Here is a 57,186-nt window from a genome sequence, read left to right on the forward strand (position 1 = left end):
GCACGATAAACATGAACGGCGTCCACTGCCAGGTGTCGCCGACCAACACCATCAGCCGCGCCGACCAGGCCTCTGTCGCCCACGACCACTCGCTGATGCCGAAAGCGCGCACGAGTGGGGCGAAAGGCCCCTTCTGCATGTCGGCGAGCATTCGGAACGTGTAGGCGATACCGACCGGGGTTACCATCAGCGGGATGAAGAAGAGGACGCGAAAGAAATTCCGGCCGCGGATCGGCTGGCCGCACAGCAGCGCGAGGCCGAGCCCCAGTGCGAACTGCACGGACACGCCGACGAACACGTAGAGAAGCGTGTTGACGACAGTCCCCGGCACGCCGCCCGGCGCCATGGTGGCCAGCGCAAGAACCGCCAGACCCATGGCCATCGCCGTCGCGAGAAGCCGACCAACCGTGCCGACGATGGTCGGCCTGCCACGCAACAAGTAGCGGGCGAGGAGGAAAAACAGCCCTGCCGCGATCAAGGCCAGCAAAGCGGATTGGACAAAGCCGAACGTGCCAAACTTGCCGAGCAGGTGATACTGCTGCGAGCCGACCAGCAGCTTGCGGAAGTTCAAAAGTCCGATGAATTTCAGGGTGAATCCGCCCGGCGCGAGCGCAAAGCGCGAAAGCGCGAGGTAGGCCGAGATGATGAGCGGAAAAATTGCGAAGCAGAGAAGCACGATGACGGCTGGCAGCACCATGATCCGGCCGGAGTGACCGTCCAGCCATTCGGCCCAGCTGCGGCGGTCGGCAGCGTCTGGCATCGTGTCGGTTGCGGTCATCATACCCTGAGAAAGTGGGGCAGGCATCAGGCCCGGCGCGGACCGATGCCACGCCGGGTCGTTTGCTTGGCTGCCTATTTGGCGCCGATGGTCGCCTTGTAAAGTTCGAGCTGCTGGTCTTTGCCAACCTCTTCGTTCAGCTCATTCCAGCCTTCCTCGACCGCCGCGACGGTCGCTTCCTTGTCGATTTCGCCGGCGAGGAAGCGCGAGACCGCTTCGTCGAGCACCACCTGCTGGTATTTCTGATTTTGTGGGATGCGCAGGTCGAGGATCATGTTCGGGCTGCTCATGCTGTCATTGATCGCGCCCAGGTAGACTTTGGCCTCCTCCTCGCTCATGCCGGCCTTCTTCCAAAGGTCGCTGTAGCTGAGCTGTGAGGTGCGATACGGGTTGAAGCCGGTGCCGCCGACGGTGACGTCGGCATTCGACTGTGCCGGCTGCGTCATGAACGAGAAGTAGGCATAGGCGGCGTCCTTTACCTTCGGATCGGCCGCCGCGTTGATGCCGCCGCCCCAGCCGCCAAAGGCGGCGAATGGCGCATGGTTCACGCCGTCGATCGCGTGCGGGCAGTTTTCCGTCGTGCAGGCCTCTAGCTTGCCGGTGTCCCAGTTCAGGACCTCCTTGGATCCGGGCATGATCGCCGCGCCCCATTTGCCCATCACCTTGGACTGCTTCGGATCGATCGAGATCGTGCCTACATCACCCCAGTCGAGGTTCAGCGCGCAGCGGCCGGAAGCGAAGAGCGGCCGCGTATCGCTGACGTCGAGGTTCAGCTCGTCCGGCGGGCCGTACTTGGTCGATTCAGACAGGAAGTCGAGCGCCTTGCGGAAGGCGTCGTTGTTGACGAGCGGCGTCATGTCCTTGGTGTTGAAGAAGGTGCCCTGGCTGGTTCCCTTGGACTGGGTCATCGAGCCGACCACATCGGTGACGAACCAATAGCTCTGCGCGTTGCGCTTCTTGGCGATGCAGGAGCCGAAATCCGGCGTGCCATCGCCGCTCATGTCCTTGCCATGCGTGGCCTTGGCGACCTCGAGATACTCGTCCCAGGTTTTTGGCACCGCCAGGCCGGCCGCTTCGAGCACGTCCTTGCGGTAGTACATCATGTGGAAGTCGCCATCGAGCGTGATCATGTAGGTCTTGCCGCTGTACTTCTCGGAGAAGTCACGGAAGAACGCGCCCACATCGTCCTGCTGGATGTCCTTGTCGGCCTCCACTCGCGGCGTCAGGTCCTCGAGATAGCCGCCGGCAATGTAGTCGACCATCCATTGCGGGGCGAACACGCCGGCATCGACCGAGTTGGTGCCGCTCGCCCAGTCGGTGAGAATCTTCTGATAGAGATCCGAGAATGGCACCGCGATGACATTGATCTTGGCGCCGGTGAGCGCTTCGAACTCGGGCGCGCGCCGCTGCAGCGGCTCCTGAATCGCACCGGTCTGCGTAATGACGTTCACGGTAACGCCCGCAAACGGTTTGTCCTGCGCGAAGGCAGGCGCGCCAACCAGCGCGGCAAAAGCCGAAAAGCCGGCCAGAAAGACCCCAATTCTCATCAGACTTCCTCCCGTGTTGACCGGGACTTGTTCCTGCGAAAACCAAGCCGCCGGTATCTCCCCGTCGGCTGCCGTCGCCAGAGCACGGCACCAACGCTCCTCAAGCACAATATCGGCATCGCGCAGCGAGTCCAGTGCCTTGCCGCCACGGAAGGTGAGCTGCCCAGCGGGGCTTCCCGGCTAATGCATGTCGCCCAAAAAGCGCGCAGCGGTTTGAGCGCGGAGCCGCCGGAAAACCGCTCGATCTTGCCTGGGGAATATTCCACCGCATCGACAATACCCGTCTCCGGTGCACACCACCGTCGGCACGGGCGTCACTGCAAGTTGGTGTGGCGGTACAACATCAGCTTGTGCGCGTCGCGGATCTGCTGCGCCAAGCCGAGCACAATGCTGTCGAGCAGGATGAGGCAGGACTGCTCGAACAGGCTGCCGCCAAACTGTTTCGATTTCTCGACAGGGACATGCAGTGTGACATCGGCAATGCCGGCCAGGCTACCGGCTGGCTTATGCGTCAGCGTAACGACCTTGGCGCCCTCCGCCTTGGCGATGCGGGCAAAGCCTGTACTGACCGGCGTTTCCCCGGAGCCGGAGATGATCAGCATCGCATCGCCCTCGCGGATCGATGGCGCCGATGCCTCACCGACGAAATGCACCGCTCGGCCAACATGCATGAAGCGCATCGCACCCATCTGCGCGACAAGGCCGGAGCGTCCCTGCCCGGAAAAGAACCATCGCTGATCGGGGTCATCGAACGCCTGCACCAGCCTTGCAAAGGCGTCGGCGTCGATCCGGCCAAGAACTTCGGTTATCTCCTGTCCCACGGCCAGCCACGGCCTGGATTGGGCAATCTGTCGCGAATCCATCGGGCTACCTCTTTCGGACTTGCGGATTCTGTGATGGCGCTGCCAACCACGAGGATTTCAGGCTCGACTGCGATCACCGCTTCCAGCGTGTCGGGGCCGATCCCGCCGGCGAGCGAAACCAGAAAGCCGCGATCATGCATCTTTCTCACGGCGTCGATATGTGAGGTGGAGGTGTTGCCTGCCAGTCGCGCATCGGTTGGCGAGTGGACCGCGACATAGCCGAAGCTTTCGGGGAAGACAGCATTCAAGGGAAGCAATTCTGCCTTGCCCGCCTCGGTGATGGTGTCGACGACGACCGTCGCGCCGAAGGCGGCGGCACGTTTTCCGACCGCCTCATGCGTGGCGGACGAAGCACATGACAGCACCGTCATGAATGCGGCGCCGGCGCCGAATACCATATCAGCCTCGAACCGGCCGGCGTCGACGGTTTTGGTATCAGCCAACACCATGACTTCAGGGCAGAGCTCGCGCGCTGTGGTGATGGCCGAGAGGCCGAGGCGTTTCAGCAACGGCGTGCCGATCTCGATAATGTCGGCAAATTCCTTCATCTGCGCGAGCAGAGCCAGGTGCTCAGGCTTGTCGAAGGCGACCTGGAGGAGCAAGGCGGGTCTCCTGGATTGCTTAAGACAGCGGATGCGGCATGCCGCCCAACCCACTGTCGTGTGCTTCGTGGTCGAAATCTGCCATAATCCAGCAACCTCCATGCTGGTCTGCATAGGCAGAGCAAATCGTACCCTGCAAAGCAAGTGGTCTTGTCGAAAGCAGGAGGTGCGGGCCAGATCAGCGCCGACGCCCCCGGCGATGCAATATGAGGTAGTCCTTTGACGAGACTGTTTGAGCCCATTGGATGCAAGGTCGACCTGTCGACTGGTGCGATGGGAAATGCAACCGGCAGCTACCAGAAGCGTTTCCGCGATCTGGACGGGCTCTATGCCGACGCCGCGGCGTTCGAAGCCATGCGCGTGACATGGGGTGAGCGCATCGTCTACGAGGTCTCCGAGTTCCGACCGACCGAGCAGTCGGGCGATCTGATTTTCGGCGTCACGCACATGGCGCCAGGCAAGGTCGGCGACGAATATTTCATGACGCGCGGTCACATCCACAGGCAGGCCGACCGGCCCGAGATCTACTATGGCCAGAAAGGGCACGGTCTCATGCTGATGGAGTCGCCAGAGGGCGAGGTTCGCATCCTGCCGATCGACGCCCAGACCGTCTGTTATGTTCCGCCGTTCTGGATCCACCGCTCGATCAATGTCGGGGAAGGCGATCTGGTGATGCTGTTCTGCTACCCCGCCGATTCAGGGCAGGACTACGAGATCATCGCGAGATCGGGAGGCATGCGCTCGCGCGTGGTCGCCGGCGATGGAGGCTGGAGGCAAGTCGACAATCCGGATTGGCGACCGCGTGACGCAAAGCTGATCTCTGCCCTCTATGGGCAGCAATCCGTCACGGTGCCGCCATGAAGATGCGCGCGGAGAAAATCCGGGAGAATGGCAAATGAGCCGCTATCTGCCGGCCACCCAGCCGACATTCTATTTTATCGGCGTCACGACGACGAGCAGCTCGATCATGCGGGTTTTCCCGGCATGGGCGCGCCACCTCGGGCTGAAGGAAGCGGTTCTCAAAGATGCGGTTCTCAGGGGCATCGACTTTCCACTCCATGCCGATCCGGAGGCCTACCGTGAGGTCGTCTCCTTCCTAAAATCCGACCCGCAGTCGCTTGGCGCGCTGGTCACCACGCACAAGATCGATCTTTTCAACGCAGCGCGCGACCTGTTCGATGTGATCGATCCGCACGCCCGCCTGATGCACGAGACCAGTTGCCTGTCGAAGCGGGGCGGAAAACTCGTATGCCATGCCAAGGATCCGATCTCTTCGGGCCTTGCGATAGACGGTTTCATTCCGGCGGGATATTTTGCGGACACCGGCGCGGAGGTCCTGTCGATGGGCGCCGGCGGATCGACGATAGCGATCACCTGGCACCTGATGCGCAAGCAACGTGGCGCCGATTTGCCTTCGCGCATCATTGTCAGCGACCGTTCGCAGCCGCGTCTCGATGAAATCGATCGCATCCACAGAGACATGACGTCGGCGGTCGAGCTCGAATATGTCCTGGCGGACCGACCAGAGATCAATGACGAGACGTTGGCGGCGCTAAAGCCAGGCTCGCTGGTGATCAACGCGACCGGACTTGGCAAGGACGCGCCCGGCTCGCCGATTACCGATGACGGCGTGTTCCCCAAGCGCGGCATTGCCTGGGATCTCAACTATCGCGGCGACCTGATCTTCCTCGACCAGGCAAGGCGGCAGCAGGCCCGACAGCAGTTGCAGATCGAGGATGGTTGGACATATTTCCTGCATGGCTGGACGCAGGTGATCGCAGAGGTCTTCGACATCGCGATCCCGGTGTCCGGGCCGGATTTCGACGAGATGTCGCGCATCGCCATCGAAGCGGCGAAAGGCTGATGCCGTGGGTCTCGTCACGCCGCGCTCGCTCTAACCGATAGACGGAGGGTCACATGTTTGCCCATCTCAGGACTCTCCCGAAATGAGCGGCGAGCTTTTCCTCGCCATCGATGTCGGCACCGGCAGCGTCCGCGCCGCACTGATCGATGTCGCCGGCAAGATCCTCGAGCTTGCGTCGCGAGAGCACGACCAGATCGTGCCGGAATTCGGCTGGGCCGAACAGCGGCCGGTCGACTGGTGGGAGGGTGCGCTAGCGAGCGTCAAGGCGGTGCTGGACCGCGTCGATGGCGCCCGCGAAAACATCTCCGCCATCTGCGTCTGCGGGCAGATGCACGGGCTGGTCCTGCTCGACGCGCACGGAGCGCTGACGCGCGAGACGGCACCGCTGTGGAACGACAAGCGCACCGTCGATCTCGTCCGTCGCTTCGAGCAAGCGAACCAGCCGGACAGCTACCTGCCCGAAAGCGGTAACACGCCGACCCCCGCATGGCCGGGCTTCAAACTGCAATGGGTCCGAGACAACGATCCCGCCGCATACGCCCGCAGCGCAGTCGCCATCATGCCGAAGGATTACATCAACTACCGGCTGACCGGCGAGATCGCCATGGATACAGGCGACGCGTCCTGCAGCTTCCTGATGAACCCACAGCGGCTCGACTGGTCGCCGAAGATGATCGAGCGTATGGGTCTGGACGCCGCCAAGCTGCCGCCGATCCGCAACCCGCTGGATGTCGTCGGCCACGTCACCGAACAGGCGGCGCTCGACAGCGGCCTGCGCTCTGGAACCCCGGTGCTGGTCGGTGGCGCCGACTATCCGGTGGCACTGCTCGGCTCAGGCGCCTGTCGCCCGGGACTGGGTTCCGACAGCACCGGCACGGGCGCCATCATCACGGTTATCGCGGAGACGCCGCTGCTTGACCCGGAAATCTCGAACGTTGCGACGGTCGAAGGCAACTGGGCGCAATTCGTGCTGCTGGAGACCGGCGGCGACGGCATGCGCTGGGCACGCCGTGCCTTCCACGGCAACGCGCTGTCCTATGACGAGATCGTCGCCCGCGCCGCCGAGGCGCCGGCCGGTTGCGACGCGCTGCTGTTCATGCCCTTTCTCACCGGCGAACGCCTAGGGCGCCATCGCAACGCCCGCGCGCAGTTCTTCGGATTGGGCGCCGGGCATGGCATGGAGCATCTGCACCGCTCGATCCTGGAAGGCATCGCCTTTGCCATGACCCGCCACATCCGCATCATGGAACACGCGTCGAACAGGCCGCTGGAGCGCGTTATCGCTGCGGGTGGCGGGGCGCGCACCGAACTCTGGCTGAAGATCAAGGCCAGTGCCTTCAACATTCCGATCCTGGTCCCGCGGGAGCCCGAATGCGGCATTGTCGGCTGTGCCGCGATGGCCGCGACGGCGACAGGCCGCTTCTCGCGCGTCGAACAGGCGGCCGAGCGCTTCGTGAGCTACGGCGCCGAAATCCTGCCGAACCCCGGATGGGCCGAAATCTACAGCCGCACTCAACCGGTTTTCGAGCAGCTCTACCACCACAGCCAGGCGCTCTACGACGACATTGACGCACTGGCGGCCGCCACGCGCCAGACGCAGCCGTGACCTCTGCGATCGCCTGGCGATCGCATAGGGCTTGCGTGCATCGGAGACTCGGTCGTAGCGCTCGGCAATTCCGAGGAGAAGCTCGAGGCCGCCGCTGCCTGATGGCATTGGTCGGCGGCCTCGACAGCCAGACGGGACTTGGGAGGAGCCATCTCAGACGGGTCGATACTCCTGCGACTTGAACGACAGGTGCTTCACGCCTTCCGGGGCATCCGAGATTTTCCGGATGTTCGCCCAGGTCTGCTTGTAGTTCGGAATGATGAACTCGTTCACCCCTGGCGACACAACGTTGCCCTGCACCCCAGTGGGAAACGCGAACAGCATGAATGTCTCCTTCCGTTTTGCCGTGGGTGTCGGATACACGGCCGCCTGGGTCGCGCCGTTGTCATTGTAGACTTCAACCAGATCCCCCTGGTTCAGCGATAATTCTGCCATGTCGGCAGGATTCATCTCGATGAAGGGATAGGGCCAGCGGTCCATGACCAGCTCGTTCTGCTGGTCGAGGTAGGCACTCTGCCAGACGTGGTTGGTGCGGCCATTGTTGATGAGGAACCTGAACTTGTCCTTCTCCTCCTGCTTGCCAGCAGCTTGGAGGCCCCTCCACTGCGTCTCGGCAAAAACGGCCTTGCCGTCCTCCTTGTTAAATTTGCCGTCGGCGTAAAGGCGCTTGGTTCCAATGATGCGCTCGGTCCCCGCAGCCGGTTCGGGGGGCGATCCCGCATTGGTCGGCGCTGCCTTCTGCACAGGCTCCTTGCCGCGCGCACCCTCGATGGCCGGGCCGCCGAGAACCTCACCGGGTTCACCCGTCGAAGTTCCAGCTGCCAGCGGCTCGGTCTCCCCAAGGCCGGTTGCCGGCTCCTGGAAACCGTTGGTCCCCATCGCGCGCAGCCGGGCGTAGGTGACGAATTCTCCCCCCTTTTCGTGCTGGTGGTAGCCGTCCATGAAGGCGTCTTCTTCGGTCTGCCAGTCGAATCCCTTGAACTGGTCCGCGACAGCGTTGTCGCCTGCTTCGCGGAAAACCCGTTCCAGATGATTGGCCAAGCGCGCGGCGATCAGACAGTCGGGCATCGACTGGCCGGGCGGGTCCATGTAGCGCTCCGTCAGCCGCATGCGCCGTTCGCCGTTCATCGAGGTGAGGTTCATCTCGCCGGATGTCGCGGCAGGCAGCCAGACATGGCTCGCCTGACCGATCTTGGTCGGGATGATGTCGACATCGACTGAGAACAGGCCGCCTTTAGCAACCGCACCGACAATCGCATCGACAGTCGCCTGCCGGTCGCCGTAGGGGACGGAGGACATGGCGTCCTTCACCATATCGGTGCGCTCCTTGTACCGCCGCTTGAACTGGTGTGCGTTGAGCGTGGTCTTGTAGTGATCGCATCCCCAGATGTGATGGACGCCACCCTTGCCCTCGATCAACAACTGGTCGACGTAAGCCGCTGGTCGACCGACATGAGCGTCCGACGGCCGGGAATAGCCCTCCTGGTGGCCGCCCAGGCGGACACAGCCGCCGCCGGGGCGGCCAATGTTTCCGGTCGCCAGCGCGAGGTTCACGAGCGAGCCATTGGTTCGGTAGTTGTCGTTGCCCCAGATCAGGCCTTTTTCGTAGGCGAACATGGTGCGTCGACGCTTGCCGTCTTTCGGCTCGGCGATCCAGGTCGCCGCCTGCTTAATCTGGTCGACGGTGAGGCCGGTGATCTCAGCGGCTTGTTCCAGCGTCGTCCGGTTGGCGGCCAGCGCCTTGTCGAAGCCATTGGTTGACGCCGCGATGAAATCCTTGTCCGTCCAGCCCTGATCGGCGATGTGGGTCACCAGGGCGTTGAACAGCGCCAGATCCGTACCGGAGTTGATCGCCAAGTGCAGGACGCGCTCCTTGCCCGCCTCGACTTCGCACGCGTTCACGGTGACCGTTCGCCGCGGATCGACGATGATGACGCGAACTGGCTCGTGCGGCTCGCCCGGCAACTCCTTGTTCTTCTTTTCCGTGGAGGTCCCGCGCAGGTTCGGAATCCAATGGTTCAGGAAATAGTTTGTCTGCGTCTCCAGGGGATTTGCGCCGACCACCATGATCGTGTCGGCAAGCTCTGCATCCTCATAGCAGTTATTGAGTTCGCCGACGCCCATGTCGCGTGTCGCGTGGACCTCGGAATTGTAGGCGGGACGGTTATGGATCCGGATGTTCTTGACCTTCATGGCCCCGAAATAGAGCTTCCCAGTACCCCAGGTGTTCTCGTAGCCGCCCCCGGCGCCGCCGTGGTCGAAGGCCGAGACGAATACGCCGTCGTCGCCCTGTTCCTTAATCACTGCCGCAGTGACGCGGGCCACCAAGTCCAGCGCATCGTCCCAGGAGGTCGGCTGCATCTGGCCGTAGCGCCAAACCATTGGGTCGGTCAGGCGCTGAAGCTGCGTGTTGCGTTGCCGACTGAAGCTCATTTCGGCCATGCGGGCGCCGCGGATCGAGCCGAGCCCGGAATTCACGACGCAGTCTCTGTCCGGTTTGATGACGATATGGACGTCTTTGCCGTCCTGCTTGACGATGTTGTACATCGAAGGGGAATACCAGGCTGGCGTCTCCGCCTCCTGCTGCTGGGATAGGTCCACGCCAAAGACGTTTTGGTCGGGCGCTGTGCCGCCCTGGTGATTCGTGTCCCAGGTATAGGCGTGATAGCCGCAGCCGACGATGCAGTAGTGGCAGACGACGTTGTGAACCTTCGCGTCCGCCGGGATAATCGGCAGGCGGCCGATTTGACGTTTGTAGGCCATGACAGGTCTCCTCTAGAGCACGTTCGACAGGCGGCCGTAGATGAGCTCGTCGAGCCCCTCCGCGAACACATCGCCTTTGTCATCCACGCGAAGCAGGTACTGCGGCAGGTTCTGCGTCGCCTGCCCCCAGATCTGCTGGCCTCCCGCCTCGCAGTCGAAGCGGGAATAATGCCCCGGACAGTTCAGCGTGCGGTCCTCGGCGTTGTAGTTCAGCGGAAAGCCCTTGTGCGGGCAGATGGTGGAGAAGCCGACGATGTCGCCGTCAGGACCGGCGCCACCTTCCACCTTCATTCCAAGTTTCAGCAGCACACCGGGCGCGTTCTCATCGGGGTAGCCGACATCGAAAGGCTCATTCGGCTTCAAATCGGCTATATTGGCCAACTTGTTCGACGGGTATTCGACCAGCGCCAGACCGGGTGCAGCCTTGGTCTGGGCTTGCGCCGGCAGCGCCACTGCAGTGGCCATGCCGGCGGCGGCGAACGCCCCTCCCCTCAAGAATTGACGGCGGCCGACGTCGACCAGTCTGTTGCAGCGATCCATGCATTCCTCCCATTGGCGAAATCGTCGCAAGCGGCCTTGCAACGCCTGTGCCAAACGGAAAAGCCGTCGATTTCACTCGAGAAACTGCTGGAAAGCCAGCGCCAAAGGGACCTGCATGTTCGGAAATCCCAACATGCTGCAGCGCCGAAGGTTCAGGTTTCCGAACGCGCTCGCTCGGCAAGACCGAAGCGCGTCATCTTCTCCCACAGGGTCGTTCTCGAAATGGATAGAAGCGCTGCTGCCTTGGCGATCTGGCCTCCAGTTTCTTCAAGCGCACGCTCAATCTGGCGGCGCTCGGCAGCATCGCGGACGTCGGCGAGCGGCACGAATGCGGCGCCGCAAGGCTTGGACGCGTGTTCTGGAAACAGGTCGCCGGGCATGATCCATTCGTTGGTCGCCAGTGCCACCGCCCGGTCGACGCGGTTTCTGAGTTCCCGAACGTTCCCTGGCCAAGGGTGGATGAGTGCTGCTTCCTTGGCCAGCGCGCTAAATCCACGGATGCGGGTGTCCGAGCGGGCGGCGGCATTCTGAAGAAACCGATCCATCAGCCAGTCGATGTCTTCAGAACGTTCTCTGAGCGGCGGAATATGGATCGGCAGGACAGCCAGTCGGAAGTAGAGGTCCTCTCGGAAACCTGTGGGGCCGCCGCGTTGGGCAAGATCACGATGCGTCGCGGTCACAATGCGCGCACGGAAGACGACGGGCGTTTCACCACCGACGCGATGAAAACTTCCATCCTCGATCAGCCTGAGAAGTTTCGCCTGGAGGGGCAAAGGCATGTCACCGATCTCGTCGAGAAACAGTGTCCCCTTGCCTGCACGTTCAGCGTAGCCGAGATGGCGAGCTTGAGCGCCCGTGAATGCACCCTTCTCATGTCCGAATATCTCGCTCTCGAGGAGCTCTGCGGGAATCGCTGCGCAATTGACCGCGATGAACGGCTCGGTACCACGCGGAGAAATCTGGTGGAGCAGCCGGGCCGCCACCTCCTTGCCGGACCCGGTTTCCCCAGTGATCAGCACCGGCAGGTCATGCGCGGCGTAACGATGGAGCAGATCTTCGGCGCGTTGAATGCCGGCAGACTCTCCGAGACAGTAACCGTTCAGCCGGAGTTGGCTTTGCGTCGTCCGTCGTCCGGCATCGATGCGGCGAAGGAACTCGTCCATCGCGAACGGCTTGGTCATGAAGTCGACCGCGCCTGACCGCATTAGACGGACCGCCTGATCGATTTCGCCATGGCCAGTGACGAACATGAAGGGCGGAATGTTCGGCAGTTTGGCGAGTTCGTTGAACACCACCTCTCCAGAGACATCGGGAAGGCAGACGTCGCAAATTACAAGATCGAGCGTGTCAGACTCGCCAGCGATGTCAGAAATCGCCTCACGCCCTGACTGCCACCACGTCACCTGCCAGCCCTCGAGTTCGAGGCGCTGGACGATCGACCCGCCCATGACGGGATCGTCCTCGACGAGGCCTATTCGGGCGCGCTCAGGCGGCATGGGCTTTGACATCCTCCCTGTCGAAGGGAATTGTCAGCGTAACCGCTGTCCCTCCCCTTCTTTTGGCTGCGATACTGGCACGTCCGCCGAGATCGTCAACCACGCGGCGGACCATCCAGAGGCCGAGGCCACGCCCCGCGCGTACGGCCGGACCGGGGTCCTGGTCGATGAGAATCCCCGCGATGTCGGCCGGCATCCCGGTGCCCTGGTCGCCAATTTCGATGTGCAACCGGTCTTCCCAGCTCATCGCCGTCAGCGAAACCGTCCCGTCTTCCGGAGTGACCGCGCTGGCATTGAGGAGGAGGTTGAGGACTGCCTGACGGACGGGACCGCCTCGGATGGGCAATTCCCGCGCACCATTCCATGCGACGCTCCAATCCAGCCGCTGCCGCTTGCGGCGCAATTCCGGCTTGAGCAACAGGCGGACATCGTCCAGATCGGCGGCCGTCATCGGGCGCTGCGATCGTTCCGGCCGATAAGTCGCAAGCGCGGCCTCGACCACGTCGCGAATGCCGGCAAGGCCGCGCTCGATCAGGCTGATGGATGTGTCGCGAACACCGGGGGTTTCGCCATGGGTCTTCAACGTATCCAGTGCGTTGAACAGGCCGCCAAGCGGATTGTTGATCTCGTGCGCCATGCCGGAAGCGAGACGCCCGAGGCTCGACAGCTTCTCTTCCTCGGCGAGCTGCATGGCGAGGTTCGCGCGCTCACGCTCGGCATGGACAAGGGCGTTGTAGCCGCGGAACAGGCCGGCGACCTCGGAGTCCCCGGCCGGGATTTCCCGAGGTGCGATCGGCTCGGCCGCGCCATGCGCGGCAGCGCGCATGTGGTCCTCCAGCATCCGCATCGGCCCGATCATCTGCCTCACCAGCACGAAGCCGCCCAGCGCGAACAACGCTGCAAGCACGCCATTGGTAATGAGCAGGGTGACCAGGATCTCACGGCGCTCGGCAAAGAGATGCGAAACATCGAATGTCGCGTGGATGGTCCCGATCGGCTGACCCTGATAGACGAGATCGCGGTGGGCGAACCCGGTCAACCTGGCCTCGTCGATGGTGACGACATCCGGCCCATAGCGATTGCGGTAATCGGCCGACAATTCGGAATAGGTCGCGATCCGGTTCGGATCGCTGGCTGCCAGCACCTTGCCGTCTGAGCCGGTCACCACGGTCTCGATCGGAGCGAGCGATTTATAGGACGCCGAGGACCTGTCGAGCGCGTCGAACACCTCCCAGACGTCGGCCCGCAACACAGCCGGCACGACCGCTGACGAAAGCCCGTCCAGATAGGTCTCGGCAAGACCGTTGAGGAAGCTTTCCTGTGTCCGCGACAGCCGGCTGAGCACGCGCTCGGAAATGGCCGCACTGATGACCACCATGAGCAAAGCGACAAGGACCGGCACGCGGTAGGAGACGGGAATCGATCGGAAACGCCAAAACAGTTTCATCCGAACTGCCTCACGATTTCCACCTTGGCCGCAATCGCGTCGAAGTGCGACGGACCGGTTGCCACGAACCCGTCCAGACGAAGCAGGGCAAGGACCTTGCGACCCTCGGCATCGTCCTGCATGGAAATCAAGGCCTGCTGCAACGCCCTGACGCGTCGATCGTTGGCGACGGACTTCGGCGACGCTATTGGCGGAAAGCCCAGCCATTCCGACTTGCGCACGATCCTGGTCTGCTTCACCAGGTTCGGCTCGGTCTCACGCATGACCTCGTAGACATAGCCGTCGACGCTGCCCGACTGAGCGAGGCCGGAGGCGACGGCCCTGATGACGTTTCGGTGGCCATAGGTGAAAAAGCTGCGCGCGAAAAAGCTGCCGGCAAGCTGGCGGTTCTCCGCAAGCAGCGCCCGCGTCACCAGAAAACCCGAATTCGAGTCAGGATCCGAGAACGCATGGACGTCGCCTTTCAGTCCGGCCCAGTCATCCACTTTACGATCGGCCGAAGCGATCAGGTACGACTGGTAGAGCGGCTTGCCGTGCCAGACCGGGGTTGCGACAAGGTCGAGATCGGCCTTGAACTGCACGTAGGGATAGCCGCAGATCCATGCCGACTGGATCTGGCCGGAAACCAGCAGCGCGGTGATCTCCTGATAGGTGCGGCGCGTCACGAGCTCGATCCGGCCACCGATCCTGGCGCTGAGATAACTGCGCAGATGGCCAAGCAGTTCGAGATCGTTCGAGAGGAAGACCGGCGTCAGGCCGAATTTGAAAGTCTCTTCTTCGGCGCCAAGCGCAACGGGGGCGAAGACCGCACCCGAAACGGCGGCCGCAATCAGATCACGCCGTGTGATCGGAACGCCGTCGGTGGCCCTGTGCGGGTTGCCTAGGTTCCTCAACAATCGCCTCCCGACCGGAGCGAGAGCGCGCCCGGTCGATCCGATCATATCCGAAAATGCAGAGGTCCAGGAACTGCAAAACGAAGCCGGATTTTGGGCCGGATCTTGGAGCGAGCCGACGCATCCCGTCTGGGATGCATCGGACGATTGACTCACTGCATGTCGCGCAAAAGTGTGCAGCGGCTTTGCGATAACGACATGCAAAAACAAAAACCTAAAGCGCGTCGCATGAGGCCGTCAAACGTGGCGCGCTTCAGTTGTGGCGGATTTCCGTTCCCAGCACCTTCAGGCACTCGCGGATGAACGCGGCAAGTGCGGTCCAGCCCTTTGCCGAGACCATCGTTCCGTCGACATAGGCCTCGGTCGGGGACAGGTCGATATAGGTTCCACCGGCGAGGGTCACTTCCGGCTCGCAGGCGGCCAGTGCACCGACTTTCTTGCCACGCACGACGCCGTCGACGGCGATCAGGATCTGGACACCATGGCAGATCGTGAAGATCGGCTTCTCGTTTTCATGGAAATGGCGGACGATCGCCTGCACGCGCTTATCCGTGCGGATGTACTCGGGGCCACGACCGCCCGCGCAATAGACGGCATGATACTGGTCGAGCTGTCTTTCCGCCTCCGAAAAGGTCTTGTTCAGCAAAGCATAGTGGCCGGGTTTTTCGGTGTAGGTCTGGTCACCTTCGAAATCGTGAAGCGACGTCTTGATCAGGTCGCCAGCGTTCTTGTCAGGACAGACAACGTGGACGATGTGGCCGACCGCCTCCATCGCCTGCTGATAGACGAAGATCTCGTATTCCTCGGTAAACTCACCGGTCAACATCAGTATTTTCTTGCCTGGCATGGTCGGTTCCTCTTTTGTGGATGGAAGGCGGGCATTGCACGCGCCCGGCGGCGCGGGTTTTAGAAAAGGGGATCCGGGACGACGCTGCGTTCAGCTTGACGGCGCGGCTCCCGACGGTGACGAACATCGTGCCAGCCTCAATCGAACGCCGGCAGCAAACGATCACGGGAATGCTCGATATGACGGCGCATCGCCTGTTCCGCCGCCGCGGGGTCGGAGGCAGCGAAGGCGGCCAGGATGGCCTGATGCTCGTCGAGCGCTTCCTCGGTGACGCGCGAATGGAACATCAGGCGGAAGATGTGGAAGTGGGTATGCTGGAACGCGAGGGTCTCGCGCACGAGGCCATTGTTTGCAAATTCCATGATCCGGTCGTGGAAAATGGCGTCCTGCCGCGCGAAGTTGGAGTAACGCAGGCGTTCATCCTTGCCTTCGCGGCGCGCCATGCCGCCTGCGGACTCCTCAAGCACCGCAAGTTTCGTATCATCCATCAATGCGGCTGCTTTGGCCGCCGCATGCGGCTCGAGCAGCAGGCGGAGCTCATAGAGTTCGTCAAATCGGCGCCTGGTTATCTGCGGCGCAGCGCGGTAGCCGATCAAATGTGTCTTCAGCACAAGGCCTTCGCCTTCGAGGCGGCCAAGCGCTTCACGGATCGGCGTGTGGGATACGTCGAGTTCCTTGACCAGGCTGTCGACGGTGATCCGTGAGCCAGGCGCGATCTTCAGCGACATGAGTTGCGCGAAGATCGCTTCATACACGTCCTCCACCAGGCTGGTGGATCGCTGGATGCGCCCGCTGGCGGGGTCGACTTCTCGGGCACTGCTTGCGTTCGTGACCTGCATCTTTGCCTCTTGACAGGATCACTGGCTAACACGATGCTTCGCTCAATACAATCCTATATCCTATACGATTTAATAGGGGATGCTTTAGGACCGAGTTCGGCGACCTTTAGCCTTTCCACCATCATCGAGGGACGCAAGACCATGAGCCTTTTCGCTGCCATAAGGCTGCCGCGTGAAATCCTCTTCGGGAAGGGTCAGCGCCATGTCATTGCAACCGTTGCGGCCAGGCTCGGCCGTCGCGCTCTCGTCTGCACGGACGAGCGCTTTGCCGCAACCGCCGCCTTCGCCGAGATCATGGCGGCGCTCGAGGGCGCATCGATCGCTGTGCTGGTGCACGACCGTGTGCAGCCCGATGTGCCGCGCGATACGGTTGCCGTCTGCCTCGAGGAGGCGCGGGAGTTTGCGCCCGACATGGTGATCGGCATCGGCGGCGGCAGTTGTCTCGACATGGCCAAATGCGCCGCGCTGCTCATCAGCCACGGCGGCCTGCTCCAGGACTACTACGGCGAGTTCAAGGTGCCGGGTCCGACGCTGCCGCTGATCGCGGTGCCAACGACAGCCGGCACCGGCTCGGAAGTGACCCCTGTCGCGGTGATCTCCGATCCGGATCGCACCATGAAGGTAGGCATCTCCAGCCCGCATCTGATCGCGGCAGCCGCCATCTGCGACCCGGAACTGACGATGACATGTCCCCCGGGACTGACGGCGATCGCCGGCGCAGACGCGCTGACCCATGCGGTCGAGGCTTTTACCGCCGCCAGGCGCGGCACTGACCCCAGCCTGCCGCAACAGCATGTCTTCATCGGCAAGAGCGCGCTGACCGATCATTTTGCGCTGCTCGCGATCAAGCTGCTTGGCCGCAGTCTCGAGAAGGCCTGCCGCGCCCCCGCCGACGAGGACGCTCGCGCCGATGTGATGATGGGCGCGCTTGCAGCCGGCTGCGCGTTCGGGACGGCCGGAACGGCGGCGGCGCACGCGGTGCAATATCCGGTCGGCGCCCTTACCCACACCGCTCACGGGCTGGGTGTCGCCACCATGCTGCCGTATGTCATGAAGTACAACCGGGCCGCCGCGGCCGCCGAGATGACCGAGATCGGCCTTGCCCTTGGTCTCGACGGCAAGGACCGGAGCACCGCCGAGATGGCCGACGCGACGATCGACGAGATCGGCCGGCTGTTTGCAGCGATCGGGATCACGCCTACGCTGGCCAGGCTCGGGCTTCCCGCCGACAAGCTCGATTGGACGGCAGAACAGGCGCTCGGCATCGACCGTCTCATCAAGAACAATCCGCGTCCTTTCGATCCGGCAGCCATGCGCGGCCTGATCCAGGCCGCCTATGATGGCGACCTCGCCGCCTGTGTCATGTGAGCAATTGAGGAGCAGGCCATGAACATATCTCATCAGCTGCTGGAGGACGAGCAGGACACTGCCGGCTTCCATAGATTCTCCCACGGCTTGTATATTGGCGGCCAATGGCGGCAATCCGCCGACGGCAGGGAAATCCAGGTCGTCGACCCTTCCACGGAAGCGGTGATCGCTGCGGTTCCCGATGCGACGATCGAAGATGCCGCAGCCGCCGTCGAGGCTGCAGCCAAGGCCGCCGATGGCTGGCGCACGACGGCGCCCCGCAAGCGCTCCGAAATCCTCAGACGCTGCTTCGAGCTGATGACGCAGCGTTGCGAGACGCTGGCCACCCTGATCTCGCTGGAAAACGGCAAGGCACTGCGGGACGCGCGTGGCGAGATCGCCTATGCTGCGGAATTCTTTCGCTGGAATGCCGAGGAAGCCGTTCGCATCACCGGCGAATTCGGGATGGCGCCTTCCGGCACCAACCGCATCGTCGTCGACTACGAGCCGATCGGCATCTGCGTCCTTGTCACACCCTGGAATTTTCCTGCCGCCATGGCGACGCGCAAGATCGCGCCCGCCCTGGCTGCCGGGTGCACGGTGATTTTGAAGCCGGCCAGCGAGACCCCGCTCACCGCCTACGCGCTCGCCGCGCTCTACCAGGAAGCAGGTGTTCCGCCAGGGGTTGTCAACGTTCTGACAACCTCCAATCCCGGCCCGGTGACGGCCGCGATGCTGGCCGATCCGCGGGTGCGCAAACTCTCCTTCACCGGCTCGACCGGAGTCGGGCGCGTTCTGCTGGCCGAGGCCGCAAAGCACGTGGTTTCGTGTTCGATGGAACTTGGCGGCAACGCGCCATTCCTGGTGTTCGATGACGCGGATCTCGACGCGGCGGTCGATGGGGCGATGGTAGCGAAGATGCGCAACGCCGGCGAGGCCTGCACGGCTGCAAACCGCATCTATGTCCAGTCCGGCGTTTACGATGCCTTTTGCGAAAGCCTCACCAGGCGGATGTCGGCACTCACGATCGGCGCCGGCACGGACGCGGCCACGGAGTGCGGGCCGATGATCACCAGGAAGGCAGTCGACAAGATCGACCGCCTGGTCAACGATGCTGTCGCCCGTGGCGCGCGGGTGCTGTGCGGAGGCAAGGCAGGCTCCGGAACGGGATACTATTATCCGCCGACCGTGCTCTGCGACGTCCCGGCCGAGGCGGAGATGGCGCACGAGGAAATTTTTGGGCCGGTGGCGCCGATCTCGAGCTTCGAAACGGAAGCCGAAATCATCGCGCGTGCCAACAACACCGAATACGGTCTTGCCGCCTACATCTACACGCGCGATCTTGCGCGTGGAATGCGGGTGGCATCCAGGATCGAAGCTGGGATGGTCGCTCTCAACCGCGGCTTGATGTCCGATCCGGCAGCACCGTTCGGCGGGGTCAAGCAGAGCGGCCTCGGCCGCGAGGGCGGCCAGCATCACGGCATTGCCGAGTTCATGGAGGCGAAATACCTCGCCATCAGCATCTGAGCGGAGGAAGAGTGCAAAACGATCCGTTCCGCATCCGCAACCATGTCGCCGATTTTGACAAAATCGTCCAGGACATCGTTCACCGCAGCCAGGCCGTCCGCGCAACCATCCCGATGACAGCGGACATTGCCTATGGGCCGGATCAGACCGAAACCATCGACCTGTTCTTTCCCCCGGGCAAAACAAGCGGCCTGCCGGTGCACATGTTTATCCATGGCGGCTACTGGAGGATGTTCTCCAAGCGCGACTACTCATACGTCGCGGCGACGATTACCCAGGCCGGTGCGATTGCCGCCATCGTCGACTATGCTCTGATGCCCAAGGTCAGGATGGCGACGATCGTCGACCAGGTGCGCCGCGCCAAGCAGTGGGTTCTGGCCCATATCGCCGACCATGGCGGAAACCCGGCAGACCTCACCGTCAGCGGTCATTCGGCTGGAGCCCATCTTGCAACGTTCCTGTTCAACAGCGAGCATAGCCCCTCGAATGTGCGGGCCGCCCTTCTGCTCGGCGGGCTCTACGATTTGAAACCGCTCCAAAACTCCTTTCTCGCCAACGAGATTGCAATCACCGATGAGGAAGTCGCCAGGTTTACACCGCTTGCCCATCGGCATGACCCTCAAACCAGGGCGATGGTTCTGGTCGGAGCCAACGAGACGCCGGCTTTCCATCACCAAGCAGATCGATTCAAAGTCCACCTGCTGCAGCAGGGTTTGCCGGTAACGTCGCTTGTTCTCGCCAACCGCAACCACATGGACAGTGTCAGAGATCTCGGCCTGCCGGAGAGCCAGGCGGGGGATTGCCTGACGAAACTGATTGCCAACGACGATCGTTGACCCAGCAGACATGCCGGCCATCATCCATCGCGGCTTACCGCAAGGGCGTCAGCAGCACGCCTCAGCGGGGGAAAAGAACCTCACCCATGCCAAGCACCGCGTTGTCACCGCCGTATTTCTGCGGCGCGTTGCCCAGCAGCGGCCGTTTCAAAATACCACTTGCGATCAGATGGCGATCGATGACGGCGGCGAAGACGCTCTCCGGCGCGCCGCATTCGACGAAGCTCGGCGACAGGCTTTTCGGCGCGCGATCGAGCAGGATCGAACCGCGACGCATCAGATAGCCGGGCATCTCGCCGGTGCCGCCGGCCACCACCAGCGTGCCGGCGATCATGCGGCTGCCGGCATTGTCGCCCGAGCCTTTCAGCACCGCGATCAGGCCGCGCCGCATGCGGTCGGCGGCAAAAGCGCCGGCTTTGCCCCTGACGATCAGCACGCCGCCATTCATGCCGGCCAGTTCCCCGGCGAGCGGCGCCCCAAGGTGATCACCGGCGTTGCCGGTTATTTCAAGCCTGCCGCCGCGCATGCCGGAGCCGGCATGCGGGCCTGCATTGCCTTCGATCGTGAGCATGCCGCCGCGCATGGCGTGCCCGGCCTGGGCGCCGGCATTGCCGACGACGCGAACCGAACCGCCCCGCATGGCTTCCGCCACACGGTCGAGGCGCGCGCTGCCGCCTTCGAAGACGATGTCCAGCGGATCGTTGCCGGCGACGCGAAAGATATCGCCGACCTTCGAGCCATGCTTCGACGTGCCGATCTGGATCTTTTCGATATCGCGCCTTTCGATCCCGGCAAGCCGCTCCGGCGTCAGCGCCGACAGGTCAAGGCGCTCGGGCGGCTCGGCGACAAGGGTGAAGGTCAGCGCTTTCACGGCAGCATATCCTTCAGCGAATAGATGAACTTGCCGAGCTTGCCGCCGTAATTGCCGGCGCTTATGCGAACCGCGCCTCGCTTCGGCCCAAGCTCGATGACGGCCTTGATGCCGGCCTTCATCGCGGCGGCAACGGCATCGTTGGTCTCGCCGTCGATGACGATTTCCAGGACGGCGTTGATGTCGGCACCGAGCTCACTCCTGACGACACCGCGCAGTGTCGGCGCATAGGCTTCGTTGGCCGAGGCAATCATGCCCTTGTATTTACCGCCGATCTTGGAACCCGAACGAGCGATGCCGCCCGGAAACGGCACGATCGCGCCCGGCACCAGGCCGATCGCGGCAACCGCGGCCTCGGCGGCAGCCAAGGCCCTGGCGCTGCTTTCAGCCATGACGAAGAAATTGCCGCCGCCGACGGCGCCCTTCGTCAGCCCGGTCGTCGCTTCGCACAGGAATTCGCCGTCCATGACGGGAACGCGCCAAAAATGCCTGCCGCCGATTTTCTTGGAGATCTGCCAGCCGTCGCCAAAATAACGCAGCGCCGAACCGAGCTTCAGCTCGGCGCTGCCCTGCAGTCCGGCGAAGCAGGCGGAACCCGGCGAGGTCAAGACACACTGGCCGACGCGATTGAGCAGTTGTTTCTGCAGTTCGTCTGTTCCCATCGCAAAGATCATCACGCGGCAGCCGGGCCGGCCATCCGGTGTGGCCGATGGCGCCAGTTCGACATCGATTGCCGCTTCGCAGCCGCAGCCGATCACCGAGGTGGCAAAGCCGGTCATGGTGATCGCCGCCTGGCGCGCCCATTTCCGGTTCGGCGCGGTGATGATGATGGCGGTCGCGCGCATGCCGAAGGCCTCGGCAAAGGTATCGTCGATCACTATGCCATTTACGCTCACGTTCGGCATGCAACCTCGCCGAATGGCTGTTCTCGCGCGATCGCCGATTCCGGGAAATTGAACCAGTCCAGCGACAGGCCGTAGCGCTGCTGGTGATAATCCTCCAAGCGCCGCAGCATCGCCTTGTCCGGCGGCGGATTGAGCCTGAGCGCCTTGCCCCAGCGGTAATGGGTGATCTCTCCGTCCTGCACGACGAGATCGCCATCCTTGAAGACATACGCCGCCTGCCCCAGCATTTTCGCGATATTGTCCTCCCTGCGGTAGACAGCGATATCGGCGATAGCGCCGGCGCCGAGATGGCCTCGATCCGTCAGCCCGAGCAGCTTGGCCGGGGCAGCACGCGTCATGATGGCGATTTCCTCGAACGTGTATTCGCGGTCGATTGCGGCCAGGGTGGAGAGCGCTATGGCGGATTTTGGAAGTCCGGCAATCATTTCGGTGCGCGCTTCCCGGCTCATCAGCAGCTCGAACAGGGCCGGATAGGCGGTAAAGGGCGCGCCGTTGGGATGATCGGTGGTGAAGAAGACACGCCACGGATCGTCGATCAGGAGAAAAAGCTCGAGCCCGATCGCCCACTGCATCGTGCCATAGAAATCCTTGCCATAGCGGTAGGGCACGATGCCGCCGCCATTGCCGTCGCCGTCATGAATGACGGATTTCTTCGGTTGCGCACTGCCACGCGCCGAAAACTGCCGCATGACGTCGGAGGAGATGGTGACCGTCTGGCCGAACATCACCTGGCCGATATCGATGGTGACTTCCGGCGTCGCATTGACCAGTTCGGCAAGGCGCGCCGCGGCCGAGGAAAACCTGCGCTTGCCTTCCGTGCCGTAGCCATAGAACTGGAGATGGGCGAGGTGCAGCGGCAATCCTTCCGCCGCCGCGATCGTCGCGGCCGCCGTGTCCGCCGATCCGGGGCTGCCCAGATTGTTGCAATGGACATGCAGAGGATGCGGGACGCCAAGGCTGGCGACGGCCGCCTGCAGCGTCTTGACGATCTTGCGCGAGCTGACGCCATAGGAAGGCACCACGTCGTCCAGCGAGAAGGTGCGGACGTTTTCCTTGAAGGCGGCCGCCGCGCCGGCATTGATCACCTTGACCCCAAGCGCCCGCGTCGAGGCGACCGTCCAGGCGACATAGTCCTCGATCATTTGCGAGGAGGCGTCGTCGCGGATCATCGACAGCAGGAAATCGTCGTTGCCGAGAATGGCGAGCGTCGCCTTGTCGATGATCGGGATGTCGGCCAGTTCGAGATGGGTGTGAAGCGCGGCTCCCGGCGACATCGCCGGCTCGACCACCGTGGTGAAACCCATCTTGGCGTAGAGGCAGCCGGTCTGGAAAGTCGACCAGCCGGCATTGGAGAGCGGCGTCGTCGCCGGCCGCGCCTGGTGCGCGGCGTGCTGCTCCGGCAACAGCAGCCGTGCCGTATTCACGTTGCCGCCGCCGATGTGGGAATGGATGTCGATGGCGCCCGCCATGACGATGCAGCCGTCAGCGTCGATGGTCCGGTCGGCAGCGCCACCCGCCGGCGCCGCAACGATCTTGTCATCGCTGATCCACAGGTCGCCCTTGCCGAGACGGCTGTTGACCGGATCGATGATGTCGCCGCCGGCGATTTTCGTCAGCATGGCAACGCCGCCTCGGCGGAGACATGACTGGCAACCAACCGGACAACGGTCGCAGCGGAGGGCAGTTCGGACGCCGCGCGCGCGTCGACCGACCGCAGCGATCCGGTGCGGCTGGAATAGACCACCGCCTGATGATCGACGCCCGCTTCGCCGATGGCGATGGTGACCGCAGCACCCGCGACCGGCTCATGCGTATTCGCCAGGGCGATCAGCGCCATGCGGTTCCTTTTCTTCTTCGGCTGGACAATCGAGGACGAGATCCGCAGGTGCAGGTCGGCTTCGCCGGCAGCGATCATGCGCGCGACATCGTAACGCCAGGGATCGAACTCCGGGAAGCCGCGCGCAAAGCCGGTGCGCAGCGGAAAACCGGTCATCCAGGTCGAGGCGAGCGCGCTTCCCCATCCGTTCTCGCTCGCCGGCAGATGCAGGCCGGATGCGCGTGACTTGCGGTTGAGATCGGTGATCAGCCCTTGCAGCATCTCCAGCGCCAGCCCGTCGGTTGCGTCGCCTGAAAACAGGAAGACGGGAAAATGCGCAGCCTCCAGGGCTTTGGCGAAATCGTTGAAATTCGACACCGGCTGCGATGTCTGGCGCCCCCTCCACTGCGCCCTCAGTGCCGCCAGCGTCGCGCCGAGGCCTGCCTCGCCGCAGGACAGCAGCGTCGCCGTCCGCCCGTTGCTCAACCGCGGCGCAGACGTTTCATTCGACCCGACCAGAAAGATCTCGCGCTGATTCTTGGCCGAGAGATCGGGGGCCGAGAGATCGGGAACCGTCTCGGCAAGCTCGCCGACAAATTGATGATGGATCTGCGGGAGTTCGCCGACGATCACCACGACATCGGCGCGCCGGCGCGTCTCGCCGGGCGCGACGGTCATCGCGCCTTTGTCGGTAAAAAGCGCGGCGTCTCGGGAAACTGCCGCGCCATCGGCATGATCATATGCCGCGCCAACCCGCTCAGCCAGAGCGATCGCCGCCCTGGTGCCGTGTATATCCGTATCCAGGCTGAAAACCGGGCACCGGCTTGACCCCAACAGCGCGGCGGCATGTGCGGCCGCGCGCTCGACCAGCGTTTCCCGGTTGCCGATCCAAGCAACCGCCATTCACTACGCTACTTTCTGGTGCCGGCCCGATCCTAGACGAAACTGGATTGGCCGTGAACCCCGCCTGTCAGCAGATTAGCGAATGTTTTCTTACGCCATCAACAAATTCCGACCGCGCTTAATCATATTTGATGTAAGCGAAGCGCTGATCGGTCGGCGGAGTGCCTTCCAGCGCGCCGCCTTCCCGGGCCGGCTGCCACTGGACGACCTCCTCGATCTTTTTGGCCAGCTCGAAGTCCTTGTCGGTGATGCCCTTGGCCGCATGGTTCATCAGGCGCACCTCGACCCAGGCATAGGAAGCCGTGATGTCGGGATGGTGCCATGCCGCCTCGGCGAGATGGCCGACCGTGTTGATGACCATCAGTGTCGATTTCCAGCTGTGGGTCTTATATTTGCGCCGGATCCAGCCGTTCTCGTAATGCCATTTCGGCAGTTCCTTCTCGAGCCGGTCGGCAATCTCGGCTTCCGAATAGACCTTTTCCTTGGGCGTCTCGTTCATCTCGACCTCCGCGAATTGCCCGGTCCGTTCTCGCGCCGAGCCAAAAGAAGATAAAACGAATGCACTCTCTGCGGCTTGCCCCTTCGACGAAAACAGCTATCATGGCGACGGGCACCTAAACTTCCATGATGCGTCTATGATGCACCCATCGGGGGGTAGATGTCGAATTCTGTTACCTTACAAGTGCCCGCCCGCCTGCATCTTGGCTTCCTCGATCTCAACGGCGATACCGGGCGTCGCTTTGGCAGCGTCGGGCTGCCGCTGAGCGAACCCGAAACCGTCGTCACCCTGTCACGGTCCAGCGAGACCATCGTCGAAGGCGCCGAAAGCCGTCGCGCCGGCGAACATCTGGCGACGCTCTGCAGCCATCTCGGCATTCGCGGTCAGCACCGTCTGGTGGTCGAACAGTCGATCCCGAGCCATGCCGGCCTGGGCTCCGGCACGCAGATCGCCCTTGCCGTCGCCGCGGCGCTGCGCACGCTCCACAAACTGCCTCTCGATATCGGCAGCGATGCGACCCTGCTCGATCGCGGCGGACGATCCGGCATCGGCATCGCCAGCTTCGAAAACGGTGGCGTCATTGTCGACGCCGGCAAGGACGACAGCGGCAGGCCGCCGCCGGTCGTGGCGCGACTGCCGTTCCCGGAAGAGTGGCGCGTCATCCTGATCCTCGACCATGGCGGGCATGGACTGCATGGCGATGCCGAGATCGCGGCGTTTCGTTCGCTGCCGCCCTTCCCGGCCTCCGGCAGCGGTGAGATCTGCCGGCGGGTGCTGATGGGCATCATGCCGGCTCTTGTCGAGCACGACCTGCCAGCCTTCGGCGCCGCCGTCGCCGCGATCCAGATGCTGATCGGCACCCATTTCGCCCCGGCGCAAGGCGGCGTGTTCACCTCCAGGCGGGTCGAGAGTGTTGCCCACGCTCTCAACGAAGCAGGCGCGGTCGGCATCGGCCAGAGTTCGTGGGGGCCGACAGGGTTTGCCTTCGCCTCATCGCAAGACGCTGCAGTCAGCTTCGTCAGTGCGGTTCAGCAGGCAGTTGAAGACGGCGTCGAGATCAGGATCGTCAAGGGCAGGAATTCCGGCGCGAAGATCAGTTCGACCAGACTTGATCTCGTCGGCAGCTGACGGCTGGCCAACACGATCAGGTTCAAGAAGAAAGGCGAGAAATGGCCCGCAAACACATCCTGCACATGCTGACGCCGTTGAAGCATATGAGCCCTTTCGACGTGAATATGGCGCTCGATGCAGGTTTCGACGCCGTCGTCCCCTATGTCGATGTAAGCCTGGCAGAGGTGACAGGCCTCGTGCAGGACGCGATCTTTTCGCGCCCGCCCGATGCGGGCGTCGACACCGGCATTTTTATCGCCGGCAAGGACGCCTCGCTGGCGCTCGACATGTTCGACGCAGCGCGAAAAGCGATGGTGCCGCCTTTCCAGGTTTCGGTATTCGCCGATCCGGCCGGCTCGTTCACCACGGCCGCGGCGATGGTGGCCAAGGTCGAAAAAGCGCTGGAGAAGAAATTCGAGCGCGGGCTGAAAGATACCAGGATCGCTGTTTTCGGCGCCACCGGCGTCGTCGGGTTCTGCACCGCCGTCATCGCCGCCAGGGAAGGCGCCCGGGTCACGCTTGTCGGCCATGACGGCATCGAAAGGGTCAAGCAGATCGCGGCCGAGATCAAAAGCCGGTTCAACATCGCCGTCGATGCGGCCGACGGATCGAGCGACGGCCGCAAGACGAAGCTGGTCGAGGCGAGCGAGGTGATCCTGGCGTGCGCCAAGGCCGGCGTCCAGGTGGTCTCGAAAGCCCAGTTGAAAGGCGACGGCCTGCTCATTGCCGCCGACGTCAATGCGGTCCCGCCGGCCGGCATCGAAGGCGTGGCCGTCGATGCCAATGGCGATCCGCTCGAAGCGGCAAAAGCTGTCGGCATTGGTCCGCTCGCCATCGGCAACGTGAAATACAAGGTCGAATTCGGCCTCTTCAAAAGAATGATCGAATCCGAAAAAACCATCACCCTCGATTTTCAGGAAGCATTTTCCCTTGCACGCGAGACTGCCAAATAACGCCGGATCTCTGCTGATCGCGGCGATTTCAGGCCGGGCGCTGGCTGCCGCTGCGCGCCGCGCCGGCTATCGTCCGCTGGTCGCCGATTTCTTTTGCGATACCGACACGGTCGCGCTTGCCGAGCGCGCGACGATGCTGCCGGGCGACCTGCAAGGCGGCATCGACGGCCTGCGCATCATCGAGACGCTTCGGCAACTGGCCGGAGACGACCAGCCGGTCGCCATTGTCCTGGGCTCGGGCTTCGAGCGGATGACGGAGACCGTCGACGAGATCGCGCGCCATTTTCCGCTCGCCGGCAACAGCGGCGTCGCGATCCGCAGGATCAAGGACCCCCAATTGCTGGCAGTCGATTGCGCCGAACTCGGCATCCCGCATCCGGAATTCCGATGGGACCCGCCGCCCGATCCGGAGAACTGGGTGGTCAAGACAGCGGGCGGCGCCGGCGGCGCGCATATCAGACGGGCCGCTGGAGAAACCCCGATATTACAGTGTCAGGCTCCTGGCGGCCGCTATTTCCAGCGTTTCATTGCCGGCCGCAGTGTCTCGGCCCTGTTCGTCAGCGACGGCCAAAGCGCTGACATCGTCGGCTTCAGCCAACAATGGGCGTCGCCTGCCCCGGCAGCGCCCTATCGCTATGGCGGCGCCGTGCGGTTGAGGCGCTTCGATCGCAGACGGGCGGCGATGATCCGCGGCTGGCTTTCAGGTCTGGCGCGTCGCGCCGGCCTGGTTGGATTGTGCAGCGCCGATCTCATTCGCGGGCCGGATGGCTACAAGCTCATCGAGATCAATCCGCGGCCCGGCGCCACGCTCGACATTTTCGACGATGCCGACGCGCCATTGATCGAAGCGCATCTGCGCGCCGCGGCGGGCAAGAAATACCGTCTGCCGCGCTTCGTCGATTCGATGGCATCGATGGTGACCTATGCGGCGGCGCCGATCGCCCGCTTTCCATCGATTGCCTGGCCTGAATGGACTGCCGACCATCAGTCGCCCGGCACCCGACTGATCGCCGGCGATCCGGTCTGCACCATCTTCGCGCGCGGTCCGAGCGCCGATCTGACCAGGCGGCTGATCAAGGGACAAGCCAGCCGATTGCAACACCAATGGGAAGGAGACCGGACATGAAAGACGGTTCGGCATTCCTCAACGACAATGCGCAGCGCATCATCGACGGCATGATCGGCGACGCCGAACGCCTGCGTATCGGCGTTTCCACCGGGCCATTGGGCGAGTGCCTGATCGACGCCGGCGCCAAGGCCGCCGGCGGCGTCGAGGCCGGGCTGCGCATGGCGGAAGCCGCGATGGGCGGCCTCGGCAGCATTTCGGTGTGCATGGACCGTGCGTCGCCAAAATGGCCGTTCACCATCGAAGTGCGGTCGTCGCAGCCGGTGCTTGCCTGCCTGGGCAGCCAGTATGCGGGCTGGAACCTGTCGAGCCAGGATTATTTTGCCATGGGATCGGGACCGGCGCGGGCGCTCGCCCCCGTCGAACCGCTGTTCGAAACACTCTCCTATCGCGACACCGCGTCGTCCGCCGTGCTGATCCTGGAGACGGCAAAACCGCCGCCCCAGGCGATCGTCGAGAAGGTCGGCAGGGCAACCGGACTGGCACCCGAAAAGCTCACCTTCCTCTATGCGCCGACACAAAGCCTGGCGGGCGGCGTGCAGATCGTTGCGCGCGCGCTCGAGGTTGCCCTGCACAAGACCAACGATCTCAAATTTCCGCTGGAGAACGTTGTCGACGGCATCGGCACGGCGCCCATCCCCGCCCCGCATCCGGATTTTCTGACCGCCATGGGCAGAACCAACGACGCCATCATCTATGGCGGCAGCGTCCAGCTCTTCGTAAAAGGCTCGGCGAAAGACGCCAGCGAACTCGCGGAGCGATTGCCGAGCCGCGCCTCGCGCGACCACGGCCACCCCTTCGCCGAAGTCTTCAAGCGGTTCAAGGGAGATTTCTATGCCATCGATCCGCTGCTGTTCAGCCCGGCCGAAGTGATCGTCACGGCGATCGAGACCGGCGATACGTTCCGCGCCGGCGAGCGTGATCTGCAGATGCTCGAACGGAGCCTCGGTTAGACCATGGCGCTGCAATGGATCGGTCTGTCATCCGCCTGCCGGGGCATTCGTTCCGGCTTTCCGTATACCGGTATCCAAGGCGTGACATGATCCCTCGCATCCTGATCGTCAGCGACGTCTCGGACGCCCGCTCCAAGGGCCTGGCGGCAAGGCTGGAGCGGCGCGGCGCCGTGGTCGCAACCGTGCCGCTGGCGGCGATCGCGTTCGACACCGGCAGCCCGAGCGGACTGTCGATCCCCGGTTTCGACGGCGCGCTGCCCGACGCCGTGCTGGTCCGTTCGATCGCCGCCGGATCGTTCGAAGCGGTCACCCGGCGTCTCGGCGTGCTGCACGCATTCGGCAAGCTTTCCATTCCGGTATGGAATTCCGCGCAGGCGATAGAACGCTGCGTCGACAAGTCGATGACCACCTTCCTGTTGAAGAATGCCGGCCTGCCGACGCCGTCGACATTCGCGGTCGAGGGTCTTGCCATGGCCGAAGCGGTCGCCAGACGCGAACTGCCGTCCACGTCGCTGGTGCTAAAACCGCTTTTCGGCGCCCAGGGCCGCGGCATCCGGCTGATCGAAACACTGTCCGACCTCCCCGCCGACGAAGAGGTGGACGGCGTATACTATCTCCAGCATTACGTGCCGCGACCCGGCCCGCCTTTCCGCGATTTTCGCGTTTTCGTCTGCGCCGGCGAGGTTTTGGCGATGATGAGCCGCCGCGGCGACGACTGGATCACCAACGTCAATCGCGGGGCGGTGCCCGAACTGGTTTCGGGGCAGCTTTCGCTGCATGGCGAAACCGAACTGGCGGCGCTGGCAAGGGCCGCCGCCGCCGCTATGTCAGCGGATTTCGCCGGCGTCGATATCGTGCCGGCGGCCGACGGCAAGCTGTTGGTGCTGGAGGTCAACAGCATGCCCGCCTGGTCCGGGCTTCAATCGGTGGTCGCGGTCAACATCGCCGATGCGATTGCCGACGCCCTGCTGAAATTCCTGGCTGATCGCCCAGCTGATCGCGCAGAGGCGGCGGCGGCGCGACCCTACCGCCTCACCGCGCCGGCGAATTCGTGACCGACGGCATGGCGCTTTCGCGAGAACGCCTCCGGGCTGCCTACAAGGACGCCTGCCGGATGGAGATCGAGGCGCTGAAACCGGGCAACGTCCATCTGTTCGCCGACGGGCACGGCATGTCCGCTGCCCAGTTCATGACCAGCGCCGAGGTCTCGTCCGTCCCGCTGACCGATTCTCGCCTGCCGGTCGGACAGCGCATGCTGGAAGCGGTCCGCGCGACACGCCAGGCGGTCGCGACCAATACCAATCTCGGTATCATCCTTCTGGCAGGGCCTCTGCTATGCGCCGCCGAAATGGCGGGCGCTCGAGTCCACGACAATCGACTGCACGACAATCTCGACGAGGTGCTGCGCGCGATGAGCATGGACGATACCAGGGCGGTGTTCGAGGCGATCGTCGCCGCCGCGCCGGGCGGCCTCGGAGAGGCGGCGAACGATGTGCGGCAGGAGCCGAAGGTTCATCTGCTCGAAGCCATGCGGGAGGCGGCCGAACGCGACATGATCGCCCGCCAGTATGTTACCGGTTTCGGCGACGTGTTCGGCGTCGGGCTTGCCGCTCTGCAGGCCGCCTTGGCGCGCGGCGAAGGCGGCATGTGGCCAACGGTGTTCGCCTATATGGCGTTTCTCGCCGGCTTCCCTGACAGTCATGTGGTGCGCAACCATGGCGCTGAAGTCGCAAATCAGGCGCGGCAAGAAGCTCTTGCCGTTGAAGCGGCGCTGCATGGCAATGACGACGAGACGTCACGCATTCGTCTGCTCATGGAGCTCGACCGCCGGCTGAAAGCGGACAACGTCAACCCCGGCACCTCGGCCGACCTGACCGTGGCTACTCTTTTAGTCCACACCCTCGGCGTTCAGCTTGCATAATCGCAACGTTGGTGGTTGACTTTCAGGAGCGGAAGCTGGGCTTCCGCGGCTATCCAGCCAACCGGTCCGGATCCCCGGGCGCTGCCAACAAGGATAGCTGTCCATCGAGCGCTCGCTCGGTTTGCGGCGTCTTTGGACACCATAACTGTGTCTTGGAGGAAAATTGGCATGGCAAAGATCTCGAAAGTAATGGTCGGTGAATCGCTCGTAGGAGACGGCAACGAAGTGGCGCATGTCGACCTGCTCATCGGCCCACGGGGGAGCGCAGTCGAAACAGCATTTTGCAACGCGCTGACCAACAACAAGGACGGCTTTACCTCCCTTTTGGCGGTGATCGCGCCCAATCTTCAGTGCAAGCCCAACACCGTGATGTTCAACAAGGTCACGATCAAGGGCGCCAAGCAGGCCGTGCAGATGTTCGGCCCGGCCCAGCATGCGGTCGCAAAGGCCGTGCAGGACAGCGTCGCCGATGGGACCATTCCTGCCAATGAGGCGGACGACCTGTTCATCTGCGTCGGCGTTTTCATCCATTGGGACGCCGCCGACGACGCCAAGATCCAGAAGTACAATTACGAAGCGACGAAGGAAGCCATCCAACGCGCCGTTGCAGGAACGCCGACGGCCGCCGAAGCCACGGATAAGCGGGACCAGGTGAAGCATCCGTTCGCGGCTTAGACAAGAGACAGCCCCGCACAGGCAAAACCCTCCGCGGAGCCGGATGGTCTGTTGCGTCGCCTGAAAAAGCTTCTGGGCCTTTAGAGCACCGGACCAAAAACTGCCCTCGGGCCTGATCCGAGGGTTGAGAACCGGTATTTGGGAATCCGATGCTCCAGCAAAGAGATAGAGCGGCGAGACGATCGACTTGACGGCCCGCCGCTCTACAAGGCCCTGTTTCCGCGGCCGAAGTTCGAGGCCACACGAATGTCAGGTGCCCAGCGTTTGTCAGGTGACAAGCGCTGCGAGGTGCCCCGGCGTGAGCGTGCCGTCATGCAGCGAGGTCGCAACCAGCGCCGCGGCGATACCGAGTGACGAAAGGGCGCGAATGTCAGCCTCGTTGCGCACCCCGCCGGCCGCGATGACGGAGCGGCTTTCAGCCTTCGCCTTGATCGCCTCGAGCCGCGTGAAATCGGGACCGGAGGCGGAACCGACCTTGGCCAATGTCATGACGATCAGCTTTTGCGGCCAAAGCGCCGGCTCGTCGAGAAATGATGCCGGACCGCGAAACCCATCGTCGAAGAAATCCAGCGACAGGATAAGCTCCGGATGAGCGCAAAAACGCCGCAACAGCGCGTCGTCCTGCTGCGATTCGGAACCCAGGACCGGGCAAAGCCAGGGCTCGGCAAGTGCTGCCGAGAGGGTATTCTCATCGGCGAAACCGGCGTCGACCCAAAGCTCCGGCGGCTCCGCCATCGCCTTCAGCCGGGCAAGCGCGCCACTGTTTGGCGTTCCGCCTTCGATGGCATCGAGATCGGCGATATAGAAGGTCGGAAAGGGGTAAAGCCGGCGCAGGCCTTCAGCGACCGCGATGACGTCGGAAGTTTGGCTGAGCGGCGTGACGATCGGCCTGTAGCGATCGCGTTTTCCTTGCTGGGCGCGCACCACTTCGCCGCCTTTCAGGTCGAGAACCGGGATGATACGCAACGTTCTTTTTCTCGCTGACCAACTGCCCTGACCAACCGTGATGAAAGCTTGAAGCGTGGAAAAAAGAAAGAGGATCGTTGCCGGCTTCGATGTTGGCGGCGCCCATCTGAAGGTGACGCGTGCGCAAGACGGCCGCATCGTCGAGGCAGTAACGATCGCCACGCCGCTTTGGCTAGGGCTCCATACCTTGACCTCGGCATTCGAGGAAACGGCTCCGATCTATGCGGGCGCCGATCTCAACGCATTCACCATGACCGGCGAACTGGCGGACATCTTTCCCTCCCGCGACGCCGGTGTCGCGGCCCTGCTGGATGAGATTTCAGCGCGGGTCCCAGGCGAAAACCTGATCTATGCCGGACCGTCCGGCTTTGTCGGGGTCGAGCAGGCAGCGCGGCTGAGCGCCGATGTCGCCTCCGCCAACTGGCATGCGACAGCGTCGTTGGTGGCAAAGCTCGCCGGCGATGCCCTGTTCGTCGACATGGGCTCGACCACCACCGACATTATCGCCATTAGAAATGGCGCCGTCGCCAATGACGGCTACACCGATGCCGGACGGCTGCTGAGCGGCGAACTGGTCTACACCGGCTTCACCAGGACGTTCCTGTTCGGTGTCGCCTCGTCGGCCCCCGTCCGCGGCAGGCTGACACCGCTGATGAACGAGTATTTCGCCTCGATCGCCGACGCGCACCGGATCCTGGGGGTGCTCGACGAGAAGGACGACAGGCACGCTTCCGCTGACGGCAAGGAAAAGACGATCGATGGCTCGATCGCGCGGCTGGCGCGCATGATCGGGCGCGACGCCACCGAGCTGACCCTGCCGGAATGGCATGAAATCGCGCGCTGGTTCAGCGAACAGCAATTGCGCAAGATCCACGACGCAGCGTCTCTGGTTGCCGGGTGCCTTGCCCGGGATGCGCCGATCGTCGGCGCCGGGACCGGCCGCTGGCAGATCAGGCGGCTGGCCGAACGCATGGAACGCCGCTTCGTCGATTTCGCCGAGATCATCCCCGCAGATGACACCGTTCGCGGCGAAGCCAGCATCGTCGCGCCCGCGTCAGCGGTGGCGCTGCTGGCGGGATCTCAATTGTAGGTGCTGTATCATGGCCATCCAATCAATCGGATCGATGAGATATTTCCCCCGGCTCGAAAGATCCCGACCCGTACCAGCGCAGGTCGCAACAGGGTGGAAGGTTCGCGTTCGGCACCCGCTCGGCGCATGTCCGGTTCGCGCCCCATGACGTCGCGTTGCTCCCGCCCGAGACATAAGGCGGGAGACCGCAATTTGTTGCATCAAGCCGGCAGCGGCTCGTGAAAACGGCACCAGCCATTTGGGCTGATTGCACCGGCAACGATCTCGCACCCGTTTGGCTCTCGGAAGTGAGTACACCCACCGCAGCGTCGGCCACGATTTGGGGTGTCCTGGTACAGCGCCAGCGCCTTGGTTGTCTTTCCGGCTGCCATCGGTCCAGTCATACAGGCTGAAAGGCCGCCGGCGCTGGCAATCGCCGCACCGGTCACAGAGACTTTCAGGAAATTGCGGCGAGACAGCGCTCGGCTTGAAGCTGCCGATCCGTGGTTCACATCATCATCTTTACTCATGGTCTTTCTCCAAGAGCAGCCCTCGTCGCAGTGCGCTCAGGTGCTCTTGAGCGTGCCGTTCATCCCTTCCGGATAGAAGCCGCCCTTGCTCACTCCGTCCTTGTCGGTGAGGTAGACGATCCGGAGCACCTCCTGCGGCGTTCTGGTGAACGCGATCGCATCGGGCGTCGACGGAACGATGTTGGCTTTTCCGTCCACCTGGATTCCCTGGTCCTTGTCTTTCGATCCGTCGATCTTGTCGCGGGCGTCGGAAACGGCGTTGGCGACCTTCCAGGCTTCCTCTCCCTTCCGGTATAGCGTCGATCGCGCCATGCCCATGTGGTAGGCCTCGACCGCCAGGATGCCTGCGGCGGCGGCGAGGAAGTCCTTGTTTTTCAGAACTGTCGCCGCCCCGGCATATGCGGTGACGCCGACATCCTCGAACAACATCCCGCCGAGAACGAAGTTCGTTTCGTTGCCGAAGGGGTCAAAGTCCGACCCGAGGCCCGCCGCTTCCGCGACGGCCTTGAAACCGGCATCGAAATCGATCGCCGGCCGGTCAACAGCGTCCGTTCCAAGCGTCTTGCGGTAGAAGCGGACGTGCGCGAGTTCATTTTCGGCGACTTCCTGCATGAATTCGCCGATGGCCGGCGTCTCGAAGGAGACTTGCTTGCCGCCAACGACGTCGCCGGGTTTCGAACCAACATCGGCTGCGTCGATGCCCATTCCGGTGGTGCCGCGGAGGTAGTATTCAGCCTCCATATATTCGAGGTTGAGCGCAAAGCGGAAAATGTCCTCGTCCGATATGTCCTGTGCCAATACCGGAGAAGACCGTGCGATTCCGCCGAGTGCCGCTCCGGCACCGAGTACGACAAGTCCCTGAAGCGACTGACGCCGGGATAGGTGAAGTGCGCCCTGCATGGCGGTCTCCTATGTTTGTTGATTCAACGCCGCTGTCAGCACCGCGGCGCCGAGTGCATTTGCCTGATGATTAGATGGTCCGGGCCGCCAAAATATTCCCGCGTCCCGCTACAACATCCCCGCGAAAGGAGCCGGCGTAATCTCGGCGTGAACGGCGTCTACGTGCGCTCAGTCGCCGTGTTCAACGGATGAGTATCCTTTCGAACCAGGCGGATTGCGAGCCGGTCAAAGACTGATTGCGCGAGGCGGTCACAACGGACGCCAGCGAAGAGAAACGTATCCGTGAACACGGTGGCGAGCTTGTCCCGCAGCGCCTCGCGGAGCAGCCGGCGTGCGCGATAAAGACGGGTGCTCACCGTCTGAGGTCGCAATGCCAAGAGAAAAGCAGTTTCCTCAATGCTCATTTCCTCGACGTCTCGCATGACAAAGACGATGCGAAAGGGCTCTGGCAAGCCACCGACGGCTCGCTCCAGGAGGCTGCGGATTTCAGCGAGAGCGGCCGCCTCTTCGGGATCAGGCTTGTGGGCGCTGAACGGAGCGACCATGCCCTCGATGGCTTTCACGTCGACGGTGGGCCGCCTTTTCCGGCGGCGTCCCAGCGCCTCGTTCAGCGCGATCCGGGTGAGCCAGGTCGACAGCTGCGCCTCCGCGCGGAATTCGGCCAGATGGGTGAAGGCGTGGATATAGGTCTCCTGAAGTACGTCCTCGGCCTCGGTGTCGTCGTTCAGGACGGCGCGGGCGACCCGGTAAAGCCGCTGATTGTGACGCTTGATGATTAACCAGAATGCGGCGGGGTCACGCTGTCGCGCGTGTTCAACCAGCCCCGCGTCGTCAAGGTCCTCGATCCTCACTGCCTCGGTGGATCCGGTCGGCTTCATCATAGGCGCTCCAGATGCATCAGCCTGCCGCGATGCGGGCGGGGTGGCTCCGCGCGGCGTGGCCTGAGGAAGTTCACCTCAAATTGCTCTTCGGAAACAGCACGCGATCGGGTTTTGCATTCATTCGCGCCAGCATTTCCTTGATCAAGCGTGTTTTGGTGCGCCCCGCTTCCTTCGGCGGCACGAGGTAACGCACGATGGCCTCGAGCCAGGTGTTTTCACCCACGCGAAAATGAACCGCGGGATGCTCCCTCACTTCGAGTTCGTCCACCGGCGTTTGCGACAGGATGTGCTTATAGACCTTCACCTTCTGGCTCATGATGTCGCCGATCTGCTCGTCGACGACCTCTCTCATGGTTTTCGCTACGAATTCCAGATCGCTTTCATAAGCGAGCTGAAACTTGATTTCGTTCCAGACATAGGGAAACAGCGGCCAGGAATAGTTGAAGACCGGCGTGTCAAACACGGTGGAGTTCGGAAACTTGATGACGCGTCCGCTCGGATGATCGGTCCAAAGATGTTCGCCGCCAAATTCCCATAATGTCGTGTCGAGATAGCTGACATCAATGACATCGCCATGGGCATCGCCGATGCGAATGCGGTCGCCAACGCGATAAGGCGCCCTGGCCAAAATATAAATCCACGCGATGAAACTGGAGATCGGCATTTGCAGCGCAAAGCCGAGAATCAGTGAAATCAGGCCGAGTGAAACAACCGCAGTGTACCAGTTCACAAATAAGACTGAAATGGCCACGAAGACGATGGCGACGACGACGACTAATCGAAAAATACGTTGCAAGTTGAAGCGCGAAACACGATTGGGAATTCGGCCAATGAGAAAGACTTCGATAACATTCGCAACGGTCAGCATAACGAAAATGAGAAGGCCGCCCCTGACGTAGTTCAGCACGCGAACGCGCAAAGGCGCGTCAAGCCATTCTAAGCGCCAATTGATCAGGACTTGGATGCCAAAAAGCAGCAAGGCAGCGGCAGCGAAACCAACCGTCCACCAGACGTCTTCCTTGCGTAGGCTGAAGCGGAATTTTTCCTCGGGCTTTTTCGCCTTCTGTTCCATAGTTTTTGGGTCAGCAGTCTGTTGCGCGGCCCGTTCGAGTCGGGAAAGGTTCTCCTGTTTCTTGGCGCGCGGTTCCATGGGTTCACCTCCCGATGTGGCCATCAACACCCAGCCAGTGCCTTCTCGTTCCTCGACGGCGGCATTCCGGCAAACGACCCAACGTCAGTCGCTGACTGGCTCCCTGCCGGTCCCCGACAGCTGGCCTTCATTCCGGCGGGCCCGTCTTTGGTGAGATAGGGCGGCAAGCACGTCGCCACCATATTCGGCAAGTGCCTTATAGCCCAATCCGAAATTAAGTTGAGTTTGGTATCAGCAGCTCCCCGATAGCTCACCGGTAGAGATCTCGACTGTTCATCAAGCGGCCGTTGGTTCGAATGCAACTCAGCCTTCATCGGCCGGCGCGTTTCTTGCGTGAGGCGGACTTCGCTCCTGCGGCGGGATCATGCCGGCGGATAGCCGCCAATCCATTGGATTGCACGTCTTGACTCGAGCCCATCACAACGACTGAGCGAAAGGCGGGATTCGGGATCGAGCTGAGCGTCGACGAACGGCTGAGATTAGGCGCGTTGCTGCCATTCGCAACGCCGAGAATGAAGGTCTCGAATGGGTCAGAACCGGCCGTTAAATTGACGGACGTCCAACGGCGGAAGTCGACCCCTTGGCGGAAGTTAGTACCAGCCTCCTAGGCGCCAAAATAACGCGGCAACGGAACTCACGACGTTGGAGTTTGATGGGGTTGGCCAATCGACCCTGTTCACTCGCCCATCGTCTTTAGAGCCCGGGCGTGATTTTATTCAAAGCGCATGTCGATCCGCCGGGGGCTGGTTCGTCGACTTATTTGCGAGACTGTTCAGCGGCCACCACGTCCGCGGCTCGCCTCAGGAGGAGTTCTCAAATGCGCTTCATGTCGTTCGTCACTTCCGCCCACGCCGGACCGCCAACGGCGGAACTCATCGAGGCGATGAACAAGCTCGCCGACCGGGAAATCAAGGCCGGCCGCATGGTCGACATGGGCGGGCTCACGCCGGTCGCGATGGGCGCGCAGGTGCGCATCGCCGAGGGGAAGCTCAGCGTCATCGACGGTCCGTTCGTCGAGGCGAAGGAGGTCATCGGGGGCTACGCAATCATGGAGTTCCGGAACAAGGAAGAGGCTGTGGCGTCGGCGGTCGAGTTCATGCAGCTCCACAAGGATTTCATGCCGGATTGGGAGGGCACGTGCGAGGTCCGCGCGTTTGCCGGCCCTTGAGGCGAGGTTCCTGCAGACGGCGTCGGCGGCCATGACGGTCGCCGACGCCCATCGCACGATCCTCGCCGTGTGGCGGATCGAGCAGCCCCGGCTGATCACCAGTCTGGCGAGGATGCTGCGCGATGTGCCGTTGGCCGAGGATTTGACGCAGGAAGCCCTGCTGGCGGCCCTTGAGCGGTGGCCGGCCACAGGCGTTCCGGAAAAACCCGGCGCCTGGCTGATGGCGACCGCCAAGCGCCGGGCCCTGGATCATCTGCGCCGCAGCCGGATGCTCGAGCGCAAGCACGACATTATCGCCTGGGACATGGAGGAGGAGCAGCAGGCAATGCCCGACCTCGACTCGGCCCTGGACGACGACATAGGCGATGAACTACTTCGGCTCATCTTCACCGCCTGTCACCCGCGACTATCGCGCGAGGCGCGCGCGGCGCTGGCACTGCGGATGATCTGCGGCCTGACAACCGAGGAGATCGCCAGGGCCTTCCTGTTGCCGGAGGCGACGATCGCCCAGCGCATCGTGCGGGCGAAGCGAACTCTTTCGGAATCGGGGCTGGCCTACGAGACCCCAAGCGGCGAGGAGCTCTCAAAGCGGCTCTCCTCGGTGCTGGAGGTCGTCTACCTCGTCTTCAACGAAGGCTACACCGCGGCGAGCGGCGAGGACTGGCTGCGCCCCCAACTCTGCAATGAAGCGCTTCGCATGGGCCGCGTGCTCACCTCCATCGTGCCGCACGAGCCCGAAGCCTATGGACTGCTCGCTCTGATGGAGCTGAACGCCTCGCGCACGGCGGCTCGTACTGACGCCGCGGGCGAGCCAATCCTCATGCTGGACCAGAACCGCGCATTCTGGGACCAGCTCCAGATCCGGCGCGGGATGCAGGCGCTCGGGCGAGCGCGCGAATTAGGCGGAGCGGGCGGCATTTACGCCCTACAGGCAGCGATTATCGCCTGCCACGCCCAGGCGAGGACGGCAAGTGATACCGACTGGTCGCGCATCGCCGGACTATATGCGGAGCTGGTGGCTGTCGTGCGCTCGCCAATCATCGACCTCAACCGCGCGGTTGCCGTCGGCATGGCCGAGGGCCCAGAAGTGGCGCTGGTGATCGTGGACCGCCTTTCGCGCGAGCCGGCGCTCAAAGGCTATCACCTGCTGCCGAGCGTTCGCGGCGACCTGCTCCGCAAACTCGGCCGCTACGAGGAGGCGCGCGCCGCGTTCGAAGCAGCCGCGGCGCTGGCGGGCAACAGGCGGGAACATGCCCTGTTGAGGCGGCGCGCCGCCGAGGCGGCCGACGCAGCGATGTCATCATAATCCCTGATCAGACAAGGACATGATCGACCCAGGATCGACTGCTTCCGGGGTTTTGTCATTTTCCTGCAAGGTCTGACTTGGATATCGCGGAACGTCCGCTGTCCCACCCGGCCCGAACTTCCAAGGTGAAACGGCAGCTTAGGGTCAGAACCGCTGGTTGCGCTCAATGTGCGATTTTGGGAACGGATATAGGCTCCCGAACGCTTCTGACATTCAGCCTCTAAGCCGCAAGTCCGCCAATGGCCGCAAGGCTGACTGTCAGCAACGCGCCGCCAAATCGACCGTTCACCTACGAACCCTTGCCGCGTGAAAGCCGACATCCCTGTTGAGGACGTTAGGCGTTCCGGAACTACGGCAAGAGATCCGTCACAGCGCGCCCACTTCCGTCCATTGCCATAGGGAAGCTGGCATGTTCGTGGATGATTTTCCAAGAACCGGCGATGCGCCTTAGCACGATGGTTCGCCGGCTCCAGGAGTCGACCTTTGTGCCATCGGTCTTAATGCCAGTCATGCGCGACAGCCCGAAGGCCACTGCAAGATCGCCGTCGATCATGAGTTGCGGGTCAGCCATGTGAACGGTGACGCCGTTGCGCCAAGTTGCAAACCAAGCATTTATCCCTTCGATGTCGCGTGCCTGTTCGCCTCGATAGGCAAGCGGCGGCGGCAGATCGAAAACCACGACATCCGGGTCCATGGCATCGAGGTTGGCGCGGGCGTCCCCCTTGGCAGTTGCGTCTTCCTGGCCCCGGATGACAGACAAGACTTCCTTTTCAGACATATCGTTGCTCCTTCATTTTCTGGAACGACGAGGCCGGGGCGATCAATCCGACATCGACACCATTCGTAACAAATATGGCCGGTCCTAGCTGCTGTTGCATCGTGGCATCATCGGGGCTCTAGTGGCCCACCACGAGTGCCAATACGACTAAGAGCCCGACCAGCAAGATGGCTGGTCGAACGACATCAACCGCGTTGGGTTGGGGCATGGCGGGTGGCGTCTTTAGTTCCAGCCGAGTTACCAACGCGGCATGAGACTTTCGATCATTGGCTTCACTGGTGCACCGGCAGCATGCCGCGTGGTTCACGAGTTAGCCGGCGTGGATCGCCTCACTTCGACCCTTGAGATGGCCGTTGCTACTGCCTGAAAGCAGACATTGTTGCGACCATTCTGGACGTCGCCGTTGCGGCATAACCGACGTTCGCGCGAGAACTGGAGCCAAGCGGTCAATACGTTGGGATTCAGTTCGCCGCGCCGACCCGCTTGCGCTCCCGGGTTTCCAGCAGCTTCGTCAGCCAGTCTGGATCCATCTCCGGCACGGAGGAGAGAAGCAGTTCGGTATACGGAGCATGCGGCGGCGTCAGGATTTCGGTCTTGAGCCCCTGCTCGACGACTTTGCCTTGATGCATGACGACAATTTCGTCTGCGATTGCCCGCACCGTCGCGATGTCGTGCGTGATGAAAATGTAGCTGACTCCGAATTCTTGTTGGAGCCGCATAAGAAGCTTCAGGATCTCTTCCTGTACGATCTGGTCGAGGGCCGAGGTCACCTCGTCGCAGATGATGAGCTCCGGATTAGCAGCCAGCGCCCGGGCAATGCAGATGCGCTGCTTCTGACCGCCCGAGAGTTCGCCCGGCAAACGGTCGAGGAAGCTTTCGTCCATCTCGATCATGTGCATGAGTTCGCCAACGCGGCGGTCGCACGCCGCCCCTTTGAGGCCGAGATAGAACTCGAGTGGCCGGGAGATGACCTCCTCGACGGTCTGACGCGGATTGAGCGCGTTGTCAGGCATCTGATAGATCATCTGGATGCGGCGCAGAATGTCTTTGGGCCTCTCTTTCAGTGTTCTTGGCAAACGATGCCCCGCAAATGAGATCGAGCCCGAGACCGGCGGCAGCAGGCCGGTGATGACGCGGGCGAGCGTTGATTTACCGGAACCAGATTCACCGACGACCGCTACCGTCCGTCCGCGCGGCACCTTGATCGATACATCCTGCAGAACCTTGACTTTCCCTGCGTAGGCGGCGGTGATGTTATCGATCGTCAGCAGATGGTCCGCGGCCGGCACTTCGGGTTTGGCTAGCTTTCGCACCGCCCAGAGCGTCCTCGTATAGTCTTCGGCCGGCGCCGCAAGCATCTGGCGTGTTTCGGCCTCCTCCACAGTACGGCCATGGCGCAGAACCATGATCCGGTCCGCCATCTGCGCAACCACCGCCAGATCATGCGTGACGTAGATCGCGGCAGTGTTGAACTCTTCGACAATCTTGCGGATCGAGGCGAGGACCTCCACCTGTGTGGTCACGTCGAGCGCCGTCGTCGGCTCGTCGAAGATGATCAGGTCGGGCCGGCAGGCCATCGCCATCGCGGTCATTGCCCGCTGCAACTGCCCTCCGGAGACCTGGTGAGGATAGCGGAAGCCGATGCTGTCCGGATCCGGCAGGTGAAGACGCCGGTAAAGTTCGATGGCATCCCGATTCGCTGCCTCGCGACTGGCGATCCCGTGCGCCACGACCGTTTCGACGGTCTGATCGAGGAGCCGGTGGGCCGGGTTGAAGGAGGCGGCCGCGCTTTGCGCGACATAGGCGATGCGCGAGCCTCGGAGCCGCCGCCGTGCGGTTTCGCTCATGGCGAGGAGGTCGATCCCGTCGAACAGGATCGATCCTTGCGTTATCCGGCAACCTGGCTTGGCATATCCCATCGCGGCAAGCCCAATGGTGGATTTTCCGGCGCCGGACTCGCCTATGAGGCCGAGAACCTCACCGCGCTTTAGCGAGAGATCCACACCGCGAACGATCGGGTGCCAGCGCTCGTCGGAAAACCCTTCGACGTGAAGGTCGCGAACGCTGAGGAGTTTCGTTCCCTTTTCGCGTGGGCCAGAATCCTTACTTTTCATCGCGCAACCCGCTTGTCGTGTGCAGGAACCAATCGACAACGAAATTCACAGAAACCGTGAGAAGGGCGATCGCGCCTGCCGGCAAGAGCGGAGTAATGTCGCCATAGGTGATGAGGGTGGCGTTTTCCCGCACCATCGAGCCCCAGTCGGCTGTCGGGGGCTGGATGCCGACGCCGAGAAAGGAGAGCGCGGCGATGGTGAGGAAAACGAAACAGAAGCGGAGACCGAATTCCGCGATCAGCGGCGGCAGCACGTTGGGCAGGATCTCCTTAGTCAGAATCCATCTCGGCCCTTCGCCACGCAGTTGCGCGGCTTCGACATATTCCATGACGGCAACATTCAGCCCGACCGCACGCGCCAGCCGAAATACGCGGGTTGAATCGAGCAGGGCGATGATGAGGATCAGGCTGGTGACCGAGGAACCGAAGATGGATAGCAACACCAGCGCGAAGATGAGGCTCGGGATCGACATCAGCACGTCTACCGCGCGTGACAAAATTTGGTCGAGCCAACCCCGGTACATCGCGGCCAGCAAGCCGAGAGTGACGCCGACCGCGAAGGACAGAAGCGTAGTCGCGAGAGCGATGCCGACCGTATTGCGCGCGCCATAGATCAGCCGGGTGAGCACGTCGCGGCCGAGTTGGTCGGTCCCGACGATGAATTCCTGGCTCCAGGGCGCGAAGGCTTCGCTGAAAACCTGCGTTTCTCCGTAGGGCGCTATCCAGGGCGCCGACAGCGCGACGAAGACATAGCCAAGGATGACCACGATGCCGAACCAGGCGCTGAAGGGAGCCTTTCTGAGTGCGGTTTTTACCCGCGAGGCGCGCGTGCGCCTTTGTCTCGGAACCGCCACGGCGTGTTCGATACTGGTCATCGCGGGTGCAAAAGCCTCGGATTGGTGGCGATGGAAATGATGTCGGCGGTCAGGTTGAGCAGGATGTAGGTTGCCGCGAAAATCAAGGCGCAGGCTTGCACGACCGGAACATCCCTCGACTTCACCGCATCGACCATCAATTGGCCGATGCCGGGATAGACGAACACCACCTCGACCACGACCACGCCGACGATGAGATAAGCGAGGTTGAAAGCAATTACCGTGACGATGGGCGCCCAGGCATTAGGCAGGGCGTGTCTGAGAACGATTGCCATTGGCGACATTCCCTTGAGCCGCGCCATGTCGATATAGGGGCTTGCCAGCATGTTGATAATCGCCGCTCGCGTCATACGCATCATATGGGCAACAATCACCAGCGTCAGGGTGATGGACGGCAGCGCTGCGCGCCAGACGTGCTCCCAGAACGGCGTTTGGTCGCTGATATTCGCCAGTGTCGGAAATTTGGGAACCAGGTTCAGGACCCAGTTGATCGAAGACGCGAGCCACTCGGGTAGGGATTGTGCAAATTCGGTTCCGATGAACGTGTCGCGCGAGATGATGAGATAGGCCAGCATATAGGCGACGAAGAATTCGGGGAACGAAATCGTCGTCAGCGTCACCGTGTTCACCACACGGTCGAACCAGCTGTTGCGATAGAGAGCGGCGAGAATGCCGAGTCCCAGCGCGAGAGGGACCGCTATAAGGGCGGTCATCACGGCGAGGAACATCGTGTTGTAGAGCCGGGGCGCAATGATCTCGGCGACCGTGCGCCGGTAGCCGGTGCGGCTTGCGAAGGAAGAGCCGAAATCCCCCTGCACGATCTGTCCGACCCAGGCGAAATAGCGCTCGACCGGCGGACGATCGATGCCGATCTCGCGCTGGAAGGCAGCGACCGTCTCGGGCGTCGCAGATTGACCAAGCATCGCCTTGGCGAAATCGCCCGGAAGCATGGCAATCGCCGAAAATATGATGATCGAGACGATAAAGAGCGTGATCAGGCCAAGGCCCAGGCGCTGCAGAACCGTTCTAACGACCGGGTTCATGGGCGGTACCTTCGAGCCTTTCCCCTGAAAACAGCGAACCGCCCGCGCCGCGGGCAGTTCGCCTGGCGAACGTCACGCGTTGGCTATCCACCAGCGCTCGGCCATCTTCAGTCCGTCATTCTCCCAGTTCGGCGCCACCTCGCCATGCGCCAGTTTCTTGGACTTGGCGCTGACAAAATTGTTGAAGACCAGGACGATGGCGCCGCCGTCGTCATGCGTCAACTGCTGCATTTCTGCATACATCGCGGAGCGCTTGGCCTCGTCGGTCTCGGCGCGTGCCTGGATCAGCAGTTCGTTAAAGCGAGGATTTTTCCAGAACGTGTCGTTCCAGCTGGAATCGGCCGAGTAGGCCTGCGTGAACATCCAGTCGGCCGTTGCACGACCGCTCCAATAGGAGGCGCACCACGGTTTCTTGAGCCAGACATTGTCCCAATAGGCGTCCTCGGCCTCGCGCACCACATTGACATCGATGCCGCATTGGGCCGCCGTCTCGCGGATGAGGGCGGCTGCGTCCACGGCGCCGGCGAAAGCGGCGTCGGCGACGGAAAGGTCGACCTTGAGATTTTCGATTCCCGCTTTTTTCAGATGGAAGCGCGCCTTTTCCGGATCGAACTTGTGCTGCGGCTCCGGATTGATGGCGAACTTGATTGCCGGTGCGATCGGGTTGTCATTTCCGACGGTTGCATGGCCAAGGAAGATCTTCTGCGCAATTTCCTCGCGATCGATGGCCCATTTCAACGCCATGCGCACATCGGGGTTGTCGAATGGCGCCACCGTCACGTTCATCGGCAGCGTGTAATGGCCGTATCCGGTGACCTCGAGGATTTCGATATTCGGCTTGCGCTTCAGCATACCGAGCGTTTTCAGGTCGGCGCGGCCGATATAATCCACCTCGCCGGTTGACAGCGCCGCCATACGCGCTGCGAGGTCCGTGATGGCGATAAACTCCACCTCGTCAAAATAGGGTTTGCCGTTCTTGAAGTAGTTGGGATTGCGCTTGAGCTTGGCCGAGACGCCGGGCTGAAAATTCTCAAGCACGAAGGCACCGGTCCGGACGCCCGATTCCCAGTCCGCCTTTCCGTCCTTGGCAGGCATGACGACAAGGTGATAGTCGCTCATGATGTAGGGAAAGTCTGCATTGCCGCTGTTTAGTTTAAAAACGATCGTTTCCGGACCGTCCGCCTTGATATTGGTCACCGATTCCAGCAGCGACTTCGCCGCCGATTTGGTGTCGACTCCCATGTGGTATTGCATCGAGGCGACCACGTCGTCCGCTGTTACGGTCTTGCCGTTGTGGAAGGTCGCACCTTTGCGCAGCTTGAAGACCCATGTCGTCGCGTCGTCCGAGGTCTCGAAGCTCTCGGCAAGATCCGGTTGGATGCTGCCTTTCGCGTCGACCTCGGTCAGGCTATTGGACATGGCACCCGAAAAGGCGGTTTGCGTGAAGGTGTCGAGATAGCCGGCCGGATCGATCGAATCCGTCGTCGCGCCATGTGCCATGCCGAGCTTGGCGAAGCCGCCCCGCTGCGGTTCGGCCCGCGCCACGGTCACGAAGAGCTTGTCGCCGGCGGCGACCGTCAGGCCGGCCGCCAGCCCGAGCTGGATGAAATCACGGCGCGAAACCTTGCCGCGGCCGATCAGGTTTTGCGCCAGGCGGAGATTATATTCAGATTCTGACACTGCTTCCTCCCATTGCGGATTTCCCGCATTCTTGTTGTTGGCATTATCGAGCAGATCTGGCGGATTCAGCCGATTTGCCTCCTTTCGATTTTCAGCGTTTTCGACACAAATCTTACGCCGTTACATAGATTTCACCAGCTTCCACCGTGACCGGGAATGTTCGGGCACGTACGCCCGGATCGACCAGGGCCGCACCGGTTTTTATGTCGAATTCCCAACCGTGCCAGGCGCAGCGCACAATCTCGTTCTCGCGGTGATAGATGAACTGCGCTTGGTCGACCGGCGCCGTGGTTCCGCATTGCGGTCCCTCGCAAAGCGGAGCGCCTCGGTGCGGACAAACGTTCAGCAAGGCATGGAATGAATCTCCGATGCGGAAAACCCCGACTGAAAGGCTGCGGATTTTGGCGATGTAGGGAGTTCCGGTCTCGATTTCGTCGACCCGGCAAATGTACGTTTTCTCAGCCATTGTCTGCTCCCGTCAGGCGGCATTAGCCGCTTGCGTGCGGGGAATGCGTTTATAGACCTCGAGCGCATTCAACCCCATGATCTTGCTCCTCCAGGCAGGCGGGATGTGCAGCGTGTTGGCATCGTCATAATCCCAATGCGGGTAGTCGGAGGCAAACATCAGCGTGTTCTCGCCGTCCATCGCTTCGAGAGTGGACCAGAGATGCTGTATGTTCGCGGGCTGCTCCAGCGGCTGCGTGGAAAAGCGGATATTGCGCCGGCAATACTCCGAGGGCAGCATCTTCAGCCACGGCGTTTCCTTGCGCAGCGCTTTGTAATCTGCGTCCAGACGCCATAATACCGATGGAACCCAGGCCACACCGCACTCGATGATCACGAAATACAGGTCCGGCCATTTTTCGAAAACGCCATGCGCGATCATGCTTGCCACATGCGACAAGGCCGACATGTGAAGAATAGCGTGCGTCTCCCAGAAGAAGGTCGTGGGAGCCGGTGCCACGGCGTTCCAGTTGATGCCGCCATGGCCGCCCAGGTGGATCGCGAATGGCAGCCCGACTTCGGCGCAAGCCTCGAAAATGGGATGGTAGAACGGATCACCGTAGGGTTTGACCGAGCCTTGGGAGGCCAGAACCTGCACCATACGCGGATGGTTGCCGAGGCGGCGGATCTCGGCTGCTGCGAGCTTCGGATCCTGCGGCGCGATGATGATGGAGCCCATAAAACGACTGTCTTTGGGAAGCCATTCGGCGATTTGGTAGTCGTTATAGGCGCTGACCAGTGCACTTGCGTAATAGGGATTGGCCAGCGTGGAGGCTTCGATCGGCTCGTCGCCGGTGAGGATAGCGGCTCCGACATTGTATTTGTCGAGGTGCTTTTCTTTCATGACGAGATAGTTGTCGGCCTCCGTCTCGGGCCTGACGTCCTTCCGGGAGAAATCCTGCGGGTGAAACCACGGACGGTGACCGTGGGGGAAGGCGCCTCTCGGACCAGTTTTTTCGCCTTCTGTGAACATGTCTTTCCAGACGCCGGAAAGATATGGCTCGAGCACCGTAGCGCTCGACCAGTAATTGTGACAATCGCAATCGACTATGAACACCCTAACCAACTCCCCTGGCGCGGCAGGCCGGCTAACCCAGCCGGCTTCTTCAACCGCAGCTTCCGCCTTGGGAATTATTTGATCAAGCTTGTGATCCGAGGTAATACGATCGGATTTTTCGATTGCGAGGCGACATGCAGCTGGATCACATTGAGACCTTTCTCGACATTATGGAGTCGCGAAATTTCAACCGTACGGCCGATCGCCTTGGGGTTACGCAGTCGACGGTCAGTACCCGCATCAGGAACCTAGAGCAGGCCATCGGTTCGGAGCTCTTCCTGAGGGGACGCGCCGGCGCCGAACCGACCGCGGCGGGGCGACGTTTCGAAGCCTATGCGCGCGCGATGCTGTCGACATGGTCTCAGGCCCGCCATGACGTTCGGGCATTCAACCGGTTCGAGGGCACCTTGCGCGTCGCTGCGCAGGTCGGGATGACGCGATCGATATTGCCGGGTTGGGTGGAAACTCTGTTCCAGGTGCTGCCGAAATCGTCAATTCACGTAGAGTCCGACTACTCGCCGCAGATGATTTCCGACTTGAGCTTGGGAAACCTCGATATTGCTGTGGTCTACGCGCCCCGATACCTCCCTGAAATCTCCTACGATCCTCTCATGGTTGAAGAATATGTGATGGTGTCTACGACGGCCAGGATCCTGTCGGAGGTCAACGCGGATACGTATATCCGGCCGGGCTACACGGTCGCGCTTGAAAAAGCCCACGCCGAGGCGCTGCCGCAATTGGCGATAGGCCGTCTTTCGATGGGCTCGGAAACGCTCGCCGAAGCGATGCTGCGGCGCATGGGTGGCACTTGCTATATGCGCAGTGACGATGCTCGGCGGTATACCGCCGAGCGGCCGTCTTTTGTGGTCGAGGGCGCGCCCGCGCTTCAGCAGCCGGTTCACACCGCTATTTTGGCGCGCCGCAAGCACGAGCCGATCATCCGTAGAGGGATTCGCGCGCTCCACCTGGCCGTTATGTCCATGGAAAGCTAGATCGAAATATCCGATTGTAAAGCCGACATCTGCCGCTTTTTTGAAAGTATCCCGGCTGCCATTCTGGTCGGGTCAAGCAGAGTCCAATCATGAACGCGCACGCTCCCTTTTCGGCCACCGATTTCGCTCCAGCGCTGCGTCAACGGCAATGGGCGGAGAGCTCAAGACAGTTCGTGCGCTGCCGGCGCGTCATCGATGAGACACACGACGTTAAGACATTCGTCTTTTCAGCTGCTTCTGGCCACATGTTCAGCTTTAGTGCAGGCCAGTATTTAGTCCTGAACCTGACAATCGACGGCGCCCGGGTAACGAGACCGTACTCGGTGTCGTCGCCGCCGACTCGACCGCTCGACCTGCAGATCACGGTGAAGCGGGTGAAGGGCGGGCTTGTTTCCAACTGGCTTCACGACAATCTCCGGCCGGGCCACAACATTGAAATCGAAGGGCCGGTCGGACGTTTCAACTTCGACGATCTACCATCCGAGAAGCCGCTTTTCCTTTCGGGCGGCAGCGGCATCACTCCCGTTATGTCGATGCTGCGGGCGTTAACCGACCGGGCATCTGGTCATGACATCCGTTTCATTCATTGCGCCCGGACGGCGGACGACATCGCCTTCCGCTCCGAGTTGGAGGCGCTCGCCGCGCGATTCTCCAATGTCGATGTAAGCTTCATCTGCAGCCAGGAAGGTTCGGCGTGGCAGGGCCCTTTCGGTCGCATCGACGGCCCCATGCTCTTGCGGCTGGCTCCGGACCTTCACCAGCGCACGTCTTACGTTTGCGGCCCCGAGCCGTTTATGCAGACGGTTCGGGCCTGTGTCGCGGGGATCGGCATCGCACCCTCCCAGTATCACGAGGAAAGTTTCGGCGGCGCCGTGGGCAATTCCATGGCTCCTCAATCGGCTGCCGCTGGCCCGACTTGTGTCCGTTTCGCCCGGTCTGGCGTGGAGCACCTGTGTGCGCCTGGAGAGACTCTGCTCGATGCGGCGCGCAATAGCGGCCTCTACATCCCTACCGCATGCCAGCAGGGCATTTGCGGAACCTGTCGGACGGTCAAGCTCTCAGGTGACGTCGTGATCGACGACCTTGGAGGACTCAGCCTTGAAGAGAAGGCGGCTGGTTATGTGCTGGCTTGCTGCAGCCGGCCGCTAGGCACCGTTTGCCTCGATCTCTGACCTCATTGCGAATTGATGGCCAAGCCCGGCGCTGGGGCATGCCAGTGGCTCACATGATTGGATAAACGGCGCGCGCACTCATGAGTCGGTTCCGGCAACCTGCGCTTGGCCGCTGGATCCTTTGAATGCCGGCTTTCGGGCGGCATCGTGCGGCGGGAATGGTCGGATCGGGGTCAGATCACGTTCGGTACCCGCGGGGGGCTGAAGGGCCGCTTCTTATAATCCGAGCCTCAAAGCTGCCAGTCAGCATTCGTGCCCATTCCGGTCATCGTGCATACCGGGCTCAATGACCGCAAGGGTCGAACACCGCCGTTTGAGATCAGCGCCACCGTGTACCACGCTAAACCACGTCAGCCCGGACGCTTACCCTGGTTCAGCATATCCGGTTCACCCCCGCGCATCCTCGCCGCTGGCATCCTCGGCCGACAGGTGATCGCCGACACGCTGCATCAGCCAGCCCCAGGCTTCCTTTTCGCCCTCGCCCGCAGTCTTTTCGATGGCAATTGAAAGGTAGGCGATTTCCGCCTCGATCTTGTCGCGCGGCAGCATGCCGAGCCGGCTGACCAGGATGGCCAGTTCCAGCACCGCCGCCTTGGCGCGGTTAAAGCCGGTGAACGGCGCATGCGTTTCCTCCTGCACCACGCGGCAGAAATGGCGAGGCCGCATGGCATCGTCATCGACACTTTCGACTTCGAGAACCGAATGCGCGAGCGCCGCTGCGAGACGCGGCACCGGACACCCGTTTACCGCAACGGTCGGCCAATGCTTGCGGCCAGTGAGGCAGCCGGCAAAGATGCGGACGTCGTCGGTGTAATTGGCAATGGCGAACGGCACTTCGGCGAGATTGTCGAGCGTGATCGACGGCCGGAACGGCGCGATCACCCAGCCGTCCTTCTCGGCGATGATACCGATCGGCGCAATGTGGACGTCGCCGGCTTTGCTGACGGTAGTGATGATCGATTCGCGAATGAACGGCATTAGCGCTCTTTATTCGCGCGAAGCGTGTGGCCCGCTTCGGCAAGACGGCTGCGGTCGGTTTCGGGAGCCGGCGCGGCAACGCCCCATGCGAGCGGCTCGTCTTGCACATAGCGCTTGCCGAGGCGCCACGCGATCTCGGCCTTCATCAGTTCGGCGCCGAGATAGAACGCGTGTGCTCCATCCGCCTCAACGCCAAGCCCGGCAAAGAGTTCGAACGCATCCGTGGCAACCGCATGCCCCTTGCCGTTGAAAACATGGATGCCGTCCTGCGCGGTCATGATGCGGAAGTTGGCGTCGCGCACCTCCGCAGCAAGTATTGCGATATCCTCGGTCGAGGCGGTGAACGGCTTGCGGTCGTGAACCTGCAGCAGCCCTGGATGGTAGCTCCGCGGCAGCGCGCCGTCACTCTTGGCGGCAAACAGGATGCGGCGGGCAATGTCGTGCTCCTCGATCGTTCGCAGCGTATGCGGGCTGACATGCACGGCAAGCACGTTTCGGATCTGAAGTTCCGAGCAGAGCCCGGCCAGAACCGCGGTAACCCCGGAACTGTCAGCGTCGGTCAATTCGGTGAGATTGCCTGTCCCCATCAGCAGTTCGACCTCGGGCCAGCGGCGGCGCGCCTCGATGAAACGCCCGAGTGAGGCGGCAAAGCCGAAATGGATCGGATCAAGCACCGGATCGGCGAGGAAGCCGACGCCGGCCTTCTGTGCCGCTTCGATGGCCCGGCCAAGCGAATCCAGGTCACCGGGCGTGGCCGGGATCAGCACTGGCACGGCCTTGTGGTCGAAGGCCAGCGGCAGCGTGTTCTCATCGAGGCTGAGAAGGTAGTCCGCACCGGCGCCTGCGCCGATCGACAGTTCGTCGGTGCTGGCGGAATCGACGCTGACCAGAAATCCCTGTGCCTTCAGCTCGCGCACCGCCTCGTCCAGCAACGGAAACGGTGTTTCCGGCAGGCAGCCGAGATCGATGACGTCGGCGCCGGCCGCGGCCAGCGTCCGTGCTCTCGCCACCAGCGCCTCGACCGACAGCATCGGCGCATCGACGATTTCGGCGAAGATGCGCATGTCGTGACGCGAAAGGTCAGGCGGCTCGCCCGCCCGGCCGAGAAAGGCCGGCAGATCAGCGATCTCGTCGGGCCCGCGGACGAAGGGCACGCCGAAATGGTTCGACAGATGCTCGATTTCGCCGCGATAGCGGCCAGGCAGGATGACGCGGTCGGTGCCGCCTGCCAGGCTGAGTCGCCGCTTGATGATGTCTTCGCTCATCAGCGCCGCGACCTTGACACCGATGTCGATGATCTCCCAGGCAAATTCGGTTTCGCCCAGTCCGGCCAGCAGCCTTTCCAGCCGGACCTTGGCCAGATGGCCGGTAAGAAAGACCAGCCGCTCAGCCATGGCTTGGGAGTTCGGCGTGGCGCCGCCTGACCGAGGCTTCGAGATCGGCAAGCGACTCGACCACCTGGGTTCGCTCAAAACTCTTTAGCTGGTTGGTATTCTCCAGGTCGATGCTGCGCGGATAGACCTTGACCAGCCCATGCGGCGCCTTGGTTTCGAGTTCCGGCGCGGTGTCGCAGGCAAAGACGATGGCCGGCACCCGGCATTTTCCGGCCTGGGCAAAGACGTTGGTGGCGAGCGTGTCAGAAATGCCGTGCACGCATTTGGCGACCGTGTTGGAGCTGGCCGGCGCCACCACCACCGTATGATAGACGCCGTGATAGAATTCGCCGACCGGGATCGCGCTCGCCGTCTTGTCGTGCAGCACGCGCGTCGTCTCCGGGAAATCGAGCTTGAGCTTGTACATGCGCAGCACTTCGTTGGCGGCTTTCGACACAAAGACATCGCAATGCTCGATCTGGTGGATGAGTGCAAAACTCTCCGTAAAAAAATGACCGGAACCGGTCAAAACCCATGCCCAGCGCGGCGTATGCAGCGTCGCCATCGCCTACCCTGCTTTTCTTGCCGACCGGATCGAAGCCGCGATCGCAATGCCGGGCAGATTGCCCGCCGCGAGCAGCGCCCCGGCCTCGGCGGCATCTTTCGGGCCGGCGAGGTGGACATCGACACCGTCGGGCAGCATGGCGGCGAAGCCGGCGTCGACGATGCCTCTGACCGCCAGGCTGTCGATCGTGTCGCTGCCGGAGAAGGCGCCGGTCTGCTTGATCAAGAGCAGCGCGTTCGCGCCGAGCTTGCCGGCAAGCCAGGCGGCAAGGGAATCGGAGGTAACATCCCAGGACGCCGGAATGTCCGGCGCCGGCAGCGCCAATGACGACGGCAGCCACACCGGGATCTTCCCCGCGTCCAGCGCCCGCCCCATTTCTTCCAGCGACCGTGCCGGCGCCAGCCTTTCGTCACGGTCGAGGATGACCTGGGCGAACTGCTCCATGGCGAGGATCGCCATGGCGTGGGCGGCGGTGTCGGAAAAATCCATGTAAATCTGCGTCTCGCGCACCTGGTCGGCGAACAGGCCGCCGCCGGGCACGATGGCGATCGGCAGCTTGGAACCCGCCAGCGCCGCGATCCAGCTTTCCAGTTCCGCCGCATGGACGGTGCTGCCGCCAAGCTTGACGACGGACGGCTTGACGGCGGCTCGCCTGAAGGCCTCGGGCCTTTCCTGTCGCGGCCGGGAAGCAGCGCCTTGGTCTTTTCGACCGGCAGGGCCGGAGGCGACGCCGCGACCTGCCGATTGGCGCTTGCGTTCGATCTCGACGCCGACGCCGCCTGGGCCGAGTTCGAGTTTTTCCACCCTTACCGTGACCCGCACGACACGCGGGTTCTCCAGAATGTAGGTCGCCACCTGCTCGGCCAGGGCCTCGCTAAGCTGGATGTGGCCCCGCGCAACAATGGTGCGAATGCCGTCCATGATGATGTCGTAGGAGAACACATGGCGCATGTCTTCGGGATGGTCGGTGACTTGCAGCACGTCGGCGGTCACGTCGAAACGCACTTTTTGGGTATGGCCGTGCTCAAAACTGTAGGCGCCGATCTGGACCGGCAGGACAAAGTCCCGCACGAAGATCTTGTCGGTGCCCAGTGTCGGGTCGGTGCCCGGCGAATAGCCCCTCGCCGCCAGCAGGCGGTAGTCGACGCTCGACGCGCCGCCGGCCCGGGATGCTTCCGGCATCAACTCGCGGATCTGCGCAACCGCCTCGGCGCTGATCGAACCCACGCGGCCGGAATCCCCGCACAGCGCCCCGCGAAAGCCGAGAAAATCGGGAGCGAAGGGCAGCAGGCGTGGAATATCAGGGGCTTCCAGCGATCCGCTCAGCCCAACCATGAGGCCGAGCGATTTCGCTCGATCGATGAATCCCGGGATACGCTCGGGCGGCAGATGGTCGAGCAGCCGCCCGTTGGCCTTGTTGGCAGTGTCGACCATGGCGCCGTGGAAGCGATGTTTGGCAAGCATCGGCAGAAGCTCGAAATCCGGCGCCAGGTCGGCGAAAAGCACCGCGATCAGTTTCGTTCGCGCGGCGAGCGGTTCGAGCGCCGCAGCACAAGCCGCGACATTTGCCAACGGGAAAAAACCTATCTTGACGTAATCGACGCCGGTTGCGGCGATCTCTTCGGCCTTGGCGCGGATCGTCTCGGGTTCCATCGGCAGGTCGCCGCAGACCGCGCTGACCGGCGCCCGGCCGGCGATCAGTGAAATCGTCCGGCGGATGGTCTGCGTGGACACCGCGCCCAGCGCTCCCGCCTTCGGATCCTTCAGGTCGACAATGTCGGCACCGCCTGAAAGCGCGATCTCCGCCTCGTCGACGCCGGTGACGCTGGCCAGCATTCTGGTCATTGACGGACTTTCTCCGGCATGAGGAAAAGGACGCTTTTGGGCCCGAATACCGAAATCCGCTCGGTCGCCGTTCGGGCGAGCAGGCACGGCACTAAAGCAGACGTGAGAAGTCCACTTTCAGGGTTTGATAAAATTTGCGGGTCAGCTAAGCTCATCACGGGCACCTTGACTTCGCGCCGCTCCGACAACAATCGGACTTTAGCGCAAGAACGGGTAATTTTATCGATGACGAGCGCGGTGCCGGGCACTCTGGCGGCCTTTTTGTGCTTTTTTTCCCTGACCGTCAACGTTGCTTGCGCGCTCGCCCAGGAAGCGACGGGCAAGCAGCCGACCGCAACGGCCAAGCCGGAAAAAAAGCTGTCCGAGATCAAGATAGGCTATTTGCGTGCCTATGCGCCGCAACTGGCCTTGTCGGTGCTCGACGTCCCGCCGCGCGATGAAGGCGTTGCCGGCGGCAATGTGGCGATTGCCGACAACAACACGACCGGCAGCTTCCTCGGCCAGAAATTCAGCCTCGACGTGACCGAGGTGAAGCCGGATGCCGATGTCTTTCCGGCCTTCCAGGAGATGATCGCCAAAGGCAACCGCTATGTGGTCGCAGACCTCTCGGCCAGGCAGTTGCTGTCGATCGCCGATCTTGCCCGCGACAACGGCGTCTTGATCTTCAACGCCGGCGCCACCGACGACAGTCTTCGCGAGGAGGAATGCCGCGCCAGCATCTTCCACACCATCCCGACGCGCAGCATGCTGGCCGACGGGCTGGCGCAATATCTCATCTGGAAGCAATGGCGGCGCTGGGTGCTGATCTACGGCTCGCACGAGCGCGACCAGCTTTTTGCCGAGGCGCTGCGCCGGGCGGCGACGCGCTTCGGCGGCGAGATCGTCGGCGAAAAGCTGTTCGAGGATACCGGCACGGCGCGGCGGACCGATTCCGGCGTCGTCCAGATCCAGCGGCAGATGCCTGTCTTCACCCAGGACCTGCCGGAGCACGATGTGCTGCTGGTCGCCGACGAAAGCGAGGTGTTCGGCACCTACGTTCCGTTCCGCACCTGGATTCCGCGGCCGGTCGCCGGCACCGCGGGCCTCACCCCCTTGGCCTGGCATCCGGCCAGCGAGCAATGGGGCGGCACCCAGATCCAGAACCGCTTCGCCAAGGCAAACGGCCGCCGCATGGTGTCGAAGGACATGGCGGCGTGGACCGCGGTGCGCATTCTCGGCGAGGCGGCGACCCGCACGCAGGGCGCCGACCCGCGCAAGATGGCCGATTTCATCCGCTCCGACGATTTTTCGATCGCCGCCTTCAAGGGGCAGAAACTGACCTTCCGCAAATGGAACCAGCAGTTGCGGCAGCCGATCTTCCTCGGCGACACCAGGTCGGTCGTCTCGACCTCGCCGCAGGAGGGATTTTTGCACCAGTTGTCGGAGCTCGATACGCTCGGGGTCGACGAGCCGGAAACAAAATGCGTGCTTAAGTAGAAAAGTTTGGGAGGAATTTCAGTGCAGAGACGAGCTTGCGCACTCGCCATAGTTGCGACCGGCTTCATGTCCGGTCCGGCGTCGGCCTACATGGCCTATGTCTCCAACGAGAAAGACAACACGATGACCGTCGTCGACACCGCGACGATGCAGGTGGTGAAGACCGTCAATGTCGGGCAGCGTCCGCGCGGCATCACCATCTCGCACGACGGCAAGCACATCTATCTCTGCGCCAGCGACGATGATTCGATCGAGGTCATCGACACGGCGTCGCTGGAGATCGTCGACACCTTGCCTTCCGGGCCCGACCCGGAGCTGTTCGTGCTGTCGCCTGACGGCAAGACGCTCTATGTCGCCAATGAGGACGACAATCTCGTCACCGTCATCGACATCGAGGGCAAGAAGGTGCTGGCGGAAATCCCGGTCGGCGTCGAACCGGAGGGCATGGGTGTCAGCCCGGACGGAAAGACCATGGTCAACACGTCGGAAACGACGAACATGGCGCATTTCATCGATACGTCGACGCACGAGATCACCGACAATGTGCTGGTTGACGCGCGTCCGCGCTTCGTCGAGTTCACGCCCGACGGCAAGCAGGCCTGGGTGAGCGCCGAGATCGGTGGCACGGTTTCGGTGATCGACAGTCAAACGCGCGAAGTCGTCCAGAAGATCACCTTCGAGGTTGCCGGCCTGAGGCCCGAATCCATCCAGCCGGTCGGTGTGCGCATCACCGCCGACGGCAAGAAAGCCTATGTGGCGCTCGGGCCGGCCAACCGCGTCGCGGTGGTCAACACGCAGACATACGAGGTCGAGAAATATGTGCTGGTCGGCCAACGGGTCTGGCAGCTTGCTTTCACCCCGGACCAGAAGACCATCATCTCGACCAACGGCGTGTCGAACGACATCACCTTCATCGACGTGGCGACCGACGAGCCGGTGCAGTCGGTGACCGTCGGCGCGCTGCCATGGGGGGTTGTCGTCTCTCCCAAATGAATCCCGCCACATGAACCATTGAATAAACCAAGTGAATCAAACCGGCAGAAAAACAGCAGAAGGGCAGGAAATCATGCGGAAATTTCGGGCAGTCGCTTTCGCCGCGCTGGTGGGCATGGTGCTCACCCAGGGCCAGGTCTGGGCGCAGGACGGCGATGACGATGACGCCGCCGCCGGAGCGGCCAGCACGGAGGCCAGTCCGAAAGCCGAGAAGGCGACCCGGGCCAGCAAGGACGTGCCGGAAC

At 62.5% G+C, this 57,186-nt stretch carries 53 protein-coding genes (2 of these 53 running past the window's edge); 21 read left to right on the forward strand and 32 right to left on the reverse strand.

The genetic code is table 11. From position 1 onward, the window contains the following. The 4 genes from AC0L2C_RS04760 to AC0L2C_RS04775 form a co-directional block, all read right to left on the reverse strand. Positions 1-778, reverse strand: partial view of a carbohydrate ABC transporter permease gene (locus AC0L2C_RS04760; protein WP_473522840.1) — the 5' portion only. 359 nt of this gene lie to the left of the window's left edge; only the first 778 of its 1,137 coding nucleotides appear in the window; it begins with the start codon at positions 776-778; its stop codon lies beyond the left edge, outside the window. A 74-nt stretch (positions 779-852) separates the two neighbouring features. Then, entirely contained in the window at positions 853-2,325 is a 1,473-nt protein-coding gene (locus AC0L2C_RS04765) for an ABC transporter substrate-binding protein (protein ID WP_473522841.1), read from the reverse strand. 314 nt (positions 2,326-2,639) lie between these two features. Beyond that, complete coding sequence (locus AC0L2C_RS04770) at positions 2,640-3,146, reverse strand: SIS domain-containing protein (protein ID WP_473522842.1); 507 nt, start codon at positions 3,144-3,146, stop codon at positions 2,640-2,642. Beyond that, positions 3,131-3,790 (reverse strand): orotidine 5'-phosphate decarboxylase / HUMPS family protein, encoded by a 660-nt coding sequence (locus AC0L2C_RS04775; protein WP_473522843.1) that lies wholly within the window; start codon positions 3,788-3,790, stop codon positions 3,131-3,133. Before AC0L2C_RS04775 ends, AC0L2C_RS04770 begins: the two co-directional genes overlap by 16 nt. Positions 3,791-4,009: 219 nt before the next feature. Here AC0L2C_RS04775 and AC0L2C_RS04780 point away from each other — a divergent pair, with 219 nt between their 5' ends. The 3 genes from AC0L2C_RS04780 (at position 4,010) to AC0L2C_RS04790 (ending at position 7,260) form a co-directional block, all read left to right on the forward strand. After that, positions 4,010-4,651 carry a glucose-6-phosphate isomerase gene (locus AC0L2C_RS04780; RefSeq protein ID WP_473496635.1) on the forward strand — a complete coding sequence of 214 codons (642 nt, stop codon included), beginning with the start codon at positions 4,010-4,012 and terminating at the stop codon, positions 4,649-4,651. 34 nt (positions 4,652-4,685) lie between these two features. Beyond that, positions 4,686-5,654, forward strand: a complete 969-nt coding sequence (locus AC0L2C_RS04785; protein ID WP_473522844.1) for a shikimate dehydrogenase family protein — start codon at positions 4,686-4,688, stop codon at positions 5,652-5,654. Positions 5,655-5,736: 82 nt separating this feature from the next. Further along, on the forward strand, positions 5,737-7,260 hold the full coding sequence (locus tag AC0L2C_RS04790; protein ID WP_473496633.1) for a xylulokinase: 1,524 nt from the start codon (positions 5,737-5,739) through the stop codon (positions 7,258-7,260). A 153-nt stretch (positions 7,261-7,413) separates the two neighbouring features. Here the strand turns inward: AC0L2C_RS04790 and AC0L2C_RS04795 are convergent, their stop codons facing one another. The 7 genes from AC0L2C_RS04795 to AC0L2C_RS04825 all read right to left on the reverse strand — a co-directional run bounded on the left by AC0L2C_RS04795 (position 7,414) and on the right by AC0L2C_RS04825 (position 16,085). Further along, positions 7,414-10,023: an arsenate reductase (azurin) large subunit gene (locus tag AC0L2C_RS04795; RefSeq protein WP_473522845.1), complete on the reverse strand. Its 2,610-nt coding sequence runs from the start codon at positions 10,021-10,023 to the stop codon at positions 7,414-7,416. Between the two features lie 12 nt (positions 10,024-10,035). Continuing rightward, the gene (locus tag AC0L2C_RS04800; protein ID WP_236390977.1) at positions 10,036-10,563 is read right to left on the reverse strand and encodes an arsenate reductase (azurin) small subunit; all 528 of its coding nucleotides are present in this window, start codon (positions 10,561-10,563) and stop codon (positions 10,036-10,038) included. Positions 10,564-10,715: 152 nt separating this feature from the next. Then, a complete protein-coding gene (locus tag AC0L2C_RS04805; RefSeq protein WP_473522846.1) occupies positions 10,716-12,059 on the reverse strand; it encodes a sigma-54-dependent transcriptional regulator in 1,344 nt (447 codons plus the stop codon). Then, on the reverse strand, positions 12,049-13,506 hold the full coding sequence (locus AC0L2C_RS04810; protein ID WP_473522847.1) for a sensor histidine kinase: 1,458 nt from the start codon (positions 13,504-13,506) through the stop codon (positions 12,049-12,051). Before AC0L2C_RS04810 ends, AC0L2C_RS04805 begins: the two co-directional genes overlap by 11 nt. Beyond that, positions 13,503-14,399: a substrate-binding domain-containing protein gene (locus AC0L2C_RS04815; protein WP_473522848.1), complete on the reverse strand. Its 897-nt coding sequence runs from the start codon at positions 14,397-14,399 to the stop codon at positions 13,503-13,505. Before AC0L2C_RS04815 ends, AC0L2C_RS04810 begins: the two co-directional genes overlap by 4 nt. A gap of 253 nt (positions 14,400-14,652) precedes the next feature. Further along, entirely contained in the window at positions 14,653-15,246 is a 594-nt protein-coding gene (locus AC0L2C_RS04820) for a DJ-1/PfpI family protein (protein ID WP_287057360.1), read from the reverse strand. A gap of 137 nt (positions 15,247-15,383) precedes the next feature. Continuing rightward, positions 15,384-16,085, reverse strand: coding sequence for a GntR family transcriptional regulator (locus AC0L2C_RS04825; RefSeq protein WP_287062165.1), 702 nt, complete (start codon positions 16,083-16,085; stop codon positions 15,384-15,386). Between the two features lie 141 nt (positions 16,086-16,226). Here AC0L2C_RS04825 and AC0L2C_RS04830 point away from each other — a divergent pair, with 141 nt between their 5' ends. Genes AC0L2C_RS04830 through AC0L2C_RS04840 form a run of 3 tightly spaced genes read left to right on the forward strand, consistent with a single transcriptional unit; the run spans position 16,227 to position 19,795 of the window. Continuing rightward, on the forward strand, positions 16,227-17,453 hold the full coding sequence (locus tag AC0L2C_RS04830) for an iron-containing alcohol dehydrogenase (RefSeq protein ID WP_473522849.1): 1,227 nt from the start codon (positions 16,227-16,229) through the stop codon (positions 17,451-17,453). A gap of 18 nt (positions 17,454-17,471) precedes the next feature. Continuing rightward, positions 17,472-18,959 (forward strand): NAD-dependent succinate-semialdehyde dehydrogenase, encoded by a 1,488-nt coding sequence (locus AC0L2C_RS04835; RefSeq protein WP_128173305.1) that lies wholly within the window; start codon positions 17,472-17,474, stop codon positions 18,957-18,959. A gap of 11 nt (positions 18,960-18,970) precedes the next feature. Further along, positions 18,971-19,795 carry an alpha/beta hydrolase gene (locus AC0L2C_RS04840; RefSeq protein WP_473522850.1) on the forward strand — a complete coding sequence of 275 codons (825 nt, stop codon included), beginning with the start codon at positions 18,971-18,973 and terminating at the stop codon, positions 19,793-19,795. A gap of 61 nt (positions 19,796-19,856) precedes the next feature. On the opposite strand, the gene AC0L2C_RS04845 is transcribed toward AC0L2C_RS04840, so the two are convergent. From AC0L2C_RS04845 to AC0L2C_RS04865, 5 genes are all read right to left on the reverse strand, one after another. Beyond that, positions 19,857-20,666 carry a formylmethanofuran dehydrogenase subunit C gene (locus tag AC0L2C_RS04845; protein WP_128173307.1) on the reverse strand — a complete coding sequence of 270 codons (810 nt, stop codon included), beginning with the start codon at positions 20,664-20,666 and terminating at the stop codon, positions 19,857-19,859. Continuing rightward, positions 20,663-21,571: a formylmethanofuran--tetrahydromethanopterin N-formyltransferase gene (gene fhcD / locus AC0L2C_RS04850; protein ID WP_128173308.1), complete on the reverse strand. Its 909-nt coding sequence runs from the start codon at positions 21,569-21,571 to the stop codon at positions 20,663-20,665. Before fhcD ends, AC0L2C_RS04845 begins: the two co-directional genes overlap by 4 nt. Next, positions 21,559-23,190, reverse strand: coding sequence for a formylmethanofuran dehydrogenase subunit A (locus AC0L2C_RS04855; protein ID WP_287062174.1), 1,632 nt, complete (start codon positions 23,188-23,190; stop codon positions 21,559-21,561). The genes fhcD and AC0L2C_RS04855 overlap by 13 nt, the downstream gene beginning before the upstream one ends. After that, on the reverse strand, positions 23,184-24,290 hold the full coding sequence (locus tag AC0L2C_RS04860; protein WP_287062176.1) for a molybdopterin-binding domain-containing protein: 1,107 nt from the start codon (positions 24,288-24,290) through the stop codon (positions 23,184-23,186). Before AC0L2C_RS04860 ends, AC0L2C_RS04855 begins: the two co-directional genes overlap by 7 nt. A 118-nt stretch (positions 24,291-24,408) precedes the next feature. Beyond that, positions 24,409-24,789 (reverse strand): 4a-hydroxytetrahydrobiopterin dehydratase, encoded by a 381-nt coding sequence (locus AC0L2C_RS04865; protein WP_287062177.1) that lies wholly within the window; start codon positions 24,787-24,789, stop codon positions 24,409-24,411. A 159-nt stretch (positions 24,790-24,948) separates the two neighbouring features. On the opposite strand from AC0L2C_RS04865, the gene AC0L2C_RS04870 reads away from it, so the two are divergent. The 7 genes from AC0L2C_RS04870 (at position 24,949) to fae (ending at position 31,527) form a co-directional block, all read left to right on the forward strand. After that, a complete protein-coding gene (locus AC0L2C_RS04870; RefSeq protein ID WP_287062180.1) occupies positions 24,949-25,917 on the forward strand; it encodes a beta-ribofuranosylaminobenzene 5'-phosphate synthase family protein in 969 nt (322 codons plus the stop codon). 41 nt (positions 25,918-25,958) lie between these two features. Further along, complete coding sequence (locus tag AC0L2C_RS04875; protein ID WP_287062181.1) at positions 25,959-26,852, forward strand: NAD(P)-dependent methylenetetrahydromethanopterin dehydrogenase; 894 nt, start codon at positions 25,959-25,961, stop codon at positions 26,850-26,852. Continuing rightward, positions 26,830-27,978 carry an ATP-grasp domain-containing protein gene (locus AC0L2C_RS04880; protein WP_473522851.1) on the forward strand — a complete coding sequence of 383 codons (1,149 nt, stop codon included), beginning with the start codon at positions 26,830-26,832 and terminating at the stop codon, positions 27,976-27,978. The genes AC0L2C_RS04875 and AC0L2C_RS04880 overlap by 23 nt, the downstream gene beginning before the upstream one ends. Further along, a complete protein-coding gene (mch, locus tag AC0L2C_RS04885) occupies positions 27,975-28,931 on the forward strand; it encodes a methenyltetrahydromethanopterin cyclohydrolase (protein WP_473522852.1) in 957 nt (318 codons plus the stop codon). The genes AC0L2C_RS04880 and mch overlap by 4 nt, the downstream gene beginning before the upstream one ends. 86 nt (positions 28,932-29,017) lie before the next feature. Continuing rightward, entirely contained in the window at positions 29,018-29,986 is a 969-nt protein-coding gene (locus AC0L2C_RS04890; protein WP_287062185.1) for an ATP-grasp domain-containing protein, read from the forward strand. Beyond that, the gene (locus tag AC0L2C_RS04895) at positions 29,983-30,852 is read left to right on the forward strand and encodes a triphosphoribosyl-dephospho-CoA synthase (RefSeq protein WP_353830853.1); all 870 of its coding nucleotides are present in this window, start codon (positions 29,983-29,985) and stop codon (positions 30,850-30,852) included. The genes AC0L2C_RS04890 and AC0L2C_RS04895 overlap by 4 nt, the downstream gene beginning before the upstream one ends. A gap of 168 nt (positions 30,853-31,020) precedes the next feature. Next, on the forward strand, positions 31,021-31,527 hold the full coding sequence (gene fae / locus AC0L2C_RS04900; RefSeq protein WP_023797737.1) for a formaldehyde-activating enzyme: 507 nt from the start codon (positions 31,021-31,023) through the stop codon (positions 31,525-31,527). A 267-nt stretch (positions 31,528-31,794) separates the two neighbouring features. Here the strand turns inward: fae and AC0L2C_RS04905 are convergent, their stop codons facing one another. After that, positions 31,795-32,493, reverse strand: a complete 699-nt coding sequence (locus AC0L2C_RS04905; RefSeq protein ID WP_473522853.1) for a HisA/HisF-related TIM barrel protein — start codon at positions 32,491-32,493, stop codon at positions 31,795-31,797. Positions 32,494-32,548: 55 nt separating this feature from the next. On the opposite strand from AC0L2C_RS04905, the gene AC0L2C_RS04910 reads away from it, so the two are divergent. Then, entirely contained in the window at positions 32,549-33,583 is a 1,035-nt protein-coding gene (locus AC0L2C_RS04910) for a hydantoinase/oxoprolinase family protein (RefSeq protein WP_473522854.1), read from the forward strand. Positions 33,584-33,783: 200 nt separating this feature from the next. Here the strand turns inward: AC0L2C_RS04910 and AC0L2C_RS04915 are convergent, their stop codons facing one another. From AC0L2C_RS04915 to AC0L2C_RS04930, 4 genes are all read right to left on the reverse strand, one after another. After that, the gene (locus AC0L2C_RS04915; protein ID WP_091593897.1) at positions 33,784-34,092 is read right to left on the reverse strand and encodes a twin-arginine translocation signal domain-containing protein; all 309 of its coding nucleotides are present in this window, start codon (positions 34,090-34,092) and stop codon (positions 33,784-33,786) included. A 36-nt stretch (positions 34,093-34,128) separates the two neighbouring features. Beyond that, positions 34,129-34,992: a ferritin-like domain-containing protein gene (locus AC0L2C_RS04920; RefSeq protein ID WP_473522855.1), complete on the reverse strand. Its 864-nt coding sequence runs from the start codon at positions 34,990-34,992 to the stop codon at positions 34,129-34,131. Between the two features lie 158 nt (positions 34,993-35,150). Next, the gene (locus tag AC0L2C_RS04925) at positions 35,151-35,873 is read right to left on the reverse strand and encodes an RNA polymerase sigma factor (RefSeq protein WP_473522856.1); all 723 of its coding nucleotides are present in this window, start codon (positions 35,871-35,873) and stop codon (positions 35,151-35,153) included. Between the two features lie 70 nt (positions 35,874-35,943). Continuing rightward, complete coding sequence (locus tag AC0L2C_RS04930; protein WP_473522857.1) at positions 35,944-37,023, reverse strand: mechanosensitive ion channel family protein; 1,080 nt, start codon at positions 37,021-37,023, stop codon at positions 35,944-35,946. A gap of 817 nt (positions 37,024-37,840) precedes the next feature. Between AC0L2C_RS04930 and AC0L2C_RS04935 the strand changes: the two genes are divergently transcribed. Together AC0L2C_RS04935 and AC0L2C_RS04940 are read left to right on the forward strand one after the other, a co-directional pair. Continuing rightward, on the forward strand, positions 37,841-38,191 hold the full coding sequence (locus tag AC0L2C_RS04935; protein ID WP_023797731.1) for a YciI family protein: 351 nt from the start codon (positions 37,841-37,843) through the stop codon (positions 38,189-38,191). 31 nt (positions 38,192-38,222) lie between these two features. Next, a complete protein-coding gene (locus tag AC0L2C_RS04940; protein ID WP_287242582.1) occupies positions 38,223-39,497 on the forward strand; it encodes an RNA polymerase sigma factor in 1,275 nt (424 codons plus the stop codon). A 349-nt stretch (positions 39,498-39,846) separates the two neighbouring features. Here the strand turns inward: AC0L2C_RS04940 and AC0L2C_RS04945 are convergent, their stop codons facing one another. The 7 genes from AC0L2C_RS04945 to AC0L2C_RS04975 all read right to left on the reverse strand — a co-directional run bounded on the left by AC0L2C_RS04945 (position 39,847) and on the right by AC0L2C_RS04975 (position 47,547). Beyond that, entirely contained in the window at positions 39,847-40,275 is a 429-nt protein-coding gene (locus AC0L2C_RS04945; protein WP_473522858.1) for a YybH family protein, read from the reverse strand. Between the two features lie 461 nt (positions 40,276-40,736). After that, entirely contained in the window at positions 40,737-42,389 is a 1,653-nt protein-coding gene (locus AC0L2C_RS04950) for an ABC transporter ATP-binding protein (RefSeq protein WP_023797727.1), read from the reverse strand. Beyond that, positions 42,379-43,263 carry an ABC transporter permease gene (locus AC0L2C_RS04955; RefSeq protein ID WP_023797726.1) on the reverse strand — a complete coding sequence of 295 codons (885 nt, stop codon included), beginning with the start codon at positions 43,261-43,263 and terminating at the stop codon, positions 42,379-42,381. Before AC0L2C_RS04955 ends, AC0L2C_RS04950 begins: the two co-directional genes overlap by 11 nt. Beyond that, positions 43,260-44,306, reverse strand: coding sequence for an ABC transporter permease (locus tag AC0L2C_RS04960; protein ID WP_023797725.1), 1,047 nt, complete (start codon positions 44,304-44,306; stop codon positions 43,260-43,262). The genes AC0L2C_RS04955 and AC0L2C_RS04960 overlap by 4 nt, the downstream gene beginning before the upstream one ends. A gap of 72 nt (positions 44,307-44,378) precedes the next feature. Beyond that, complete coding sequence (locus AC0L2C_RS04965; RefSeq protein ID WP_287062202.1) at positions 44,379-45,986, reverse strand: ABC transporter substrate-binding protein; 1,608 nt, start codon at positions 45,984-45,986, stop codon at positions 44,379-44,381. Between the two features lie 112 nt (positions 45,987-46,098). Continuing rightward, positions 46,099-46,452, reverse strand: coding sequence for a Rieske (2Fe-2S) protein (locus AC0L2C_RS04970; RefSeq protein ID WP_023797723.1), 354 nt, complete (start codon positions 46,450-46,452; stop codon positions 46,099-46,101). Positions 46,453-46,464: 12 nt separating this feature from the next. Further along, entirely contained in the window at positions 46,465-47,547 is a 1,083-nt protein-coding gene (locus AC0L2C_RS04975) for an amidohydrolase family protein (RefSeq protein WP_031254382.1), read from the reverse strand. A 134-nt stretch (positions 47,548-47,681) separates the two neighbouring features. Between AC0L2C_RS04975 and AC0L2C_RS04980 the strand changes: the two genes are divergently transcribed. Together AC0L2C_RS04980 and AC0L2C_RS04985 are read left to right on the forward strand one after the other, a co-directional pair. Next, positions 47,682-48,539, forward strand: coding sequence for a LysR family transcriptional regulator (locus tag AC0L2C_RS04980; RefSeq protein WP_128166462.1), 858 nt, complete (start codon positions 47,682-47,684; stop codon positions 48,537-48,539). 89 nt (positions 48,540-48,628) lie between these two features. Beyond that, the gene (locus AC0L2C_RS04985; protein ID WP_287237883.1) at positions 48,629-49,711 is read left to right on the forward strand and encodes an FAD-binding oxidoreductase; all 1,083 of its coding nucleotides are present in this window, start codon (positions 48,629-48,631) and stop codon (positions 49,709-49,711) included. A 387-nt stretch (positions 49,712-50,098) separates the two neighbouring features. On the opposite strand, the gene AC0L2C_RS04990 is transcribed toward AC0L2C_RS04985, so the two are convergent. The 4 genes from AC0L2C_RS04990 to AC0L2C_RS05005 are packed head-to-tail and all read right to left on the reverse strand — an operon-like array spanning position 50,099 to position 54,472. Next, a complete protein-coding gene (locus AC0L2C_RS04990; RefSeq protein WP_287062209.1) occupies positions 50,099-50,689 on the reverse strand; it encodes a DUF447 domain-containing protein in 591 nt (196 codons plus the stop codon). Continuing rightward, a complete protein-coding gene (locus tag AC0L2C_RS04995; protein WP_287062210.1) occupies positions 50,689-52,083 on the reverse strand; it encodes a DUF6513 domain-containing protein in 1,395 nt (464 codons plus the stop codon). Before AC0L2C_RS04995 ends, AC0L2C_RS04990 begins: the two co-directional genes overlap by 1 nt. After that, positions 52,076-52,627, reverse strand: a complete 552-nt coding sequence (locus AC0L2C_RS05000; RefSeq protein WP_287237884.1) for a flavoprotein — start codon at positions 52,625-52,627, stop codon at positions 52,076-52,078. Before AC0L2C_RS05000 ends, AC0L2C_RS04995 begins: the two co-directional genes overlap by 8 nt. Positions 52,628-52,630: 3 nt before the next feature. Next, a complete protein-coding gene (locus tag AC0L2C_RS05005; RefSeq protein WP_287237885.1) occupies positions 52,631-54,472 on the reverse strand; it encodes a (5-formylfuran-3-yl)methyl phosphate synthase in 1,842 nt (613 codons plus the stop codon). 225 nt (positions 54,473-54,697) lie between these two features. Here AC0L2C_RS05005 and AC0L2C_RS05010 point away from each other — a divergent pair, with 225 nt between their 5' ends. The 3 genes from AC0L2C_RS05010 to AC0L2C_RS05020 form a co-directional block, all read left to right on the forward strand. Further along, positions 54,698-55,948, forward strand: coding sequence for an ABC transporter substrate-binding protein (locus AC0L2C_RS05010; protein ID WP_287237886.1), 1,251 nt, complete (start codon positions 54,698-54,700; stop codon positions 55,946-55,948). A 66-nt stretch (positions 55,949-56,014) separates the two neighbouring features. Next, positions 56,015-56,941 (forward strand): YVTN family beta-propeller repeat protein, encoded by a 927-nt coding sequence (locus tag AC0L2C_RS05015; protein WP_287238016.1) that lies wholly within the window; start codon positions 56,015-56,017, stop codon positions 56,939-56,941. Positions 56,942-57,014: 73 nt separating this feature from the next. Then, on the forward strand, positions 57,015-57,186 hold the 5' portion of the coding sequence (locus AC0L2C_RS05020) for a cupredoxin domain-containing protein (protein ID WP_287237887.1). The gene runs 323 nt beyond the window's last position; the window shows 172 of its 495 coding nt (coding positions 1-172); the start codon lies at positions 57,015-57,017; its stop codon lies beyond the right edge, outside the window.

It is taken from the genome of Mesorhizobium sp. WSM4845, assembly GCF_055811455.1.

Bases quoted from the DNA above. Each gene is read 5' to 3' on its own strand.
- AC0L2C_RS04765 (WP_473522841.1), bottom strand. From the start codon at position 2,325: ATGAGAATTGGGGTCTTTCTGGCCGGCTTTTCGGCTTTTGCCGCGCTG.
- AC0L2C_RS04785 (WP_473522844.1), top strand. From the start codon at position 4,686: ATGAGCCGCTATCTGCCGGCCACCCAGCCGACATTCTATTTTATCGGC.
- AC0L2C_RS04790 (WP_473496633.1), top strand. From the start codon at position 5,737: ATGAGCGGCGAGCTTTTCCTCGCCATCGATGTCGGCACCGGCAGCGTC.
- AC0L2C_RS04795 (WP_473522845.1), bottom strand. From the start codon at position 10,023: ATGGCCTACAAACGTCAAATCGGCCGCCTGCCGATTATCCCGGCGGAC.
- AC0L2C_RS04800 (WP_236390977.1), bottom strand. From the start codon at position 10,563: ATGGATCGCTGCAACAGACTGGTCGACGTCGGCCGCCGTCAATTCTTG.
- AC0L2C_RS04805 (WP_473522846.1), bottom strand. From the start codon at position 12,059: ATGCCGCCTGAGCGCGCCCGAATAGGCCTCGTCGAGGACGATCCCGTC.
- AC0L2C_RS04810 (WP_473522847.1), bottom strand. From the start codon at position 13,506: ATGAAACTGTTTTGGCGTTTCCGATCGATTCCCGTCTCCTACCGCGTG.
- AC0L2C_RS04820 (WP_287057360.1), bottom strand. From the start codon at position 15,246: ATGCCAGGCAAGAAAATACTGATGTTGACCGGTGAGTTTACCGAGGAA.
- AC0L2C_RS04825 (WP_287062165.1), bottom strand. From the start codon at position 16,085: ATGCAGGTCACGAACGCAAGCAGTGCCCGAGAAGTCGACCCCGCCAGC.
- AC0L2C_RS04830 (WP_473522849.1), top strand. From the start codon at position 16,227: ATGAGCCTTTTCGCTGCCATAAGGCTGCCGCGTGAAATCCTCTTCGGG.
- AC0L2C_RS04835 (WP_128173305.1), top strand. From the start codon at position 17,472: ATGAACATATCTCATCAGCTGCTGGAGGACGAGCAGGACACTGCCGGC.
- fhcD (WP_128173308.1), bottom strand. From the start codon at position 21,571: ATGCCGAACGTGAGCGTAAATGGCATAGTGATCGACGATACCTTTGCC.
- AC0L2C_RS04855 (WP_287062174.1), bottom strand. From the start codon at position 23,190: ATGCTGACGAAAATCGCCGGCGGCGACATCATCGATCCGGTCAACAGC.
- AC0L2C_RS04860 (WP_287062176.1), bottom strand. From the start codon at position 24,290: ATGGCGGTTGCTTGGATCGGCAACCGGGAAACGCTGGTCGAGCGCGCG.
- AC0L2C_RS04865 (WP_287062177.1), bottom strand. From the start codon at position 24,789: ATGAACGAGACGCCCAAGGAAAAGGTCTATTCGGAAGCCGAGATTGCC.
- AC0L2C_RS04870 (WP_287062180.1), top strand. From the start codon at position 24,949: ATGTCGAATTCTGTTACCTTACAAGTGCCCGCCCGCCTGCATCTTGGC.
- AC0L2C_RS04875 (WP_287062181.1), top strand. From the start codon at position 25,959: ATGGCCCGCAAACACATCCTGCACATGCTGACGCCGTTGAAGCATATG.
- mch (WP_473522852.1), top strand. From the start codon at position 27,975: ATGAAAGACGGTTCGGCATTCCTCAACGACAATGCGCAGCGCATCATC.
- AC0L2C_RS04890 (WP_287062185.1), top strand. From the start codon at position 29,018: ATGATCCCTCGCATCCTGATCGTCAGCGACGTCTCGGACGCCCGCTCC.
- fae (WP_023797737.1), top strand. From the start codon at position 31,021: ATGGCAAAGATCTCGAAAGTAATGGTCGGTGAATCGCTCGTAGGAGAC.
- AC0L2C_RS04915 (WP_091593897.1), bottom strand. From the start codon at position 34,092: ATGAGTAAAGATGATGATGTGAACCACGGATCGGCAGCTTCAAGCCGA.
- AC0L2C_RS04920 (WP_473522855.1), bottom strand. From the start codon at position 34,992: ATGCAGGGCGCACTTCACCTATCCCGGCGTCAGTCGCTTCAGGGACTT.
- AC0L2C_RS04925 (WP_473522856.1), bottom strand. From the start codon at position 35,873: ATGATGAAGCCGACCGGATCCACCGAGGCAGTGAGGATCGAGGACCTT.
- AC0L2C_RS04930 (WP_473522857.1), bottom strand. From the start codon at position 37,023: ATGGAACCGCGCGCCAAGAAACAGGAGAACCTTTCCCGACTCGAACGG.
- AC0L2C_RS04935 (WP_023797731.1), top strand. From the start codon at position 37,841: ATGCGCTTCATGTCGTTCGTCACTTCCGCCCACGCCGGACCGCCAACG.
- AC0L2C_RS04940 (WP_287242582.1), top strand. From the start codon at position 38,223: ATGACGGTCGCCGACGCCCATCGCACGATCCTCGCCGTGTGGCGGATC.
- AC0L2C_RS04945 (WP_473522858.1), bottom strand. From the start codon at position 40,275: ATGTCTGAAAAGGAAGTCTTGTCTGTCATCCGGGGCCAGGAAGACGCA.
- AC0L2C_RS04950 (WP_023797727.1), bottom strand. From the start codon at position 42,389: ATGAAAAGTAAGGATTCTGGCCCACGCGAAAAGGGAACGAAACTCCTC.
- AC0L2C_RS04955 (WP_023797726.1), bottom strand. From the start codon at position 43,263: ATGACCAGTATCGAACACGCCGTGGCGGTTCCGAGACAAAGGCGCACG.
- AC0L2C_RS04960 (WP_023797725.1), bottom strand. From the start codon at position 44,306: ATGAACCCGGTCGTTAGAACGGTTCTGCAGCGCCTGGGCCTTGGCCTG.
- AC0L2C_RS04970 (WP_023797723.1), bottom strand. From the start codon at position 46,452: ATGGCTGAGAAAACGTACATTTGCCGGGTCGACGAAATCGAGACCGGA.
- AC0L2C_RS04980 (WP_128166462.1), top strand. From the start codon at position 47,682: ATGCAGCTGGATCACATTGAGACCTTTCTCGACATTATGGAGTCGCGA.
- AC0L2C_RS04985 (WP_287237883.1), top strand. From the start codon at position 48,629: ATGAACGCGCACGCTCCCTTTTCGGCCACCGATTTCGCTCCAGCGCTG.
- AC0L2C_RS04990 (WP_287062209.1), bottom strand. From the start codon at position 50,689: ATGCCGTTCATTCGCGAATCGATCATCACTACCGTCAGCAAAGCCGGC.
- AC0L2C_RS04995 (WP_287062210.1), bottom strand. From the start codon at position 52,083: ATGGCTGAGCGGCTGGTCTTTCTTACCGGCCATCTGGCCAAGGTCCGG.
- AC0L2C_RS05000 (WP_287237884.1), bottom strand. From the start codon at position 52,627: ATGGCGACGCTGCATACGCCGCGCTGGGCATGGGTTTTGACCGGTTCC.
- AC0L2C_RS05005 (WP_287237885.1), bottom strand. From the start codon at position 54,472: ATGACCAGAATGCTGGCCAGCGTCACCGGCGTCGACGAGGCGGAGATC.
- AC0L2C_RS05010 (WP_287237886.1), top strand. From the start codon at position 54,698: ATGACGAGCGCGGTGCCGGGCACTCTGGCGGCCTTTTTGTGCTTTTTT.
- AC0L2C_RS05015 (WP_287238016.1), top strand. From the start codon at position 56,015: ATGTCCGGTCCGGCGTCGGCCTACATGGCCTATGTCTCCAACGAGAAA.